Below are 54,547 nucleotides of genomic sequence, written 5' to 3' on the forward strand. Positions count from 1 at the left end.
GCAAACCAGTCCAAGGGTCGAAATCAGCATCAGCGGCTTAAGTGTCATTGAATGAATTCCTCTCATCTTCAAGTGCTTTATCGCTGGACGGAAAATCCGTCTAATCGAGGCAAAGAGTGGCGGACTAGAGGCTCTTGTACAAATGAACACACATGAAGGGATTTTCAGTCCTTATCTAAAAGATCCTTCATGTTGGTGAAAGCTAAACGTTAAGTTCCAGACGCAAGACTGCCGGTGTTTGCAATTCCACTCCCCGGAGGTTCAGGCATGCTCGGGCTGGTAAAGACCGCACTGCTCAAGCCCTACACGTTTATCGTGTTGGCGATATTCATCTGCATCATCGGGCCGCTGGCGGCCATGCGTACCCCCACCGATGTGTTTCCCGATATCGGTATCCCGGTGGTCGCAGTGGTCTGGCAATACAACGGCCTGTCCCCCGAGGACATGGCCGGCCGGGTGATCTACACCTACGAACGCTCCTTGAGCTCCACGGTCAACGACATCGAACATATCGAGTCGCAATCGCTACCGGGCATGGGCATCGTCAAGATCTTCTTTCAACCGGGAGTGGACATCCGCACCGCCAACGCCCAGGTGACCGCGGTCTCGCAGACCGTGCTCAAGCAAATGCCGCCGGGGATCACCCCGCCACTGATCCTCAACTACAGCGCCTCGACGGTGCCGATCCTGCAGATGGCGTTTTCCAGTCCGACGCTGTCTGAAGCGAAGATTCGTGACCTGGTACAGAACAATATCCGCCTGCCACTGACCTCCGTTCCGGGCCTGGCAATTCCGACGCCGATGGGCGGCAAGCAACGCCAGATCACCCTCGACCTCGATCCCCAGGCGCTGGCCGCCAAGGGCCTCTCGGCGCAGGATGTGGGCAATGCCCTGGCCGCGCAGAACCAGATCATTCCGGTGGGTACCGCCAAACTCGGCCCCTACGAATACACCGTGCTGCTGAACAACAGCCCGAAAGTCATCGAAGAACTCAACGACCTGCCGATCAAAACCGTCGACGGCGCCCTGATCACCATCGGCCAGGTGGCCCACGTGCGTGACGGCTCACCGCCACAGACCAATATCGTGCGGGTCGATGGCCGCCGCGCGGTGCTGATGCCGGCGATGAAGAACGGCAATATTTCCACCCTGTCGATCGTCGACAACATCCGCAACATGCTGCCGCTGATCAATGAAACCCTGCCGCCGGAGCTCAAGACCTCGCTGCTGGGCGACGCTTCGGTGTTCGTCAAGCAGTCGGTGGGCAGCGTGGCCCGCGAAGGCATCATCGCCGCCCTGCTGACCAGTGCGATGATCCTGCTGTTCCTTGGCAGCTGGCGCTCGACCCTGATCATCACCGCCTCGATTCCATTGGCGGTGCTCTCGGCCATCGCCCTGCTGGCCGCCACCGGCCAGACCCTCAACGTCATGACCCTCGGTGGTCTGGCGCTGGCGGTGGGGATCCTAGTGGACGATGCGACGGTGACCATCGAGAACATCAACTGGCACCTGGAACAGGGCAAGGCGGTCAACGATGCGATCCTCGACGGCGCGAAACAGATCGTCGGCCCGGCCTTCGTTTCGCTGCTGTGTATCTGCATCGTGTTCGTACCGATGTTCATGCTGCAAGGCATCGCCGGCTTCCTGTTCCGGCCGATGGCCCTGGCGGTGATCTTCGCCATGGCCAGTTCCTTCATCCTCTCGCGGACCCTGGTGCCGACCCTGGCGATGTTCCTGCTCAAGCCCCATATGGTCGAGGGCGGCAGCGGTCATCATCCCGAAGATGAATTTATCAACCATCACGAAGGCGAACAGCACCGCAAGCCACGCAACCGCCTGCTGCAAGGCGCACTGAATTTCCAGCAGGGCTTCGAGCGCGGCTTCTCCACGGTACGTGACGTCTACCATGGCCTGCTGACCCTGGCGCTGGGTTGCCGCAAGCGCTTCCTGCTGGGTTTCCTCGCCTGTGTGCTGGCCTCCTTCAGCCTGCTGCCGAGCCTGGGCGAGGACTTCTTCCCAGCCACCGACGCCGGTGCCCTGGCCCTTCACGTACGCCTGCCGCTGGGTACGCGAATCGAAGAAAGCGCCGCGACCTTCGACCGTATCGAAGCACGGATCCGCGAGGTGATTCCCGCCGAGGAACTGGACAACATCGTCGACAACATCGGTATTCCGTTGAGCGGTATCGACATGGCCTATAGCAGCAGCGGCACCATCGGCCCGCAGGATGGCGATATCCAGGTCACCCTCAAGGCCGATCACCAGCCCACCGCCGACTACGTGAAAAAGCTGCGCACGGCTTTGCCGGAAAGCTTCCCCGGCAGCCAGTTCGCCTTCCTCCCGGCGGATATCAGCAGCCAGATCCTCAACTTCGGCGCACCGGCCCCGCTGGACGTGAAAATCTCCGGACGCAGTGCCGAGGAAAACCGCGTCTTCGCCCTCGAACTGCAACGACGCCTGCAACACGTACCGGGGATCGCCGACCTGCGGATCCAGCAATCGGTCGGCTACCCGTCGCTGGAAGTGAAGGTCGACCGCATGCGCGCCAAGGGCCTGGGCATTACCGAGCGTGACGTCACCAACAGCATGGTCGCCTCCCTGGCCGGCAGCTCCCAGGTGGCGCCGACCTTCTGGCTCAACCCGGCCAACGGTGTGTCCTATGGCGTGGTCGCGGCCACTCCGCAATACCGCCTGGACAGCCTGCCATCACTGGAAGCACTGCCGGTCACCGGTAGCAACGGCCAGTCGCAGATCCTCGGCGGCCTGGCAACCATCAATCGGGTGCAGAGCCCTGCGGTGGTGACCCACTACAACATCCAGCCGACCCTGGACATCTACGCCAGCGTGCAAGGCCGAGACCTTGGCGCGGTGGCCCATGACATCCAGAAGATCCTCGACGACGCCTCGTCCTTGCGGCCCAAGGGCGCGATTGTCAGCCTGCACGGACAGATCGATGCCCTCCATGAAGCCTTCGGTGGCCTGAGCTTCGGCCTGCTCGGCGCGGTGGTGCTGATCTACCTGCTGATCGTGGTCAACTTCCAGTCCTGGGTCGACCCGTTTGTGATCATCACCGCCCTGCCCGCGGCCCTCGCCGGGATTGTCTGGATGCTGTTCTTGAGCGGCACCTCGCTGTCGGTGCCGGCCCTGACCGGGGCCATCCTCTGCATGGGCGTGGCCACCGCCAACTCGATCCTGGTGGTGAGCTTCTGTCGCGAACGCCTGGCCGAACACGGCGATGCCCTCAAGGCCGCCCTGGAAGCCGGCTACACCCGTTTCCGTCCGGTTTGCATGACGGCCCTGGCGATGATCATCGGCATGTTGCCGCTGGCCCTTTCCGAAGAACAGAACGCCCCCCTCGGACGCGCCGTGATCGGCGGTCTGATCCTGGCGACCACTGCCACCCTGCTGTTCGTCCCCGTGGTGTTCAGCCTGGTGCATGGCCGCCGACCTATTCGCGCCGTAGCTGGAGAAAACACCCATGACTGATCGCAAACCTTCGGGCAAACGCCTGCTTTACATGGGCGTCGGCGGTCTGACCCTGGCCGCCTTGCTGGTCGCCAACGGGATTGCCGCGCGAACCCGCCACGAAAAATCCGTGACCGCCTGGACCGAAACCGCCGCCATCCCCATGGTCAGCGTCTTCAAGCCGGCGCAGAACGCCGCCGGCGACACCCTGCGCCTGCCGGCCCACCTCGAAGCCTGGAGCAAGGCGCCGATCCATGCACGGGTCAGCGGTTACCTGAAAGACTGGAAAACCGACATCGGCAGCCAGGTCAAGGCCGGCCAGATACTCGCCGAAATCGACAGCCCGGATCTCGACCAGCAGGTCGCCCAGGCCCATGCCCACCTGGTGCAGGAACAGGCCAATGCGCGCCTGGCCGAAACCACCGCCACCCGTTGGCAGAACCTGGTGGCGACCCATTCGGTATCACGCCAGGAGGCCGATGAAAAAAGCTCCAATGCCGCCGCGGCCAAGGCCAATGTCGAAGCCGCCGCCGCCGACTACGCGCGGCTGTCGGCACTGGAAGCGTACAAGACCATTCGCGCGCCCTTCGCCGGCACCATCACCGCCCGCAACACCGATATCGGCCAGTTGATCAAGGCCGACAACGACAGCGATCCGGAACTGTTCGATATCGCCGACACCCATCAACTGCGGCTCTACGTACCGATTCCGCAGAACTACGCCAGCGTGATCCGTCCCGGTCTCGAGGTGAAGCTGACGGTGCCGGAACATCCGGGCCAGCAGTTCAACGCAAAATTGCTGGGCAACTCCACCGCGATCGACTCGCGCTCCGGCACCCTGCTGGCACAGTTCGTCGCCGAGAACCCGGACAACGTCCTGCTGCCCGGCGACTATGCCGAGGCGACCCTGCCGATCCCGGCGGACACCAACGGCGTCAGCATTCCGGCCAGCGCCTTGATCTTCCGTGCCCAGGGCACCCAGGTGGCGGTGCTGGACGCCCAGTCCCATGTGCACCTGCGTGACATCCACATCGGCCTGGACCTGGGCGAGCGCCTGGTCATCGACCAGGGCCTGAAACCCGCCGACACCGTGATCGACAACCCGCCGGACGCCCTGCGCGAAGGCGACCCGGTAAAACTCGCCGACGCCGGAGGCCAACATGTCCCCAAGGCTTAAGCTCAGCGCCTGGCTCTTGATGATCGCGGCCTTGCAGGGCTGTTCCCTGGCACCGACCTACAAGCCGCCGCAACTCGACTTGCCGGAGCACTATCGCGAACAGACCAGCGACGGCCCATGGCATCTGGCACAACCGGGCGACAAGCTGTCGGAACAATGGTGGTCGCTGTTCCAGGACTCACGCCTCAACGACCTGCAGCAGCGCCTGCTCAAGGCCAACCCTGACCTGGCCGCCGCCCTGGCGCACTACGACGGCGCCCAGGCCTACGCGAGCCAGTTGCATGCCAGGTTGTTCCCGCAGATCACCGCCAGCGCGCAGCCCCTGCGCCAGCGCCAATCGGACAATCGCCCGTTGCGCGGCAGCACCCAGCCGGCGGTATACAACAGCAACACCGCAGGCTTTGCGCTGAACTTCGACCTCGACCTGTGGGGACGGATTCGCAACCAGGTGGCCGCCGGCGATGCCCAGGCCCAGGCCTTCGGCGACGACCTGGCGGTGGCGCGCCTGAGCCTGCAACAGCAATTGGCGACCTTGTATATCCAGCTCAATGGACTGGACGCCCAGAGTCGGATTCTCAGCAGTTCCCTGGATGACTACACCCAGGCGCTGCAACTGACCCGTGACCGCTACCAGGGCCAGATCGCTTCGGAACTCGACCTGACCCGTGCCCAGAGCCAACTGGCCGAGGCCCAGGCACAACTGGACGACGTACGCGGCCAACGCAACCTGGCCGAACATGCGATTGCCGAACTGGTGGGTGAACCGGCCAGTGACTTCCAGTTGCCGCCGACCCAGGCGATCCTGACCATTCCCAAGGTACCCGGCGCCCTGCCCAGCGGCTTGCTGCAACGCCGTCCGGATATCGCCGCGGCGGAACGCCGGGTGTTTGCCGCCAATGCCGGGATCGGCGTGGCCAAGGCCGCCTGGTACCCGGACTTCAGCCTGACCGGCCTGCTCGGCGGCCAGACCCAGGGCAGCGGCAGCCTGCTGTCGACGGGTAATCGCTACTGGGCGTTGGGGCCGCTGGTCAACCTGCCGATCTTCGACGGCGGTCGTCTCAGTGCCCAGGAGCATCAGGCCAAGGCCGAATTCGACGAGGCTTCGGCCCATTACCGCAGCCAGGTCCTGCGCGCGGTGCGCGAAGTCGAGGACAACCTGGCGCAACTGCGCGACTTGCAGCGCGAGGCCCTGGATGAGCAAGCGGCGGTCAATGCCGCGCAGAACACCCAGACCCTGGCGATGAACAGCTACCAGGCCGGGGCCGTGAACTACCTGGATGTGGTGACGGCGCAGACGGCGGCATTGCAGACCCAGCGACAGTTGCAGGCGTTGCAGACCCGACAGCTGCAGGCCAGCATCGGCCTGATGACCGCGTTGGGTGGCGGTTGGAGTGCCCAAGGCTGAGAGCGATATAATCCTGTGGGAGTATTGTGGCTGCCCCTCCGTTTCACGGGCACGCTTTGTTCCCGCAGGGTTCAAACGCCTTTCGCCGACTGACAAGTTTTCGCCCCCTTCATCAGGGGGTCACACATCAAGTACCAACCGAAATCTCAACACGCACAAGCACCCCCCCCTTCCCGTTGCTGCGCCTGCTCACCCGCCAGGCTGAAGCCTTCATCCAGCCATCCCATCACCCCACCCATCATCTCCTTCACCGGATACTCGAGCGCAGCCAGTTTCACCGCCGCACGGTGGGCGCCGTTGCAATGCGGGCCCGCGCAATAGACCACAAACAACGTGTCTCGCGGGTATTGCGCCAGGTACTCGGCGGTCATCAACCGATGGGGCATATTGATCGCCCCGGGCACATGCCCCTGTGCAAAGGCCGACTCACCTCGCACATCAACCAGCACGAAATCCAGCTCGCCACTCTGCTGGCTGGCATGCACGTCGGAACAATCAGTTTCCAAGGTCAGGCGGTGACTGAAATGCCTCAAGGCAATCGCCGAAGGGGCGGCAGGGATACTACGAACCAGGCTTGTCATGGTGTGGATGCTCCAATCAGTGGGTGTGAGAACACTTTATCCAGCTCGCCGTTATCGCTACAGTGGCGAACAAGACACTGACTGGTAAGTTTCCGCCATATGACTTCCTTTCCCGGCCTGGTCGCGATCCTGGCATACGATGGCCTCTGCACTTTCGAATTCGGCATAGCCGTGGAGATCTTCGGTTTGCCGCGCCCTGAGTTCGACTTTCCCTGGTATGAGCACCGTATCGTCGGCGTCGATCCCGGACCGATGCGGGCCATGGGTGGTATCCAGGTGCTGGCCGACGGAGGGCTGGAACAACTTGAAGACGCACGAACCCTGATCGTTCCCGGCTGGCGCAGCCGTATCGAGCCACCTCCTGCACGACTTATCGAGGCCTTGCAACAGGCTCACGCCCGAGGTACGCGGATCGTTTCCATTTGTTCGGGGGTGTTCGTACTGGCTGCAGCTGGCCTGTTGAATGGTCGACAGGCGACCACCCATTGGCGTTACACAGAAGAACTCGCCTCGCGGTTTCCTGCCATCGAGGTGAATCCCGATGTGTTGTACGTCGACGCCGGGCAGATCATCACCTCGGCTGGCAGCGCGGCCGGTATCGATGCCTGCCTGCATCTGGTCGCTCGTGACTTCGGCACCCAGGTGGCCAATACCGTGGCCCGGCGACTGGTGATGTCGCCTCAACGCACAGGTGGCCAGGCGCAATTTATTCCGGCACCGGTCGGTCGTACGCCACGCAATGATCTGTCACGGGTCATGCAATGGGCCCGGGAACGCCTGCATGAACCGCTGGAAGTCCGCCAGCTCGCCAGCCAGGCCGCGATGAGCGAGCGTACCTTCCTGCGACGCTTCAGCGAGGCAACCGGCATCACTCCCAAAGCCTGGCTGCAGCACGAACGACTGGCCAGAGCCCGAGAATTACTGGAAAGTGGCAATGAAAGCAGCGACCGTATCGCCGAACAATGCGGCTATCGCTCCGTCGAAAGTTTCCGGGTTGCGTTTCGCAGCCTGGTCGGTTTGCCACCTTCGGTTTATCGCGAGCGCTTCGGGCAGGCACAACGAGATTGAACAACATTGAGGCACGTACCGTATGGATACCCAGAACCTGATGTATGCCGGCCCCCTGATCTCCCTCGCCCTGCTCTGGGCCGTTGCCGTGGTCACGCCAGGGCCGAATTTCTTCACCACCGCCCAACTCGCCGCCGGTAACTCGCGCAAGCATGGCGTGGTCTGCGCGCTGGGTGTCGCCACGGGTACCATCCTCTGGGGCCTGGCCGGTGGGCTGGGGGTCAAGTCGCTGTTCACCGCCGCACCATCGCTGTACCTGGTACTGAAGATCGCCGGTGGCGCCTACCTGATCTACCTCGGTGTAAAGCTGTTCCTGCGCAAACACCCCGCCAGCGCCGGCCGGCAACCCACACTCCACGAACCCAAACGCAGCCTGCTCTCGGCCTATAGCCGGGGCCTGCTGGGCAATATGACCAATCCCAAGTCGGCGCTGTTCGTCGCGACCATCTTCGCCACCACCATGCCCAGCTCCCCGTCCGCGCCGCTGCTGGCCACGGCCGTCGCGATCATGAGCAGCCTGTCCTTCTGCTGGTACTCCAGCGTGGCCCTGGTGTTTGCCAGTACGCGGATGTCAGCCTTCTACAGCCGCTGCCGCAAAGGCCTGGATCGTTTCGCCGGGACTTGCTACCTGCTGTTCGGCGCCCATCTGATGGCCAGCCGCTGAGTCAGGGCCGCAGAATCTCACCATCCACCGCGTCGCCGATTTTCAGGAAATGCCCGCCGGCGACGTGGTGCAAGGTACGCAACGCGTCATGCCCCTCAAAATGCCAGCGCCCCTCGCTGAACACCCGCGAATCAGCCTGGGCTGAAATCACTTCGGCCAGGAACAGGTCGTACTGTTCGTGGTTGCGCGGCTCCGGCAGCAAGCGGCACTCCAGCCAGGCAACACAGCCCTCCAGCATCGGCGCATCGATCTTCTCAGCCTTGAAGGTTTCCAGGCCGTAGGCATCGAACTTGTCGCGGCTATGACTCTGGGTCAACTCCAGGCCGGAAGTCGTACCGACGGTTTGCACGACATCGGCTTGGGCAACGCAGGGCACGTTGATCACAAAAGTCCCCGAGGCCTCCAGCAGACGCCGCGTCCAGGTGGACTTGTCGATCACCACCGCGACCTTCGGTGGCTCGAAGTCCAACGGCATGGCCCAGGCGGCCGCCATGATATTGCGCTGGCCATCGTGGGCAGCGCTGACCAGCACCGTAGGACCGTGATTGAGCAGGCGATAGGCTTTGGACAAAGGCACGGCGAGACGATGATGGGCGGACATGAGCAATGTTTCCTGGCAAAAATACAGAGTGGACATCCTAGGGGAGCACGCCAGGGAAACACAGCCCCTCTCGGGCAAAGAAACTGCATCGTTCCATGTCTGCCGCTACCCGGAAAATTCAACCGCAAGAGTCGGAGTGTTTGGCCCCAGCGGCCTTTCTAGACTGCAAGCCTCACCGGATATGCCCCGAGGCAAGCTCATGCACACCCGAATACAATCACTGGATTGGCCGGCGATCCGCCGCGACCTGGACCAGCAAGGCAACGCCCTGTTGCCCAACCTCCTCAGCCCCGAAGAATGCCTGGAACTGGCCGCCCTGTACCCGCACAAAGCGTCTTTTCGCTCCCGGGTCGTCATGGCCCGCCACGGTTTTGGCCAGGGCGAATACCAATACTTCACCTACCCGCTTCCGCCACTGGTCCAGCAGCTTCGCACCACGCTCTACCCGCCTCTGGCAACGATTGCCAATGACTGGAACGAACGCATGCAAATAGCCGGATCGTTTCCCGAAACACACCAGGCCCTGCTCCAACGTTGTCATGACGCCGGCCAGCAACGCCCCACCCCGTTGCTACTGCAATATACAGCCGGTGACTACAACTGCCTGCACCAGGACCTCTACGGCGAACAGGTGTTTCCGCTGCAAGTCGCCATCCTGCTGTCCCGACCAGAAGAAGACTTCAGCGGCGGCGAGTTCGTCCTCACCGAGCAACGCCCGCGCATGCAGAGCCGTCCCCAGGTGGTCCCGCTGAAACAGGGCGACGCGGTGATCTTTGCCGTGTCCCAGCGCCCGGTTCACGGCACGCGGGGGTTCTATCGCGTGAATATGCGCCATGGCGTCAGCCGCGTGAATGCAGGCCAGCGGCATACCCTGGGCATCATCTTTCACGACGCAACCTGACATCCCGCTCGCAGTCGGTAGAATTCAACCGCAAGACTCGGAGTTTTCCTGTCTCGCAGCGCCCCTAAGCTGAGCGAGAACTGAATCTTCCGACAGGAGAACACCATGAATACCTCGACCCAAGGAAACTCCATGGAACAGGATCCGCGCTGGCAAGCGGTACTGACACGGGACGCCAGCGCCGACGGCAGCTTCGTCTACGGCGTCAGAACCACGGGCGTGTATTGCCGCCCGAGCAGTGGCGCGCGTCGGCCCAATCCGGAAAATGTCGAGTTCTTCGATACCCCCGAGCAGGCCGAAGCTGCCGGCTACCGGCCAAGCCGGCGTGCCGCCGCCGACCAGACGTCGATCAACGAGCAACACGTGGCCCTGGTGACCCGGGCCTGCCAACTCATTGAAACGTCCGACACCCCACCCTCACTCAATCCCCTGGCCGAACAGCTGGGCCTGAGCCCTTTTCACTTCCATCGGGTCTTCAAGTCGGTCACCGGCCTGACACCCAAGGCCTACGCCACCGCTCATCGCGCCGGCAAACTACGGGCACAGTTGGCCCGGGGCGGCTCGGTCACCGAGGCCTTGTACGAAGCCGGCTTCAACGCCAGCAGCCGGTTCTACGAATCGTCCAATGGCGTGCTGGGCATGAAACCCAGCGACTATCGCGCCGGCGGTACCAACACCGATATTCGCTTTGCCATCGGCGAGTGCTCGTTGGGGGCAATCCTGGTGGCCCAGAGTGATCGCGGTGTCTGCGCGATCCTGCTCGGTGATGATCCGGATGCCCTGGCCAAGGACTTGCAGGACAAGTTCCCGCAGGCGCATTTCATTGGCGGCGACGCCGCCTTCGAGCAACTGATCGCCAAGGTGGTGGGTTTTATCGAGGCCCCGGCCATTGGCCTGGATCTGCCGCTGGACCTGCGCGGTACAGCTTTTCAGGAACGGGTCTGGCAGGCACTGCGCAACATTCCAGTGGGCAGTACCGCAAGTTATGCCGAGATCGCACAGATGATCGGTGCGCCGAAATCCTTCCGCGCCGTGGCCCAGGCCTGTGGCGCCAACAGCCTGGCCGTGGCGATTCCCTGTCATCGGGTGGTGCGCAGCGACGGTAACCTGTCCGGTTATCGCTGGGGCGTGGAACGCAAACGGCAGTTGCTGGATCGGGAAGCGCAATAGGTGCCACAACACAGGGTGTGCGGCGCTCCAACGCCGCCTCACCCCAGGCAGCACCCAGGCTCGAATCCCTCGCCCCGAGAATAAAGATTGCAGGCTAACGATCTCCGCCTTTACCCTTCCCCACCCGCCTACCACCAAGGCTTCAGCTTCAATAATGTCCTCCGTACTAAGCGTCCTGCTGCCCATCTTTGCCCTGATCCTGGTCGGCTTCATCTGCCGTCGAACCAATCGACTGGGCCCCAACGCGGCTTCCGAGATCAACCGCATGGTGGTCTGGCTGTGCCTGCCGGCGCTGCTGTTCAAGGCCACGGCGACCGCGACCTGGGAACAGATCTGGCACCCGGGATTTGTCCTGGCGTTTACCCTCAGTACCTTGGCGATGTTTGTCCTGACCTTGTTGCTACGCTGGCGCAAGTCCGGGCATTTTGCCGACGCGAGCATCGATGCCCTCAGCGCGTCCTACGCCAATACCGGGTATATCGGGATTCCACTGTGCGTGATGGTGCTCGGCCAGAACGGCCTGGAGCCGGCGTTGATCGCCTCTTTGCTGGTGGTCTGCGTGCTCTTCGGACTGGCCCTGGTGTGTATCGAGATAGGTTTGCAGACCGAACGCCAGGTGCACCGGATCGTCTTCAAGGTGCTGCTGGCCCTGGCGAAAAATCCGCTGGTGGTTTCACCCTTGCTCGGCGCGCTCTGGGCCTGGGGTGGAGCACCGTTGCCGGCGCCTTTCGAGAAGTTTCTCAGCCTGCTAGGCGCCGCCACCATTCCTTGCGCGCTGATCTCCCTGGGGCTGTTCCTCGCCCACAAGCAACAAGGCCCACGCCAGGGCGCGACAATGCTGGTGCTGATCAAGCTGATCGCCCACCCGCTGCTGACCTGGTTCCTCGCCTTCAAGGTGTTTCATCTGCCGCCGCTTTGGGCCAATTCGGCGCTGCTCTTGAGCGCGCTGCCCACCGGCACCGGGCCCTTTATGCTGGCGGAGTACTACAAGCGCGAAGCCTCGGTGGTGTCGAGCACCATCCTGATTTCCACCCTGGGATCACTGGTGACACTGTCGATCTGTCTGTATGTGATCGGCAACTGAGGTCCTAAGCCTCAGACGCCAGTAACCACTCCCGCGTGTCGCTGAGCACCTGATCGGCCAACTGCGGGTCATCACAGACCCGCGCCAACACCATGGCGCCGACCATCGCGGCCCAGCTTCCAGTAGCGGCACGGCGTTTTTCCTCGACCGTGGCACCCGCCATGGCCTGGCTCAAACTCTCGATCTGACGGCGAATACTCCCGGTCATCTGCGCCCGCGCCTCGGGGGCCTGACGGCTGGTCTCCGATGCCAGCCCGGCCATCGGACAGCCACCGGCACAGTCCTTCAAATGTGCGGAACTCAAATACTGCGTGACATAACCCGCCACGTTGGCGCCCGCCGGCACCGCCGTCGAAAACACATGGGCCAGGGACTGGGCCACCAGATCGTCCTTCGAGGCGAAATACCCGTAGAAGCCGCCATGGGTCAGCCCCGCCGCCTTCATCACCTCCGACACGGTGACCGCCTCATATCCCTTGGCGCGAAACAGCCGACTGGCGGCTTCGAGGATATTGCGCCGGTTCTCTGCCACCTGCTCGCGACTGACCTTCATTGGAAACCTCCGGTAATAGGCTTGACAGTATACATGACAGCCATCATATTTACTAAACATGACAATGGTCATGAATAAATCAACCCGCTGAGGATTACCGTCATGACAGTCAAACCCGCCGTTCTGATCACCGGCGCTTCCACCGGTATCGGTGCCGTGTATGCCGACCGCTTTGCCAAGCGCGGCCACGACCTGGTGCTGGTGGCTCGGGACAAGGCCCGCATGGACAGCCTGGCCGAGCGGCTGCGGCAGGAAACCGGAGTTTCGGTGGATGTGGTCCAGGCTGACCTGACCGATGCCGGCGATCTGGCCCGTATCGAAGCTCGGGTTCGCGACGACGACAAGATAGGCATTCTGATCAATAACGCCGGGATGGCCGGAGCCGGGACTTTCCTGGAGCAGGCGCCTGATGCGGTGAGCCAGGTCATCAACCTCAACATCACCGCCCTGGCCCGCCTGACCAGTGCAATCACCCCGCGCCTGGTCCAGGCCGGCACGGGGTCGATCATCAACGTCGCGTCGGTGGTGGGCCTGGCGCCGGAACTGCAGATGACGGTCTATGGGGCGACCAAGGCCTTTGTACTGTTCTTCAGCCAGGGGCTGAATATCGAACTCGGTGGCAAGGGCTTGTATGTGCAGGCCGTCCTGCCGGCCGCCACCCGCACCGAAATCTGGGAACGCTCGGGCAAGCGGATCGAGGACCTGTCGGCGGTCATGGAAGTCGATGATCTGGTGGATGCGGCGCTGGTGGGCTTTGATCGCCGTGAAACCGTAACCATTCCACCGCTGCCCGATGAAGGCCAGTGGCAAGCCCTGGAAGCCGCTCGCCTGGCGATGCTGCCGAACTACATGCAGGTCCTGCCGGCGGCGCGTTATCGCAATGGTGCCTGAGGTCAGCGTCGCGCCACGATAGCCCGTCGTACTCTAGAGCCGGATCTTCTGATCCGGCTGCTCCAAACCCTCAGCGCACAAGCACCCGCTTGAAGCCCAGCGTCCAGCCTTGTTGCATCCCTGCCGCCGCCAGCAGAATGGCAATCACCCCGACCCACTGCACCAGCACCAACTGGTGACCGAAGGCGAACCAGTCGACGAAGATCGCCGCAATCGGGTAGATAAAGGACAGCGCCCCGGTCATGGCCGTCGGCAATTTCTGGATCGCGCCATACAGCAGCACATACATCACCCCCGTGTGCACCACCCCCAGGGTCAGCAAGCTCCCCCAGGCACTCGCCTGCTGCGGGAACGCCGAAATATGCGCCCAGGGCGCCAGCAACAGTACCCCGGTGCAGACCTGGACCAGGGCGATCAGGTGCGGCGGCGTCCCCTTCAAACGCTTGATGATCAACGCCGCGATGGCATACAACAGCGCCGCCGCCAACGCCAGGCCGATACCCAGCAGATACTCGCCGCCGCTCTCTCCCGGCTGCCCGTGGGCACTGACAATCGCCAGCATCCCGACAAAAGCCAAACCCAGCCAGAACAACTTCTGTGCGGTGATCTTCTCACCGAGAAACAACGCCGCCAGGCCCACCAGCATAAACGGCTGGACGTTGTAGACCGCCGTGCCGATGGCAATCGAGGCCCGGGAATAGGAGGCGAACAGCAGCACCCAGTTACCGACGATCGCCACGCCGCTGAGCACCGCCAGCAGGAAGGTGGTGCGGGTCAGGATGCCCGGGCGCAGAAAGCCCATGACGGCGCAGATCACCAGCAAGGTCAACGCACCGAACAGGCAGCGCCAGAACACCACGTCCAGCACCGGCTGGCCGGACACCAGCACGAACCAGCCGATGGTCCCCGAGATCAACATGGCCGCGACCATTTCCAGCGAGCCACGATGCAGTGATGTGTTCATGAATGAGTTCCTCTGAGTCAGCCTTGGACAGATGGCAAAAGTATGCCCATTCCTCCAGCCGCTTCTCCAGCGCCAGAAATAGGCTAGACTTTGCTTCTGCCTTTCTTATCAAGGCAATTTTAGCGATTGACCTAACGAGGCCGCCATGACTGACGAAATCGACCACTTATTGATCAGCGCCCTGATGAGCGACTCACGGCGTTCGCTCAAGGCTCTTGCGCAGGTCAGCGGGCTGTCCTCGCCCAGCGTCGCGGAACGCTTGCGCCGGTTGGAAGAACGCGGCGTGATCAAGGGCTACACCGTCGATGTGGAACCCAAATCCTTCGGCTACCTGTTGCAGGCCATCGTGCGTATTCGCCCCCTGCCCGGCCAGTTGCAGGAAGTGGAACGACAGATCCAGGCGATTCCCCAGTTCACCGAATGCGACAAGGTCACCGGCGACGATTGTTTTATCGCCCGTTTACATGTCCGCGATATGGAACAGCTCGATACGCTGCTGGACCGACTCAACCATCACGCCGAAACCAACACCGCCATCGTCAAGAAGACACCGATCAAGCGCCGCTTGCCGCCGATGACCTGAGATAATCCGTTCAACCCCGCGCCTCTGCGCAAAAACACAACGCGTCGTCGGGAAATACGCCATCAAACAGGTCGCCATACGGACTTGAAATGGCGGAGGTACACACTCGGCACGCTATAAGAAATCGCCCACGCCCCGATAGGCCGAAACCTTCAACACACGTGGGGGCCCAACGGCTGGCGAAGGCCCACCGCTGGGTTATCATTCACCCATCACCCCTTATCCATCGGATACCCTCCCATGCCCACTCTTACCCAAGCCGCCCCCGCCCGAGGCTGGTCGCTCTGGTGGAAACCATTGCTGTTTCTCGCCGTCGCCGCCATCGGCCTGTACTACGTCAAATGGTCGCCCTACTACGCCAAGGCCTTCGTCGCCGCCGACAGCCACAGCATCGGCGCCTCGATCATCAACGACAACCCGGCCTCGCCGGTCGCCGCCGCGCTGGCCTACGCCCAGGTGTACTTCCTGGCGATCTGGAAAGCCGCGGTACTGGCAGTGATCCTCGGCTCGCTGCTGCAAGTGCTGATTCCCCGCGACTGGCTGTTGCGCCTGTTCGGGCGCGCCGGTTTCGCTTCGACCCTGCGCGGCGGGCTGTTCGCCCTGCCCGGCATGATGTGTTCGTGCTGCGCGGCACCGGTAGCGGCCGGGATGCGTCGACAGAACGTCTCGGTGGGCGCGGCGCTGGCGTTCTGGATCGCCAACCCGGTGCTCAACCCGGCGACCCTGGTGTTCATGGGCTTCGTGCTGGGCTGGGGCTTTACCGCGATTCGCCTGGTGGCGGGCCTGGTGCTGGTACTGGGGGTTTCGCTGGTGGCACAACGGGTCGCCCGTCCGGAAACCTTGCCGGAAGCGGCGGTGGAAGCCGTGGTCGATGCCAGCAGCCCGGACCAGAGCAGCTTTATGGCACGCTGGGGCAAGACCCTGTGGCAACTGTTCTGGACCACCATCCCGATCTATATCCTGGCGGTGCTGTTGCTCGGTGCGGCGCGGGTCTGGCTGTTTCCCCATGTGGATGGCGCCATGGGCAACAGCCTGCTGTGGCTGGTACCGCTGGCGATTATCGGAACCTTGTTCGTGATCCCGACGGCGGCCGAGATTCCCATCGTGCAGACCATGATGACCCTGGGCCTGGGCACCGCGCCGGCAGTGGCACTGCTGCTGACCTTGCCGAGCATCAGCCTGCCGTCGCTGCTGATGCTGCGCAAGGAGTTCGACGCCAAGGTGCTGGTGACCGTGGCGGTGCTGACGATGCTGGTGGGTGTGGTCAGCGGGCTGGTGGCCATGCTGGTCTTGTAAGACGCACTACCCACTCAACGCCTTTGGCGGCGGCTCCTGAGATACTCCAGCACCGCCGCCTGCTCCCCGGCAAACTCGATCCGCTCGCCTTTGCTTTCACGCTGGAAGGCGTACATCGGGTCGTAATATTCGTTCAGCAAACCTTCGATCCAGCCCCGGTGCAGCTCCACCGCACCGCTGCGTTCCTGCTCCTCCAGAGCAGCCTGCATCAAGGCCTTCATCCGCTGGTGTCGCTCGCCACCAAGACGCTTGTGGATGTTGTCCAGACTGCCCAGCAGTCGCTCGGCAAACAACCGGAATCCCTGATCGGCATACACCGCGACGAATTCCGCGCAGAGATCAACCACATAGTCCCGCAGGATGCGCTCGACCCGACTCTCCAGGTTGTCTTCAAGCCAGACCATGGGAAACCGTTGCATCCCCTGGAACAGCGTCAGTGGCAAGGCACAACGCCCGACCATGCGGCTCTCATCCTCCAGCACGAAGGATTCGATGCCCCGGTCCTGCTTCTTCAGCAGGTCCACGGCCAGACGGTTTTCAAAGTCGATATTCGACGGCTGGCCGGTAGCGCGCTTGCCGAAGCTGGAACCGCGATGGTTGGCGTGCCCCTCCAGGTCCAGGCTGTTTTCCAGTTGAACGATCACATCGGTCTTGCCGGTGCCCGTCATGCCCCCCAGCAAGACGAAGTCCGCCTGGGCCACGGCCAGCTCAACGGTCTGCATCAGAAAGCTGCGCATCGCCTTGTAGCCACCAGCGACGCGCGGAAAGTCGATCCCCGCGTCGCGAAGCCACTGCTGGACAATCTGCGAACGCAGCCCGCCACGAAAGCAATACAGCACGCCGTCGGGATGGGCGCGGGTGAAATCGGCCCAGGCCTGGAGCCGGGCCGCCTTGACCTCGCCGCCCACCAGTTGGTGACCGAGGACAATCGCGGCCTGCTGCCCGTGCTGCTTGTAACAGGTGCCCACTCGTTGCCGCTCGAGGTCGGTCATCAGCGGCAGGTTGACCACCCCGGGAAAGGCGCCCTTGTTGAATTCGACAGGCGCCCGGGTATCCATCATCGGTGTGTCATTGAGAAACAAACTGCGGTAGTCGGTGATATCACGGGACATCAATACACCTCTACCGCGTGGCTCTGTCGCTCTACCAGTTGGCCGATGGGCTCAAGCTCCAGGCCCAGTTCGGCAGCCACGGCGAGGAACTCGGCCTCGCCTTCGGCGCTGACCGCCACCAGCAGCCCACCGCTGGTCTGCGGGTCGCAGAGCACGCGCTTGTGCAATTCGCGCAGAGGCCCGACTTTGCTGGCGTAGCTGTCGTAATTGCGCAGGGTACCGCCGGGCACGCAGCCCTGATCCAGGTAATACTCGACGGCCGGCAGGCGCGGCACCTGCTCATACACGATACGCGCGGTCAGGCCGCTGCCATCGGCCATTTCCACCAGGTGACCCAGCAGGCCGAAGCCGGTGACGTCGGTCATCGCGGTAACCCCCGCCAGCTTGCCGAAGCGACTGCCGGGTTTGTTCAGGGTGCACATCCAGTCACGGGCCACACCGACATCTTCGCTGCGCAACTTGCCTTTCTTTTCCGCGGTGGTCAGCACGCCGATCCCCAGGGGTTTGGTCAGGTACAGTTTGCAGTCGGCCGTCGCGGTGTCGTTGCGCTTCATATGGCGCTTTTCCAGCAGACCGGTCACCGCCAGGCCGAAAATCGGCTCGGGGGCATCGATCGAGTGGCCGCCGGCCAACGGGATACCCGCCGCGTCGCACACCGCGCGCCCTCCACGAATCACTTCACGGGCGATTTCCGGGGCCAGCAGGTTCACCGGCCAGCCAAGAATGGCGATGGCCATGATCGGATCGCCACCCATGGCGTAGATGTCGCTGATGGCGTTGGTGGCGGCAATCCGACCGAAATCGAAGGGATCGTCGACGATCGGCATGAAAAAGTCGGTGGTGGAGACCACGCCACGCTCTTCATCGATGGCATACACCGCGGCATCGTCACGCGAGGCATTGCCGACCCAGAGTTTCGGGTCGAGGTTCTGCGCGCCACTGCCGGCCAGGATCACTTCCAGCACCTGGGGCGAGATCTTGCAGCCACAGCCGGCGCCGTGGCTGTACTGGGTCAGACGAATCGCTTCGCTCATCGGTACACCTCAATCCGTTTCAAATTCCACCGAGTTTAACAGAGCCATCGACACCGGGCCCGGATCAGACATGGCCCAATCGTGAGCTTGCCCGGCCCGATTGGCGCTCATGCCCGGGGATTTGCGGCTCAACATCGAGCTGCCCCACCGGCGAGCCATTGCCCGCCTCCCCGGCCCCTGTATCGACCTCCAACAAAAACGGGAACCCTCCTACCATGAACAAGGCAAAACTGAGCCTCGCCTGGCAGATCGTCATCGGTCTGCTGCTGGGCATCGCCGTCGGCGCGCTCCTCAACCACTCCAGCGCGGACAAGGCCTGGTGGATCGGCACAGTCCTGCAACCGGCGGGCGACCTGTTTATCCGCCTGATCAAGATGATCGTCATCCCGATCGTGATTTCCTCGTTGATCGTCGGTATCGCCGGGGTCGGCGACGGCAAGAAACTCGGACGCATCGGTTTCAAGACCTTGCTGTACTTCGAGATCATCACCACCGTGGCAATTATTGTCGGTCTGGTCCTGGCGAACCTGTTCCAGCCCGGCCATGGCATCGACATGAGCTTGCTGGGCACCACGGACATCTCCCAGTACGAGAAAACCACCAACGAGGTGCAGGCCAACCACGCCTTTATCACCACCCTGCTGAACCTGGTGCCGTCGAATATCTTCGCCGCCCTCGTACGCGGCGACATGCTGCCGATCATCTTCTTCTCGGTGATATTCGGCCTCGGCCTGTCGAGCCTCAAGGACGAACTGCGCCTGCCCCTGGTCGGGGTGCTGGAGGGCGTCTCGCAAAGCATGTTCAAGGTCACCCATATGATCATGCGCTACGCCCCGCTCGGGGTTTTCGCCCTGATTTCGGTGACTGTGGCCAACTTCGGCTTCGCCTCGCTATGGCCGCTGGCGCGCCTGGTGACCCTGGTGTACGCCGCCATCGTGTTTTTCGGCGTGGTGGTGTTCGGGCTGGTGGCGCGGATCTGCGGCTTCTCGGTGTTCCGACTGATCCGTATCCTCAAGGCCGAACTGATCCTCGGTTTCTCCACCGCCAGTTCGGAAACCGTACTGCCACGGATCATCGAAAAGATGGAGGCCTTCGGCGCGCCACGGGCCATCAGCCGTTTTGTGGTGCCCACCGGCTATTCCTTCAACCTCGACGGCTCGACCCTGTACCAGAGCATTGCGGCAGTGTTCATTGCCCAGTTGTACGGGATCGACCTGTCCCTCGGTCAGCAGATCACCCTGGTGCTGACCCTGATGGTGACGTCCAAGGGCATCGCCGGGGTGCCGGGAGTGTCATTCGTGGTGCTGCTGGCCACCTTGGGCAGCGTCGGCATTCCCCTCGAAGGCCTGGCGTTCATTGCCGGCGTGGACCGCATCATGGACATGGCCCGCACCGCGCTGAATATCGTCGGCAATGCCCTGGCGGTGGTGGTCGTGGCGCGCTGGGAAGGCCTGTACGATGACGCGGCGGGCGAGCGTTACTGGCAATCGCTGTCGCGGCCGCAAGCGGACGACGAGCAGGCGTTTGTCCCGGCGCGTTAACGGATAGACTGACGCGAGACACCTGAATGACCACCCTGGAGGTCGATCCCATGGCGCATTTATCGCCCAAGCTCAGCAGCATGTCCCCCGACGTGTTCCGCTTCGAGATCAGCGAAAGCACAGGTTATGCCCAGGACTGGCACGCCCACGACTGTCATATGCTGCTGTTGCCACGCCAGGGCGGGTTGTTCCTGTCGACCGAAAGCAACAGCAATGCGCTCCACGTCTCGCGCCAGGCGTTTTCCCTGGTGCCAGCGGATTTCGCCCACTCGACCCAGGCCGCCCCGGGTCGGGAGAAACACGTGGCGCTCTACGTCGACTCGCACTACATCAATCACCAGGGTCGGCTCGACGGCTACCAGGCCTTTGCCGAACAGGCTGATCGTTCGGGGATCTGGCAAGGCAGCGAGACCCTCGACAGCATCCTGCGCCTGCACGACCAGCTGGCGTCGGGATGCTCGGCCGAAGCCTTCCAACGCCAGGTCCCGCACCTCAACCACCTGCTGTTCGAAGAGTGCGCCCGACTGATTGCCCGCCAGCAACCGCCGACGCAGCACAGCGATAGTCAGCGCAATGCCCTGCTGGTCCGCGATATCCAGCGCTATGTGCGCGAACACCTGCAGGACGAGCTGAATGTCGACCTTATCGGCTATCAGTTCCACCTGTCGCGGCGCCACCTCACCCGCCTGTTCAAGGCCTGCACCGATGAAACCCTGGTGGATTTTACCAATCGCACCCGGGTCGAAACCGCCGCCCAACTGATCTCCAGCAGTTCCCTGTCGATCCTCGAGGTCAGCCTGGCCGTGGGCATCGATTCGCCTTCCTACCTGGCGCGCCTGTTCAAGCGCTACCTGGGCCTGGTGCCCAGCGACCTGCGCAAGCCACATTGAGGTCATGGCCCAAACGTTCGCTTGCAGGACCCGATCCACCTAGAACCTGTCGCTGTCCGTTGCCAGAATCGACCTTATCCACCGTGTCGTGAGGTCAGGTATGAGTGATGTACAGGTTGTAGAAGTCTTCAAATCGAAACAGGGCGGCGGCAACCCCGCCCCCATCGCCGTTGCGGCCGACGGCCTGAGCGCCGAGCAGATGACCGCTATCGCCCGCGCCTACGGCCATGAAAGCGGCTTTGCCTTCACCCCGCAGGATCAGGCCAGCCACGACTACCATTTCCGTTTCTTCGTCCCCCTGCATGAAATGAGCATGTGCGGCCACGCCACCATCGGCACCGTCTGGCTGCTGCAACAACTCGGCAAGCTCGACCGCCAGCAGCTGTCCATCCAGACCCAAAGTGGCACCGTGACCGCGCATATCCAGGGCAAGCCGGGTGATGACGCTTTTATCGAGATTTCCCAGCCGGCGGGCGTGGTGAGCAAGGTCGAGGATGCCGAGATACGGGCACGGATCATCGAGGCCATCGGCCTGCAAGCGGACGACATCCTCGACCTGCCGTTCCTGAACGCCGCCACCAGCCGCATCAAGACCCTGGTTCCGGTCAAGACCCCGGCCCTGCTGGATGCCGCGCGTCCCGACTCGCCGCGCATCAAGGACCTGTGCGAGCAGATCGACTCCACCGGGCTCTATCTGTTCTGCCCGCGCCCGGATATCGCCCGGCAGTTCGACAGCCGGCAATTCCCCAAGGCCTCTGGCTACCCCGAAGACGCCGCCACCGGCATCGCCGCCACGGCCCTGGCGTTCGGTTTACTGGAATACGGCATGATCGAGGCCGATGAACAACCGATCCTGGTGCATCAGGGCCGGGCCATGGGTCGGCCCTCCGATATCTACGTGCGCCTGGACCTGGACGCAGGCAGTGCGCAGCCGGTCGGTTGTTATGTCGGTGGCTACAGCGCCTTTGCCGCCGAGCAGCAACCGGCGGGAGAGCGGCATGAGCACTGAAAACCGCCAATGGCTGCCCTTCTCCGAGGTCCGACAACCGTTCCAGGCATTGCTCTGGGCGGTTTACCACGAGGCGCCGCACAGCTTCGTGGTCCCGACACACTTCAAATTGAGCGTGCGTGACGGCAACCTGCTGTGGGTATCGGGCCAGGTGCCGCGCTTCAACCATGAGATTCGCCACACCGGGATCGTCGGCCAGGATATTTCCCTGGAGCAGGCGCGGGAAGCGGCGCGGCTGTGCACGGCGAACTTCCTGTCGATTGTCGCCGCCGCCTGCGATGGCGACCTGGAACGTGTCGAGCAGATCGTTCGCATCACCGGTTATGTACGGGCCCCCTCGGATTTCGGTGCTCAATCCGAGGTGATCAACGCGGCCTCCGAAGTCCTGGTCCAAGTCTTCGGCGACCGTGGCCGACATGCGCGCTCGGCCATCGGCGTGCAGTCCCTGCCAGGTGGCGCGGCGGTGGAGATAGAAGGTGTGGTTCGATTGAAGGATTAAACGGCGTTTTCCTTTACCATTCGCTTACTTCGGACGGTAAAGGGAGCACCAGGCCACATGGATCAGCGCACAGCAATCACCGACTGGGTCCGGCGGGCGCCACAATCCAGCCCGCTGGAGCGTATTGAAGCATTCTTTTCCGGCCACGGCTTCGACCCTCATCGCCACGACACCTACGCCATCGGCTGCACCTTGTCCGGCGTGCAGAGTTTCAAATATCGCGGCAGCCAGCGCCATAGCCTGCCCGGCGGTACCTTGGTACTGCACCCGGACGAGGTGCACGACGGCGAGGCCGGGACGCGGGATGGCTTCAAGTACCGCATGGTCTACGTGCAACCCTCCTTGATCCAATCGGCACTGGGCGGGCAGCCCCTGCCCTTTGTTCCAGGCGGTATCAGTCACGATCCGCGCCTGCGCCGGGCCACCGAAGCCCTGCTGCGGGGCATGGACAACGTCCTTGATCCACTGGAGGAGGAAGACGCGCTGTTCGACCTGGCCCAGACCCTGAATGCGCTCTGTGGCGCACCACGCCAGCCGCGAAGCTTCGATTACCAGGCGGCGGAACGGGCTCGAGCGTACATTCACAGCGCCCTGGATCGCACGGTTACCCTAGATGAGCTGGCCGAACACAGCGGGCGTGATCGCTGGAATCTGTCACGGGACTTCCGAATGCTGTTCGGCACCAGCCCTTATCGCTACCTGAGCATGCGCCGCCTGGACCTCGTCCGGTCATTGCTGGTTCAGGGTCGATCACTGGCCGAGGCGGCGTTGATCGCCGGCTTTACCGACCAGAGTCATATGACCCGCCAGTTCGGCAAGACCTTCGGTCAGTCGCCGGGACGCTGGCTGAACATGCAGCGCCTGCACAATCGTACAAGCGGTCGACACTGAAATGCAGCTAGGCTGGGTCTTAGTCATCCGCTCAGAGGTCCAGCCCATGAATACCCCGCAAGCCCTTTCACCCATCAATTTCGCGCAGAAACTCGCCCTGTTCGATGACAAGTGGAAACCCCGGGTCATTGCCGAAATGAACGACTATCAGTTCAAGGTGGTGAAGATCGAAGGCGATTTCGTCTGGCACTCCCATGCCGATACCGACGAGACATTTATCATCCTGGAAGGCGTGCTGCGCATCGACTTCCGTGACCGCCAGGTGCATCTGGCGGCCGGCGAAATGCTGGTGGTGCCCAAGGGTGTCGAGCACAAGCCGTTTGCCGAGAAGGAGGTCAGGATGCTGCTGATCGAACCACGGGGGGTGGTCAATACCGGAGACGAAGGCGGGGAAATGACAGCCAGTAACGACGTCTGGGTTTGAGGTGTCCTGTGGGAACTGGCTTGCCAGCTCCCACGGAAATCGCGTTTCAGGTCAGGCCGACAACGAATAGATCAACGCCGAAATCGCCACCAAGCCCACCAGCGTGACGAATACGTTGGACATCTGCCCCGAATACTGACGCATCGCCGGCACCCGGCGGATCGCGTACATCGGCATCAGGAACAGCAGCGCCGCGATGATTGGCCCGCCGAGGGTCTCGATCATGCCGAGAATGCTCGGGTTCAAGGTCGCCACCAACCAGCACACCACCAGCATGAACGCCGCCGTCATCCGGTCCAGGGCCTTGGCGCCGGGTTTGCGGCCACTCTTGGCGATCAGGCCCTTGAGGCCTTCGCTGGCCCCGATGTAGTGCCCCAGGAACGACTTGGAAATCGCCACGAAGGCAATCAGCGGCGCCGCGAAGGCAATGGTCGGGTTGCTGAAGTGGTTGGCCAGGTACGACAGGATCGACAGATTCTGCGCCTTGGCTTCGGCCAGCTGCGCTGGCGACAGGGTCAGCACGCAACTGAAGACGAAGAACAGCACCATCACCACCATCAGCAGGTGCGCCCGCGACAGGATCTGCGAGCTGCGCTCTTCGGCATGGGTGCCATAACGACGCTTCTGGTCAACCGCAAAGGCCGAGATGATCGGCGAATGGTTGAAGGAGAACACCATCACCGGAATCGCCAGCCACAAGGTGTGCAGCAAGGCCGACGGTTCGGGCGGGCTGCCGGCCGTGGCGAGGATGCCGCCGTTCCAGTGCGGCACCAGGTACACCGCCAGGAACAGCAAGGCGACGATAAACGGATAGACCATCAGGCTCATGGCCTTGACGATCACCTGCTCGCCACACCGCACCACCACCAGCAGGCCGAGGATCAGCATCAGCGACAACAGCGCCCGCGGCGGCGGCACCAGGTGCAGTTGATGTTCGAGGAAACTGCCGACGGTATTGGTCAAAGCCACGCTGTAGATCAGCAGGATCGGGAAGATCGCGAAGAAATACAGCAAGGTGATCAGCGCCCCGGCCTTGATGCCGAAATGCTCTTCCACCACTTCGGTGATGTCCGCGCCATCGCGCCCGGAGAGCACGAAACGGGTCAGGCCACGGTGGGCGTAGAAGGTCATGGGGAACGCCAGCACCGCCAGGACCAGCAACGGCCAGAAGCCGCCCAGCCCCGCGTTGATCGGCAGGAACAAGGTGCCCGCGCCGATGGCCGTGCCGAACAGGCCCAGCATCCAGGTGGTGTCTTGGCGGCTCCAACTGCTCAGTACAGCGGGTGCCGATTCATAGCGTTCGTCGACGCTGTTGGCCTGGTCATTCATCCGGTCGAATCTCCGTTAGCCGGTCATTACCACGCGACCGGGGCGGATAAAAAGCATGTCACTGGCAGCGCCCCGGCCATAAGAGGGGCGCGATTGTCCGGGATTAAGCTTGAGAAGCAAAGGGTTAGCTGAGTAACGGTCTATTGCTGGGGCAGTTTTATCAGCCATGACACGTGGAGTATTGATACACTGTAACAATCAACTTCAGCCTCTCGATCAGTGCCCTCCCATGACCCCCGTGCAATGTCGTGCCTGTTTTACCGCCCTTGTCCTGTTGCTGGGCTGCTCCTCGGCCCTGGCTGACGACCTGATCATCACCTGGCCCGGCGACTGGGAAGTACAGACCCTGCCTCCGGCCCAGAACGCCGCGGGCGAAGCGATCAGTGGCCTGCGCCAGCGCGCGGTGAAGAATGATGCCAACGGCGACCCGCTGATGGTCATGGAGTTGACCGAGTCGGGACTCAACCCCGACCACGCAGTCAACCTCCCCGGGGTGTTGCTGGAGATGCGCAAGGCGGTGCAGAAGAACTTCGTCGAGCGCGGTTTCATGAGTGTCTGCAACCGGATTCACGACAGCACCCTGGGCGGCATGGCGGCGGTAGAGACTACCTGCACCATCACCCAGAACGGCGGGCACGTGATGACCCAGACCCTGGTGGCCGCAGCCCGCGACGGCAAGGCGTATTCCTTGCTTTATGCCGGGTCGGCGGACGGTTACAAGAGTGTGGAGCCAGTGGTCAATGGAATCCGCGCAAGTCTGCACCTGCAGCCCTGATTCCCCAGCTACCCGGCCAGGAATCCCCGGGCCATGCCGCTGGCGGCAATCACCATCAGCATGATCAACAAGGCTTCGATATGGCTGATCCGCGCGAATAGCCGGGCACGGCCGATATCGATGACCGAGCCCTTCTTCCGGGCGATACGCCATTTGATCAAGGTGATCATCGGCGCCAGTTCCAGCAGCAGGATAATCACGAACAAGGTCAACTTAAGGTGGAACAGCGGCTGGTGCAGGTAGTAATCCGTGCCCTTCTCGAAACCGCCGAAAGCACGCAGAGCGCCGGTGATCAACAGGACACCGGCGCTGATGCCCCAGAGATTGTCCCAGACAAACACCTGCCGCAGCTCGGCCGGACGGGTGCCGGTGAGACGACGCAAGGCCCCGCCGCGTGCGAGGACCGCCGCCAGGGCGATACCGAACGCCAGAAGGTGAAGCGCTGCCAGGGACCAGTGAGCAAACATTGAGTCGTCTCCTTGAATGAGCAAGACAGTTGTAGCTCAAGCCGCCGATATTTGCGCAGGTCCCCGGCTCGACTCAGGGTCTCAAGGCAACAGGATCACCTTGTCACTACCGCCCTGATTGACCTCGGCATAACGCGCCAGGCCCTCGGACAGCGGCGACTCCAGCAACCCCGTCGGCAGCTCCAGCAAGCCCTCGTCAAAGAAGCGCCCGAACTGATCGAGCATTCGCGCACAGGCCTCGGTGCCATAGAGCAACGAGTTGATCCCGACCACCGAACCGCCCTTGCGGTACAACGCCAGTGCCGGCAATTGCACATGGCCGTCCACCGGCGCGGCGATGATCGCGATCCGACCGAAAGGCGCCAGGGCCGTCACGGCCGGCGGTAGCCAGAAGCCGGTGGTGTCGAAGATCACATCGGCGCCACCGGGGAATACACCATTGACCGACGCCGCGAGGTCTTCCGGCTTGTCCAGTTGAATGGCATCAAAGCCCTTGTCCTGAAGCGCCTTGACCTGCTCCGCACGGCGCACCGCGCCCAGCACCCGGGCCCCGCGAATCTTCGCCAGGGCCAGCGCGGCGCTGCCGACGGCGCCATTGGCACCGATCACCAGCAAACGCGTGTCGGCCTTCACCAGGCTGCGTTCCAGGGCATCCCAGGCGGTGGTGAACGGCACGCCGAGGCTGGCGGCCTGGGCAAAGCTCAGGTGCGTCGGCTTGATCGCCACACCGCTGGCGGGCAGGGTCAGGTATTGGGCATGGGAACCGTCTCCGGTAAAGCCCAGTTCCTTGCCGGTGCCCCAGACTTCCTGGCCCAGCAGCGATTGCGGCCCTTCGATCACCACCCCGGCGAAGTCCCGGCCGGGAATCCGTGGCAGCGTGGTGTAGGAGAAACGCCCCAGCACGTTTTTCACATCGCTGGGGTTCAGGCCGGCCGCCTTGATCTGCACCAGGACTTCTCCGGCAGCAGGCACAGGGGTGGGCACGTCGACCAGTTGCAGGGCCGAGAGATCGCCGGTTTTCGCAAATTGCAGGGCTTTCATAAAGTACGTATCCAGTCAGAGAAAAACGCGGGATTCAGGACAGCCAGCCGGCGACCAATTGCTTGCCCAGGGGCCAGGCCTTTTCACCCAGTTGCATGCCCAAAAGGCCAACCAGGGCCACGGCGGGCGGTGCCGGGGAACGGAAGTCGAGCCCGCCGTAAAGCAGGCCGACAGCTATGCCGATGACGAGAGAAACAAGGTAGCTCATGACGAACTCCAGGCTCGGTGAGGGAATGCCCAGAGTCTATGACCGGCAAAGCGGGGGCGTCGGTCAAAGGCTTCTGTCTTTCGGCCAAAGCACCCTCCTCCGCAGGAACAGTGCTCGTCAGCCCGCCGGATAGTGGGACGGGGCAACGCCCAGGGCACGCCGGAACATATCGCTGAAGCTGCTGGGCGAATAACCCAGCTCCCGGGCGATACGACTGACCGGCACGCCCTGGATCAACTCCGCCACGGCCGTCGCCAATTGCACCTGGCGCCGCCATTCGGCGAAGCCCATGCCCAGCTCGCCCTGGAACAAACGCGCCAGGGTTCGCACGCTGGCCCCGGCCGATTGGGCGTGCTGTTCGAAAGAGATGTCCAGCGACGGCGCGCTCATGACCGCCTGACACAGGTTCATCAGGCGGCGATCACTGTCCGAGGGCATGGGAATCTTCAGAAATGCGCGGCGTGCCCGCTTGAGTTCCAGCAGCGCCAGGTTGACCAACGCTTCGTAATAGTCGCCCCGGGGATCCTCGGCCTGCTCCACCAGATGCACGATCAGCTCGCGCAGCAAGCCGCCGACCTCGATCACCTGGACCGTGTCTTCAAGGGTTTCGGCCAACGCCGGGCGCAGGTAGATATTGCGCATCTGCAGGTCCGATACCACCCGGATCCCGTGGGGAACACCGGGCGGCAGCCAAACCGCGCGCTGCGGCGGGACCGCCAGGGCTTCGTGGGGCGTCTCGACCCACATCACCCCCGACATCGCATAGAGCAACTGGCCCCAGGCATGGGCATGGGGCTCGATAAACAAGCCCCGCGGGTAAGTCCGGGCCAGAGGTTGTACCGGCCTGTCGGTGTCGCTCAGGTCCGGCGGTGCGGCCAGGGCCATGGTTCAGCCGGCAACCGGCGTGCGCATGGTGACGAACTCTTCGGCCGCCGTCGGGTGCACGCCGATGGTTTCGTCGAAATGCTGCTTGGTGGCGCCGGCTTTCAAGGCAATGGCCAGCCCCTGGACGATTTCCCCGGCATCCGGCCCAACCATGTGACAACCCAGCACCTTATCGGTCTTGGCATCCACCACCAGCTTCATCAGGGTCCGTTCCTGGCACTCGGTCAGGGTCAGCTTCATCGGCCGGAAGCGGCTTTCGAAGATCTGCACTTCATGGCCCTGCTCCCGCGCCTGCTCTTCGCTCAGGCCGACGGTGCCGATATTCGGCAGGCTGAATACCGCCGTCGGAATCATCGCGTAGTCCACCGGACGATACTGCTCAGGCTTGAACAGACGACGGGCCACCGCCATGCCTTCGGCCAGGGCCACCGGGGTCAGCTGCACACGACCGATGACATCACCCAGGGCGAGGATCGACGGTTCGTCGGTCTGGTATTGCTCGTCGACCTGGATAAAGCCGTTCTTGTCCAGCTTCACCCCGGTGTTTTCCAGGCCCAGATTGTCCAGCATCGGCCGCCGGCCGGTGGCGTAGAAGATGCAGTCCGCTTCCAGCTCGCGACCGTCCTTGAGGGTAGCCTTGAGGCTACCGTCGGCCTGCTTGTCGATCCGCTCGATATCGGCGTTGAAGTTCAGGCCCAGCCCGCGCTTGGTCAACTCTTCCTTCAGATGACGGCGCACCGAACCGTCAAAACCGCGCAGGAACAGGTCACCGCGATACAGCAACTGGGTATCGGCGCCCAGGCCGTGGAAGATCCCGGCGAATTCAACGGCAATGTAGCCGCCGCCGACCACCAGGATGCGCTTGGGCAGTTCCTTGAGGAAAAACGCTTCATTGGAACTGATGGCGTGCTCGCTGCCAGGGATATCGGGAATCTGCGGCCAGCCGCCGGTGGCGATCAGGATGTGTTTGGCACTGTAGCGTTGGCTGTTGACTTCGACCTGATGCGGGTCCACCAGCTTGCCGTGGCCTTCGAGCAGCGTCACGCCGCTGTTGACCAGCAAGCTGCGGTAGATGTCATTGAGGCGGTGAATTTCCTTGTCCTTGTTGGCGATCAGGGTCGCCCAGTCGAAGTCCGCCTCGCCCAGCGACCAGCCAAAACCCTGGGCCTGTTCGAAGTCCTCGGCGAAATGCGCGCCATACACCAGCAGCTTTTTCGGCACACAGCCGACGTTGACGCAGGTCCCGCCCAGGTAGCGGCTTTCGACCACCGCCACCTTGGCACCAAACCCCGCGGCAAACCGCGCCGCCCGTACACCGCCGGAACCGGCGCCAATCACAAACAGGTCAAAATCGTAGGCCATTTCAATCTCCTCGGCAGGCGCACAGCATACCCGCTGTAGCCTTCTGGGTCAGCGTCAGGCCTACATGAGGGCGCACTAACGAAAAAGCCACCCGGGTGGGTGGCTTTCTTTCTACGTGGTACTGTCTACAACAGCAGGCTCGATCAGTAAGCCTTGCCGGTCTTGTAGAAGTGCTCAAAGCAGAAGTTGGTCGCTTCGATGTAGCCTTCGGCGCCGCCGCAGTCGAAACGTTTGCCTTTGAACTTATAGGCAATCACGCAGCCGTCCTGGGCCTGTTTCATCAGGGCGTCGGTGATCTGGATCTCCCCACCCTTGCCTGGCTCGGTCTGCTCGATCAGGGCGAAGATGTCCGGGGTCAGGATGTAACGACCGATGATCGCCAGGTTCGACGGCGCATCTTCCGGCTTCGGCTTCTCGACCATGTTGCGTACGCGGTACAGGTCGTCACCGATCAGGTCGCCGGCAATCACGCCGTACTTGTTGGTTTCCTGCGGATCGACTTCCTGGATCGCGACGATGGTGCAGCGATACTGCTTGTACAGCTTGACCATCTGGGTCAGGACGCCGTCGCCTTCGAGGTTGACGCACAGGTCGTCCGCCAGTACCACGGCGAAGGGTTCGTCACCGATCAATGGACGGCCGGTCAGGATCGCGTGACCCAGGCCTTTCATTTCGGTCTGACGGGTGTAGGAGAACGAGCACTCGTCCAGCAGTTTGCGGATACCGACCAGGTACTTTTCCTTGTCGGTGCCCTTGATCTGGTTTTCCAGCTCGTAGCTGATGTCGAAGTGGTCTTCCAGCGCGCGCTTGCCGCGGCCGGTGACGATCGAGATCTCGGTCAAGCCGGCATCCAGCGCTTCCTCGACGCCGTACTGGATCAGTGGCTTGTTCACCACCGGCAGCATTTCCTTGGGCATGGCTTTAGTCGCTGGGAGGAAGCGAGTACCGTAACCGGCTGCTGGGAACAAGCATTTCTTGATCATATAAGTCCTTGAAAGGGCGGTGTGTACAAGTTTCGGCGCAGTCTAATCAGGCAGCGGCCACCTTACAATGCCCTGCTGATAGCAGACTGACGTCAATCTAGAGAAACCTGGCGGCAGATAGTTCCGGGATTGTGTCAAATTTTGCTACATCCGGCGCTCACAGGCCCGGTCAAGCCTCGACCTTTACGCTTCGGCCAGCAACTCTAGCCGCTATTGACGGTTTATGCCTTGATCTGAGCTATCATCAGCACCTTTCATCAGCCCATGAGACAGATCGATGTCGGCAGCAAAGAACGTGAACGGTTACCTGATCAATCAAGCAAAAGATGGCCAATGGTGGCTGACCGGTGTCGATGGCGAACCTGTTGCCGGTCCGTTCCCGAGCGAAGCCCTGGCCATTGAAGTGGCCTCGGTGTTCGAAGATACACCCGCCCCCGCCGCCCGGCGTCGTGGCAACAAGGACTGAAGCCGGCATGAACAAATTTCTGGCATTGATCGCTCTACTGGCCCTTGGCGGCTGCGCCACGGCGTCCAAAACCTACCTGAACAACGGCCAGCAGGGCCTGGCTATCGACTGTTCGGGCGAGGCGATGTCCTGGGCCAAGTGCTACGAGAAAGCCGATGCCTCCTGTGCCGGTACCGGCTACACCATCGTCGGCACCGACGGCACCCCGTCGCCCAAGGAAAGCGACAAGACCCTGGGCGTCGACGTGGGCAACTTCAAAAGCCGTACGGTGATCGTCAAGTGCAAATAGCCGCAGGCCCCGTCGGGGCATGCGCGCTGGCCGGTTCAGCCTGAAATGCAATGTTCCGCGGCATTGAGTACAGCCTTGGAGCGCAAGGGGAAATTCGACATGCTCTCGAAGACCTTGATGCTGCTGCCGCTGGAACGCTCTTCAATAATCAGCACCGCCGACGGATGGGTGGAGAATTGGTCACGCACGACCACCTTGACACCATCCTTGTGATAAGGCTCGATCAACGAAGGCCCCCGATCCTTGGTCAACCGCGTATCGAAGCACTGGGCATAAACCATGGGCTTCTTGCCGGAAATCACGGCCATCGTCGGCGGTGACTGCTCGATGTCCGATACGCTCGCACACCCACTCATGACCAGAGCAACCAACGCCCACACACCCCACTTCATAAGCAAATCTCCGATAAAGACGGTAGGACAGCGCTCAAGGGATTTTTCTCCCGAGCTCAAGGATTTAATCCAACTTTTATGGCGACAAGCCTACACAATCCGTCAAACTGGCGCCTGTGCCGGTCGAATAAATCCGCCAGCGCGCTAAAAACGCCCTGCGCCACATGCTATCTTTTTGATTTTGTAGAAAAAGCCTTCTGGAGACGCCCTTGAAATTCATCCACCAGCGCGAGCACCTCAACGAAGACGACATCGTCGTGATCGAATGCTCCCAGACGTGCAACATCCGCCTGATGAACGACGCCAACTTTCGCAGTTTCAAGAATGGCGGCCGACACACCTACCACGGCGGCGCCTTTGATACCTTTCCGGCGAAGATCACCATCCCGAGCACCGGTTTCTGGAACATCACCATTGATACCGTGGTGACCAAGCGCGCCATCAGCGTTACCCGCAAGCCGAACCTGACACACTCGATTCGCATCATCCGACGCTCCAGCTCGAAATTGCGCTGAATCGCCACCGCTGTCCATCTTCTCGTTACTGGAATCGCCGTGAACACCACACCCACCACCAAGTACGTCATCAAATACAAGCTCAACGGTGAGCGTCGCTTCGAATTCGCCCAACTGGAAAACGGCAGCGACGAGCAAGCCCTGGCCGCGCTGAAAGCCATTCATGGTGAAAGTGACGATGTCATCAGCGATGTGAAAGCGAGCAAGGCCCTGTAAGACCTCGCTACCCGCCGACTGCCATGACTCTCGACCTATTTGCCGACGCCGATCTGCAGCAACCCGAACGCTTCGAAGCCATCGGCGCACAATCCTGCGTGCTGCGCGGCTTCGCCCTGCCCTGGGTCGAGCGCCTGTTGCCGGCCCTGGCCGAAGTGCTGGTAGAGGCGCCGTTTCGGCAGATGGTCACCCCGGGTGGGTTCACCATGTCCGCCAGCCTGAGCAGTTGCGGCGAACTGGGCTGGACCACCGATCGCAACGGCTACCGCTATACCCGCGTAGACCCGCAAAGCGGTCGGCCCTGGCCGGAAATGCCCGAGGTGTTCCGGCAACTGGCGGTGGAGGCGGCCGAGGCGGCGGGGTTTACCCACTTCAGTCCCGATGCCTGCCTGATCAATCGCTACCTGCCAGGGGCGAAGATGTCCCTGCACCAGGACCGCAACGAACGCGATTTCAGCGCGCCCGTGGTCTCGGTCTCCCTCGGCCTGCCGGCGATCTTCCTGTTCGGCGGCCACGAACGCAGCGACAAGACCCGGCGCATCCCGTTGTTTCACGGCGATATCGTGGTGTGGGGCGGCGTCGACCGGCTGCGTTTCCATGGTGTCCTGCCGATCAAGGAAGGCCATCACCCGCAGTTGGGGGCCGAGCGCCTCAACTTCACCTTGCGCAGCGCCGGTTAGCCGCCTGTGGCTTAGCGGTTGACGTCCACCACCACCCGACCGCGCACCTGCCCGGCGAGCAATCGCGGTGCTAGTTCAAGCGCCTCGCTCAGACTGATTTCCTGGCTGATCAGCGCCAGCAGCCCACGGTCGAGATCTTTTGCCAGGCGCTCCCAGGCGAGGATTCGTTGCACCTTGGGTTGCGTCACGCTGTTGATCCCGGCCAGGGTCACGCCGCGCAGAATGAAGGGGGCCACCGAGGCCGGAAAGTCCATGCCCTGGGCCAGGCCGCAAGCGGCCACCGTGCCGTTGGCGCGGATACCGGCGCAGACGTTGGCCAGGGTGTGGCTGCCCACCGAATCGATGGCGGCCGCCCAGCGCTCTTTCGCCAGTGGTTTGCCCGGCTGCGACAGGGTCTCGCGATCGATGATCTCGGCCGCGCCCAGTTGTTGCAGGTAGGCATGCTCGGCGGTACGTCCGGTCGAGGCCACCACCCGATAGCCCAGCCGCGCGAGCAAGGCCACGGCAAAACTGCCGACGCCGCCGTTGGCCCCGGTCACCAGCACATCGCCCTGATCCGGCGTCAGGCCATTGCGCTCCAGGGCCAGGATGCTGAGCATGGCGGTGAAACCCGCGGTGCCGATGGCCATGGTCTGCGCCGGGGTGAAGCCCGCTGGCATCGGGATCAACCAGTCACCGTTGAGCCGGGCTTTCTGCGCCAGGCCACCCCAATGCCCTTCGCCGACACCCCAGCCATTAAGCAGCACCCCATCGCCGACCCGATAATCGGCATGGCTGCTCTGCTCCACCGTTCCCACCAGATCGATGCCCGGCACCATCGGAAACTGTCGCACCACCGGGCTTGCGCCGGTGATCGCCAAGGCATCCTTGAAATTCAGGGTGCTGTAGGCCACCCGCACCGTCACATCGCCTTCCGGCAACTGCGCCTCGCTGATGGACGCCAGGTTGGCCCGATAACCGCCCGCGTCCTTTTCGATCAAGATGCCACTGAACATGCTTGCCTCCAATTTAGACCGATCGCCTAGAAATAAACCCAAAAAAATCAACCTGCCAGACTGCGTACAAATCCCTGCATGAAAATTTCCAACGGTGCATCGCTACGCACCAGCCGGGCGCGCAATACCGCACCTTCCCAGCCGATCCAGAAAAAACTCGCCAAGGCCTCGCAATCCGCATCCGCCGCCAACTCGCCCGCGGCTTGCGCCGCTTGCAGACAGCGTGACAGACGCAACTCCCAACTGCGAAACACCGCCTCCAGCTGCTCGCGGTAACTGTCCGGCAACAGCGTCACTTCCTGCCCGAGATTGCCCACCAGGCAACCGCGTCGAAATTCATGCCGGGCCATGCCGGCCTTGGCCTCGTCGACAAAACCGCGCAGGCGCTGCAACGGCGCCAGGGACGCGTCCAGCAGCCAGCGGTCGAGCTTGCGGGCAAAATACCCGGCGTAACTCTCAAGCACTGTCTGGCCAAACGCTTCCTTGCTGTCGAAGTAATGGTAGAAGGAGCCCTTGGGCACCCCCACCCGCTTGAGCACGGTATCGATCCCCGTGGCCATGAAACCTTGCTCGGTGAGGATCTCGGTGCCGCAACGAATCAGCATCTCGCGGGTTTGCAGGTTCTCCCGGGGGATCTTCGGCGGACGGCCAGGCTTGCGCGGTGCGGGGGTTATCGAGGTCATGGGCACAATATAGACCGATCGGCTACGAAATACATACGACCAAAGATGTAGTCCCGGCTCAACCGACGACGCCGATATACACCGACACACTGTCAGGCCCGGTATAGGCTTCGAAATCCGTGGCAAAACGACGCTGCCCGGGATGCTGTTCGAAGTAGGACCAGATCCGCCCCCAGGTGTCGATCACGGTTTGCGGCATGGCGCCACGGCCCTCGAAGACCAGGTAGGGACCCGCCTGTACCTGCAGCGTCTCATAGCCTGGCGCGGGCGCGCTGACCGCCACCGCAGCCGTCACATCGAAATAGCCGCTGGCATCGGACTCGTAACCGGAATAGACGCCATACACCAGCGAGTCGGGCTGCCGGGTACTGATGCGCTCGGCCAATCCCTCGGCGAAAAAGCTGCCCCACAGCCCGCCGATCCTTGCCGTCCGAGGTTGCTGTTCATCCTGATTGCGGGTGCGGACCTGCGGGCCGCAGACCTGGAAAGCGGCCACTTCCACGCGTTTCACGTCCATCTGATTTGTGCTCCTGAGCGGGTGTTTTGAAGTACGAAAACTTTAGGTGGATTTTCCGAGGCCGTCACCGGGGAGCACTTTTTTTGCGTGTGCAAATAAGACAGCGACTGGCCTTACGGTCCTCATTCCTGATACAAACCAGCCCTGTTCTCGTCGTTATCCTTTTATCTTCCCCGGAGAAAAGTCGTCATGAGCACCTGGCCCGACAACCGCATTCTTGACCTGTTCGGCATCGAACTCCCGATCATCCAGGGGCCACTGGCCGGGGCAACCACGTCCGCCATGATGATCGGCGTTGCCCGGGCCGGCGGCCTTGCGTCCCTGCCCTGCGCGATGCTGACCCCGGAGCAGATTCGTCAGGAGGTGCAGCTCTTTCGCAGCGCGACCCAGGCGCCATTGAACATCAACTTCTTCTGCCACCAACCGCCGGCCGCGGACCCGGATAGGGAAAAACGCTGGAAAGAACGCCTGGCCCCCTACTACCGTGAACTGGGCGTGGATTTCAATGCACCAACGCCGGTGTCCAGCCGTGCCCCCTTCGATGAAACCAGTTGCCAACTGGTGGAAGAGCTGCGCCCGGAGATCGTCAGTTTCCACTTCGGCCTGCCGCCCGAAGCCCTGCTCAACCGGGTGAAAGCCACCGGCGCGACCATCGTCGGTTGCGCCACCACTGTGGATGAGGCGCGCTGGCTGGAAGAGCGCGGCTGCCACGCGATCATCGCCATGGGCAACGAAGCCGGCGGCCATCGCGGTATCTTCCTGAGCAGCGACCTCAACACCCAGGTCGGCACCATCGCCCTGGTGCCACAGATCGCCGATGCGGTGGATGTGCCGGTGATTGCCGCCGGCGGTATCGGCGACGGCCGTGGCATCGCGGCGGCCTTTATGCTCGGGGCCTCGGCGGTACAGTTGGGGACCGCTTACCTGTTCACTCCAGAGGCCAAGGTCTCGGCGTCCCATCACCAGGCACTGCGCACGGCGAAGGAAAGCGAGACGGCGCTGACCAATCTGTTCACCGGCCGGCCGGCACGGGGCATCATGAACCGGGTGATGCGCGAGCTGGGGCCGATCAGCGACATGGCCCCGGCGTTTCCCCTGGCCGGCGGTGCGCTGCTGCCGCTGCGGGCCAAGGGCGAGGCGGACTTCAGCAATCTCTGGTCGGGCCAGGCATTGCGGCTGAGCGTGGAGCTGCCGGCCGAGGCGTTGACCCGGCAGCTGGCGGAACAGGCCCAGGCGATATTGACCAGACGCTGAGCAGGAGCCGGGCCCCTCGCCAGGGCCATCAAATCGCTATATATTTATTTATATAGCGATTTACCCTCTCAGCGCCGCACACTTCCTATAACAAGCGGCGCATTTGCCTGTCCCTTTCCTTTGAACGGAGCCGCTTCATGACCATTCGTGCCTCACGCTTTGCCCCGACTTGCCTGGCCGCCCTCCTCGGCGTGCTCGCTTTCAGCTCGGCCCAGGCCGCTGAAGTCCAGGTCGCCGTCGCGGCCAACTTCACCGCGCCGATCCAGGCCATCGCCGCCGACTTCGAAAAAGACACCGGCCACAAGCTGGTCGCGGCCTATGGGGCCACCGGCCAGTTCTACACCCAGATCAAGAACGGTGCACCGTTCGAAGTCTTCCTCGCCGCCGACGACAGCACCCCCGCCAAGCTGGAAAAAGAAGGCGATATCGTTGCCGGCTCGCGCTTCACCTATGCCACCGGCACCTTGGCCCTGTGGTCGGCCAAGGACGGTTATGTCGATGCCAAGGGCCAGGTGCTCAAGGACAACCAGTACCAGCACCTGTCCATCGCCGACCCGAAAGCCGCGCCTTACGGCCTGGCCGCCACCCAGGTCCTGGCCAGGCTCGGCCTGACCGACAAGGTCAAGGACAAGCTGGTCACCGGCCAGAACATCACCCAGGCCTACCAGTTCGTCTCCACCGGCAATGCCGAGTTGGGTTTTGTCGCCCTGTCGCAGATCTACAAGGACGGCAAGGTCACCAGCGGTTCGGCGTGGATCGTTCCGGCCGACATGCATGAGGCGATCAAGCAGGACGCGGTGATCCTGACCAAGGGCAAGGACAACGCCGCCGCCAAGGCCCTGGTCGAATACCTGAAGGGCCCGAAAGCCGCCGCCATTATCAAGTCCTACGGTTACCAGCTCTAAATGCCGCTCACGAGTGCTGACTTCGCCGCGATCTGGCTGACCCTGAAACTGGCGTCCCTGGTCACGCTTATCCTGTTGCTGATCGGCACTCCGATTGCGCTCTGGCTGGCCCGCACCCGCTCCTGGCTGCGCGGACCGGTCGGCGCGGTGGTGGCGCTGCCGCTGGTGCTGCCGCCGACGGTGATCGGCTTCTACTTGCTGATCGCCTTCGGCCCCCACGGCTATATCGGCCAGTTCACCCAGTCCATCGGGCTGGGCACCCTCACCTTCAGCTTCACCGGGTTGGTGATCGGCTCGGTGATCTACTCGATGCCCTTTGTGGTGCAACCGCTGCAGAACGCGTTCAGTGCCATCGGCACACGCCCGCTGGAGGTGGCGGCGACCTTGCGCGCCAACCCCTGGGACACTTTTTTCAGCGTGGTCCTGCCCCTGGCACGACCCGGTTTTATCACCGCCGCGATCCTCGGCTTTGCCCATACCGTCGGCGAGTTCGGCGTGGTGTTGATGATCGGCGGCAATATCCCGGAAAAGACCCGGGTGGTCTCGGTGCAGATCTACGACCATGTCGAGGCCATGGAATATCTCCAGGCCCACTGGCTGGCCGGCGCCATGCTGGTGTTTTCCTTTATCGTGTTGCTGGCGCTTTACTCGAGCCGCAAGACCAAAATGGGCTGGAGTTGAGCCATGGCTTCTTCGATACAGGTTCGTCTGCACCTGGATTATCCGGACTTTGCCCTGGACCTCGACCTGCAACTGCCCGGCCGTGGCGTCACCGCCCTGTACGGGCACTCGGGCTCGGGCAAGACCACCTGCCTGCGCTGCATCGCCGGCCTGGAAAAAGCCCCCGAGGCCTTTATCCGGATCAACGACCAGGTCTGGCAGGACAGCGCCCGTAAACTCTTCGTCCCGCCCCACAAGCGCGCCCTGGGCTATGTGTTCCAGGAGGCCAGCCTGTTTGCGCACCTGTCGGTGCGGGCCAACCTGGAGTTCGGCCTGCGCCGCATTCCCCGCGCACAACGCCGGGTCGACATGGCCCACGCCACCCACTTGCTGGGCATCGGGCATCTACTCGACCGCCACCCACAGCACCTGTCCGGCGGCGAGCGCCAGCGCATCGGCATCGCCCGGGCACTGCTCACCAGCCCGCAACTGCTGCTGATGGACGAACCGCTGGCGGCGCTCGACAGCCAGCGCAAGAACGAGATCCTGCCATACCTCGAACGTCTGCATGACGAACTGGATATCCCGGTGCTCTACGTCAGTCACTCCCAGGACGAAGTGGCGCGCCTGGCCGACCATATCGTCCTGCTCAGCGCGGGCAAGGCTCTGGCCAGCGGTCCCATCGGTGAAACCCTGGCCCGGCTCGACCTGCCCATGGCCCTGGGCGATGACGCCGGGGTGGTGATCGAGGGCACGGTCAGCGCCTATGACGACCAGTATCAACTGCTGACCCTGCAATTGCCCGGCAGCCTGCTGAACGTGCGAGTGGCCCACGCACCGCTGGCCACGGGCAAGCGCCTGCGCGTCAAGATCCAGGCCCGGGACGTCAGCCTCAGCCGGCAACCGGGCGAACACAGCAGCATTCTCAATCTGTTGCCGGTGACCCTCATCGGGGAAATCCCCGCCGACAACAACGCCCATGTGCTGATCCGCCTGGAGGCCGCGGGTACCCCGTTGCTGGCGCGGATCACCCGTTACTCCCGTGACCAGCTCAAGCTGGCTCCGGGACAGACCCTCTGGGCACAGATCAAGTCGGTGGCGGTGCTCGCCTGACGGCACTCGATTCCCGCAAGACCGTCGCCGCGTTCTACACTGCTGCTCACTCCCCGAGCGACGGAAGACCCGATGACGGCCAAACCAACAGCGACGCTTCTCGACACCCTTGAAGGCCAGCGCCTGGCCGGTGAGGATGCCACCCGCTGGCGCGAATGGGGGCCGTACCTGAGTGAACGGCAATGGGGCACGGTACGCGAGGACTACAGCACTGACGGCGATGCCTGGGCCTATTTTCCCCACGAGCACGCCCGTAGTCGGGCCTATCGCTGGGGCGAGGAAGGTCTTGCGGGGTTTTCCGACAAGTCCCAGCACTGGTGCCTCGGACTGGCCCTCTGGAACGAGCGCGACCCGATTCTCAAGGAGCGCCTGTTCGGCCTGAACAATGCCGAAGGCAACCACGGCGAAGACGTCAAGGAGCTGTACTTCTACCTCGACGGCGTGCCCAGCCATGCCTATATGCGCATGCTCTACAAATACCCGCAGGCGGCCTTCCCCTACAACGACCTGATCACCGAAAACGCCCGGCGCGGCCTGGCCGATGCCGAGTACGAGATCCTCGATACCGGGGTGTTCGAGGACAACCGCTATTTCGATATCACGGTCGAGTACGCCAAGCAGGGCCCGAACGATATCGTCATGCGGGTCAGTGTGCATAACCGCTTTCACCAACCCGCCAGCCTGCGCGTGCTGCCCCATCTCTGGGCGCGCAATGACTGGAGCTGGAGCGACCACGCCCGACGGCCGAGCCTGGTCCTGGAAGGTGACAAGATCAGCGCCCAGCACGCCGGCTGCGACCCCATGCAAGCCAGCGCCTGGGGCGATGACGGCTTTGAGTGGCTGTTCTGCGAAAACGAAACCAACACTCGGCGACTGTATGGCTCGCAAGACCGCGGACCGTTCAAGGATGGTATCAACGACCATGTGGTGAACGGTGCCGATAGCATTCGCCGGGATACAGGGACACGGGTGGCAGCGCACTTTTCCCTGGCGCTGCAAGGGGATGAAACCCGCACGGTCTACCTGCGTTTCGCGCCGCCCGATGCCGAAAAAATCAATGCCCGCCACCTGTTCGAAAAGCGCCGCCAGGAAGCCGATGACTTCTATGCCGCCCTGCAGGACGGTCTCGAAGACGCCGACGCGCGCAATGTCCAGCGCCAGGCCCTGGCCGGCCTGCTGTGGTCCAAGCAGCTCTATTACTTCGATGTGAACCAGTGGCTCGACGGCGACCCGACCCAACCGCAACCACCGGCCGAACGCCTGCACATCCGCAACACCCACTGGCGGCACCTGTCGAACTTCGACATCGTCTCCATGCCGGACAAATGGGAATACCCCTGGTACGCCTCCTGGGACCTGGGTTTCCAGGCGGTGGCCTTCGCCCTGATCGATCCGGGCTTCGCCAAGCACCAGTTGCTGCTTCTGGTCAAAGACCGCTTCATGCACCCCAACGGCCAATTGCCCGCCTACGAGTGGCGTTTCGACGACGCCAACCCACCGGTGCATGCCTGGGCGTCATGGCGGGTCTACCAACGGGAAAAACAGCTGACCGGCAGCGGTGACCTGGATTTCCTCGAGCGGATCTTCCACAAACTGCTGCTGAACTTCTCCTGGTGGGTCAACCGCAAGGATGCCGAAGGCCGCAACCTGTTCCAGGGCGGCTTCCTGGGCCTGGACAATATCGCCCTGTTCAACCGCTCCGACGACATCCCGCCCGGCTACACCCTCGACCAGGCCGACGGCACCGCCTGGGTCGCCGCCTATGCCCTGGACATGATGCGCATCGCCCTGGAACTGGCCAAGCGCAACCCGGTGTATGTCGATATCGCGGTGAAATTCTTCGAGCACTTCCTCTATATCGCCGGGGCGATCAATCGGGTCGACGACAGCGCCGAAGGCCTCTGGGACAACCAGGACGAATTTTTCTACGACGTGCTGCAACACCCGGACGGCCAAAGCGAACCGGTGCGCCTGCGCTCCATCGTCGGCTTGATGCCGCTGTTCGCCGTGCTGGTGCTGGAGCAGCGCGAACACGAAGGCCTGCCCGGCCTGCGCGAGCGGTTGCTGGGGTTCATGCACCATCGGCCCGACCTCGCGGCACTGGTCTCGCGCTGGAACGAACCTGGCGACGGCAATCGCCTGCTGCTGGCCCTGCTGCGTGGCGAACGCACCAAGAACCTGCTCAAGCGCATGCTCGATGAAGCCGAGTTCCTCTCCGACTTCGGCATCCGCTCACTGTCCAAGGTGTTTGCCGAACAGCCACTGGCGATGCAACTCGACGGCAAGACCCTGAGCGCCCGCTACCAACCGGCGGAGTCCGACTCGCGCCTGTACGGCGGCAACTCCAACTGGCGCGGGCCGTTGTGGATGCCGGTCAACTACCTGCTGATCGAATCGCTGCGCGAATTCCACCGCTACTACGACGATCACTTTTCCGTGGAATACCCCAGCGGCTCGGGCTATCTGTCGTCCCTGGACGAAGTCGCCGACAGCCTGGGCCAACGCCTGACCTCACTGTTCCTGCTCGACGAGAACGGATGTCGCCCAGCCATGGCGGCCTACACGCAATTGCAGGCCGATCCGGCGAGTCGCGACCTGGTGCTGTTTCATGAATATTTCCATGGCGACAGCGGACGCGGCCTGGGGGCCTCCCATCAGACCGGCTGGAGCGCGTTGGTGGCCTTGCTGCTGCAACCGAGGCGCTGATCCGCGATAAAAAAGTCCGGTCATAAAATTAAGTGGATATGTACTCGAGCGCCACGGCGATACATATTCACCTCATTGAAACAAACAACTTCAGAACTCAATACCCGAAGACTATCTCCTTCACTTCAGCTTATATTCAGGTTACTCCAGCAAAACGCTGCATTTGATATTGACTTCAAGCACCCCGTTGAGTAAATTCCCCCTGCCTGCTGCTCAGGCCTTTTTTCAACTCACAAAAGAACCCAATGGACACAGTATCTAGACGCTGTCCGGTTCCCGCGAATGCGGCTCACCGGGCGCTTAACCCAGAAAATGACGGGACTCGACGTACAGGTCGGGTGAGCTGCGCCAGGGCTTGATGCTCTTTCCGTAACTCGCCTCTGCCGGCGCCAGTCCGGTCGCGAGGTGTGTTATGACTTTCAAAACCTACGTAATGCCAGGCGTTCGCGCCTTTGCTTCGAACATGCGCGTCAAATTGTCCCGTGAGCCGGTGAAGTCGGCCCGCGGCAACGCCCTGTTCGCCGCCCCCTCCTCCAAGGCTTCGGCACGCGCTTGCGTCTGCTGGCGTATCTGCCCGGCCACCGGCCAGCTGCAACAACGCTGGAATTTCGATGACAGCCAGGACCCGCAGAGTCCCGGGCTTGCGCAGCTGTTCCAGCGCGCCGGCCTGACCCTGAACCTGTATGTCGAGGCCCGCGCCGCTTAATTATCCGGCACTGACACTGACAACTACCGCCCCTGCACTTTCCACTTGGAAGTGCACGGCATAGTTATGCCTTTAATTATTAAAACTTGAGTATTTCATTATGGACGAAGCCAGTAGACGGTTCGCTGTTCGTCATTATTTGGTGAACGGGCAGCGAACGTTAAAACCTTATACACCCTCTTACTCGAATCACTCGCATCCGCGTGACTCGGCCTGTATTCGTTCGCCTGTTGAATAGGTGAGTCGTCTATATGCCCGGTCACGAAGACGTGACAGAGGCATCGCTATGAACGCAGTCAAAGACCCTATCCGGCCCACCGGAAACCGTGCGACGCAAGACACCAAACTGTCGATGCGCGCCGCTCGCGAATCGCAACACACCCTGGCCACCACCCTGAGCAACGTCAACGCCAGCCGTGACGGCCTGACCGAACTGGACGCCGCCGGCCGCCTGCAACGCGAAGGCTTCAACGAAGTCGCCCACGACAAGCCGCCACACGTCCTGATCCAGTTCCTCCAGGCGCTGAACAACCCCTTCATCTACGTGCTGCTGATCCTGGCCGGCATCAGCTTCTTCACCGACTTCTGGCTGGCCGAGCGCGCCGGTGAAGAAGGTGACCTGACCAAGGTCATCATCATCATGACCATGGTGACCCTGAGCAGCACCCTGCGCTTCTGGCAGGAACACCGCTCGGGCAAGTCCGCCGAAGCCCTCAAGGCCATGGTCCGGACCACCGCCACGGTGCTGCGCCGCGAGCAACTGGGCAACAAGCCAGTACTGCGCGAAGTGCCGATGCGCGAACTGGTGGCCGGCGATATCGTGCAGTTGTCGGCCGGCGACATGATTCCGGCGGATATCCGCCTGATCGAATCCCGCGACCTGTTTATCAGCCAGGCGGTGCTCACCGGTGAAGCCTTGCCGGTGGAGAAGTACGACACCCTCGGCGATGTCGCGGCCAAATCCGCCTCCACCGGCACCGACCAGAGCAATCTGCTGGACCTGCAGAACATCTGCTTCATGGGCACCAACGTGGTCAGCGGCACCGCCAAGGCCGTGGTGGTCGCCACCGGTGCGCGTACCTACTTCGGCTCGCTGGCCAAGGCGATTGTCGGCTCGCGGGTGCAGACCGCCTTCGATCGCGGGGTGAACAGTGTCAGCTGGCTGCTGATCCGCTTCATGCTGGTGATGGTGCCGATCGTGTTCCTGCTCAACGGTTTCTCCAAAGGCGACTGGAGCGATGCCCTGCTCTTCGCCCTGGCGGTCGCCGTCGGCCTGACCCCGGAAATGCTGCCGATGATCGTCAGCGCCAACCTCGCCAAGGGTGCCATGGCCATGGCCCGGCGCAAGGTGGTGGTCAAGCGCCTGAATGCCATCCAGAACTTCGGCTCCATGGACGTACTGTGCACCGACAAGACCGGCACCCTGACCCAGGACAAGATCATCCTCGAGCACCACGTCGACGCCGCCGGCCAGCGCGATGACGCGGTGCTGGGCCTGGCCTGGCTCAACAGCTACCACCAGAGCGGCATGAAGAACCTGATGGACCAGGCGGTGCTGCAGTTCTCCCGGGAGAACCCCAACTTCCAGGAGCCGTTCGCCTACAGCAAGGTCGATGAACTGCCCTTCGACTTCGTCCGTCGGCGCCTGTCGATCATCGTCCAGGACAGCCGTGCCGATCACCTGCTGGTGTGCAAGGGCGCGGTCGAGGAAATGCTCGCCATCTCCAGCCACGTCATGGAAGGCAACGAGGTCGTGGCCCTGGACGAGCAGCGTCGCAAGGCCCTGCTGGCCCTGGCCAACGATTACAACAAGGACGGCTTCCGCGTCCTGCTGCTGGCCACCCGCGATATTCCCAAACCGCAGACCAAGGGGCAATACAAGACCGCCGACGAGCGTGACCTGGTCATCCGCGGCTTCCTGACTTTCCTCGATCCGCCGAAGGAAACCGCCGGGCCGGCGATTGCCGCCCTGCGTGAGATCGGCGTTACGGTCAAGGTGCTGACTGGCGACAACGCCGTGGTCACCTGCAAGATCTGCCGTGAAGTCGGCCTGGAGCCAGGCCTGCCGCTGCTGGGCCAGGACATCGAGCATATGGACGACGCGACCCTCAAGCTGCGGGTCGAGGAGCGCACGGTCTTTGCCAAGCTGACCCCGTTGCAGAAATCCCGGGTGCTCAAGGCCCTGCAATCCAACGGCCATACCGTCGGTTTCCTCGGCGACGGCATCAACGACGCCCCGGCCCTGCGGGATGCCGACGTCGGGATCTCGGTGGACAGCGGCACGGACATCGCCAAGGAATCGGCCGACATCATCCTGCTGGAAAAGAGCCTGATGGTGCTGGAAGAAGGCGTGCTCAAGGGCCGCGAAACCTTCGGCAATATCATGAAGTACCTGAACATGACCGCCAGCTCCAACTTCGGCAACGTGTTCTCGGTGCTGGTGGCCAGTGCGTTCATCCCGTTCCTGCCGATGCTGTCGATCCACCTGCTGCTGCAGAACCTGATCTACGACATCTCCCAGCTGGCCCTGCCGTGGGACAAGATGGACAAGGAATACCTGCGCAAGCCACGCAAGTGGGACGCGAAGAACATCGGGCGTTTCATGCTGTGGATCGGGCCGACCTCGTCGATCTTCGACATGACCACCTTTGCCCTGATGTGGTACGTGTTCGCCGCCAACAGCGTGGAAGCCCAGGCATTGTTCCAGTCCGGCTGGTTTATCGAAGGCCTGCTGTCGCAGACCTTGGTGGTGCACATGCTGCGGACCCAGAAGATCCCGTTCTTCCAGAGCACTGCGTCACTGCCGATCATCGTCATGACCTGTCTGGCGGTGTCCATCGGCATCTACCTGCCGTTCTCGCAACTGGGCACGCTGGTGGGCCTGGTGCCGTTGCCGACGGCGTACTTCCCATGGCTGGTGGGTACCCTGCTGGCCTACTGCGTGGTGGCCCAGAGCATGAAGATGTTCTATATCCGCCGCTTCAAGCAGTGGTTCTGATGCGGTTCGTCAGATAACACCGAACCTTATAGGAGCAGGGCTTGTCCGCGAAGGGGACCTCGATACTGCTAAAAGCTTCGCGGGCAAGCCCTGCTCCTACAGGTGCGTGGTGCTCATACGATTGTATTCGCGCATTGGCACCTATAACCCGGCCATCCCCCGGAGCCCACCATGGAACCACTCAGCCAGTTCCTCGCCGTTCTCGACTACAGCTATCGGGCGCTGTCGGTCCTGTTCCTGACCAAAGCGGCAAAAGTGGTCAGGCGGGTCACCGTGAAGCTCTATGTTCGCGGGACGCTGACCGCTATCGAAATGCGCTACCTGCTGGCGTTCTCCAGCACCATCAGTCGTGTCTCGGTGAGGTTGCTGCGCCCACCCAGAAAGTAAAAAACCAGTACGTGGAGAATCCTCATGTCTGGAACCGCTCTGTTGATCCACCTCGCCGGCGCCATCGCCTTGTTGCTCTGGGGCACCCATATGATTTCAACCGCCCTGCTGCGCGGCTTCGGCACCCATCTGCGCAATGGCCTGGGCCGCAATCTCGATAAACGCTGGAAGGCCCTGCTCTGTGGCATCGGCATCACCACCGTGCTGCAAAGCAGTACCGCGGTAAGCCTGATGGCCAGCTCTTTCACCGCCGCCGGCACCCTCAGTCTCGCTCCGGCGCTGGCGGTGATGTTGGGGGCCAATATCGGCTCGACCCTGGTTGTGCAACTCCTCAGCTTCGACACCTCGATCGCCATCCCCCTGGTACTGCTGGCGGGCTTCGTGGTGTTCCGCCTGCGCGACGACTCGCGTTATGAAAGCGTCGGCTGCGCCCTGATCGGCCTCGGCCTGATGCTGCTGGCGCTGAGCCTGCTGGGTGCCGCCCTCGGGCAGATGGAAAGCACGCCGTTGTTCCATGTGGTCATGCAAGGCCTTGACGGCGACCTGTTGATCGCCTTGCTGGTGGCGCTGCTGCTGACCTGGATGTGCCATTCCAGTGTCGCGGTGATCCTGTTGATCGCCTCCCTGGCCAGCACCGGGCTGATGTCGCCGGTGACCACTCTGGCCCTGGTGCTCGGGGTTAATATCGGCGGCGCCTTGCCGTCGGTGATGAACGCTGGCACTCCGGTCGCTCGACGCCTGCCCCTGGGCAATCTGCTGGTAAGGCTGTTCGGCGCACTGTTGGTGCTGCCGTTCGCCTCGCTGCTGGGCAAGAGCCTGGCCGCTACCGCCATCGCCCCCGCGCACTTGGTGGTCTACCTGCATATCGCCTTCAACCTGCTTCTGGGCCTGGGCTTTATCGGTTTGGTGGATTGGCTTGCCAAGGGCCTGACCCGACTGCTGCCGACACCGGAGCAGGCCGCCGACCCGGGCATGCCGCAGTACCTCGACGAAGCCGGCCTGGAAGTGGCCAATATCGGTCTCTCGAACGCCGTGCGCGAAGCCCTGCGCATCGCCGACATGCTCTCGGTGATGCTCGATCGGGTACTGCAACTGTTCCAGAAACCCGGCGAGGTGTCGGCCGAGGCTATCCGCCAGCTCGACCAGTCCCTGGACCTGCTCAGCGCGGCGATCCGCGCCTACCTCGCGGATATCGGCCAGGACGGCCTGAGCGACGAGGATGCCGACCGCGCCCAGGAAATCCTGATGTTCGTGATCAACCTGGAGCATGCCGGCGACATTCTCTCGACCAACCTCGCCCAATTGGCGGCGCGCCGTCGGCGCCGTGGCGAACGCTTCTCGGAGTTCGAACTGGGGCACATCTATCCGTTGCACGAAGAGCTGCGCGAAAGCCTGAGCCTGGCGGTCACCGTGTTCCTGCGCGAAGACACCGTCACGGCCCATCGACTGGTGGAGCGCAAGGAGGTGATTCGCCGCCTGGAAGCCGGCGCCAGCCGCGAACACTTTCGTAAACTCAGTGCCGACAAGAGCACCTGGGCCGAGTCGGGGGATATTTTCCAGCGGGTGCTGCGCGATTACCGCCGCGTGCACCACCACATCGCGGCACTCGCCTATCCAGTGCTCGAACGCTCGGGAGAACGCGTCCTGGAAACTCAGTCCCCGGGCGCGAACGAGCCAGCACCCGGGCCTGTACACGCCCTTGAACTCAACGACGAGCCCCGGCTCGACAAGGATAACTACCCATGCGCGTCCTGATCTGCGCCGGGCGCTATTACCTGAACGCGGCGATGTGCCGCAAGGTGCTGGAGGCTTATCACCAGACCCACAGGATCAGTGTCCTGATTCATGGCGGCAACCAGTTCCTGGGCAGTGAGATCGAGGATTGGGCCCGGGAAAACGGTACGCACCTGGTGCGCTATCCGTCCAATTGGCAGCTCTATGGCAAGCAGGCCGAACGCCGGCGCAACCAGTTCATGCTGATGGACAGCGAACCGCAGTTGGTGATTGCCTTTCCCGGCGGCCACGACACTGAAGAGCTGGTGGCCCAGGCCAGGGCCATGGAGATCGATGTTCTGTCCCTGGAGGACTGAGCGTCTGTTCACCCCTTATCAAGCAACACCCTGCCCGGCCTTTTACCTAGGTAGAGGTCAGGCCATTGCCTGCACGCGGTCACTGACCGCCCACCCCGAAGGAGCATCAAGCATGAATGAAGAACCCGGTTGTAACGCGTACCACCACGACCTCCATACCCCTTTGCCCGTTTCACGACGACGCGCATCCGACGCGCGCGCCCGTGAGCACCTGATCACCGAGGCCTGCCATGAAAAAATCCACTTCCCGCCACACCAAGCGAACGACCACCGCCCGGCCGACGCCGACGGTTTCCAGCTCACTGCTTAAACACCTGCCCCCGGCCCAGCGCCGCGCCCTGCAACGCACGGTGGTGCTTGTCGGTGCCACCTTCGGCACCTTCCTGCTGCTTTCGCTCTACTCCAAGGCCCACGCGGCCGGCGGCTCGTACGTCGTCGATGATGGCGGGATCAACGACCCCGGCCAATGCAATATCGACACCTGGTACAAGAGCGGCCGGCACAAGGCCGCCAGCGGCGAAACCGTGCTTTCGGCGGACTGCACACCGACCAGTCTGCCCGCCGTGCAACTGGGTGCCGACATCAACCGCAGTCGTGACGACGGCGAGCACACCACGATGCTGAGTCCGCACCTGAAGGCCTCGATTTTCACCCGGGAAGAGCTGGGACTCGAAGCCGCGGTAGTGGCCCAGGCCCACGTTGCCACGGATCGCCGGCATGCCTTCGACGGCGCCGACCTCGCAGTGCCGCTGACCTACACGCCTTTCACCCCCTTGCGCCTGACCGTCAGTGCCGGCTGGTACCACGCCCATAACGACGGCGCGCCCAGCGAGGGCCGGACCTGGGGCGGTGGTGTGGAATACGATGTGCTGAAGTCGCTGACCCTGGTGGCCGAACGTTTCGGCCAACAAAATGGCGACCAGGGCTGGCAGGCCGGACCGCGCCTGCATATTGGCAAAAATCTCGACATCGACCTGGTGGCCGGTCAGCACCTGTCGGGCGATCGCGATCGTTGGTTCACCACCGGCGCGACGGTGCGCTTCTAAGCCACCGGCAACGAACCTGGCGCTTGCACGCCAGGTTCATCAGTCTTACTGCCCAGGCACCTCATCCAGCAGCAGGACCTGGCGCTCACTCAACAAATCGCCGATCGCCGCGCCCATGATCCGGTAGTGCTCGGTCTTGCGGTGGTGCTCGATGGCGGCCTGGTCAATCCAGCGCTCGACGAAGACAAAACGCTCGGGGTCGGCCTGGTCGACATGCAGGACATATTCGCGGCAGCCCGGTTCAGCGCGGGACGGCACGACACAGGCCTTCAGATGGGGCTCCAGTTCCGCTGCCCTGCCCGGCTTGGCACGAAGAATGGCAACGACACGAATTTCATGGTTCATGGGATTTCCTGGAAAAGGGAGATGAAGTCGTCAGCGATCATGAGCCCTTGCTCCGACGCCTTCAAGTCAAAGGAGTGCATTCGCCACAGGCGCGATATTGATTGGGACCGGGTTTTCAACGGCAGACGAACAACACAGCCCGGCTTTGCACCGGGCTGTGTGTCTCAAGGTTTGAGCGGCAGTTCTTCATCAAGCTCAGAAAGGCTTTTGCCATCGTCGGGGTGTTTCCAGGTTTGCGGCACCTGGTGATCGTCTTCGTTGCCGGGGGTCTCACTGAGCGGTTCTTGATCCTCATCCGGGATCGGCACCTTGCGCCAGGGCATGGCCTGGACACCCGGGTACGCAAACGCCGTGAACGGGGAAGCAGGTTGAGTATCCATACGCACCTCGCATCAGCAGCCCGGACCATCCGGGCTGTCAGTTTCAGTGTAGGCCTAGCCTGCCGCCCCCTCCACCTTGTGGCCGTCGACTGCAACTATTTGGCATCCAGCGCGTGTTTCGCCGCCTGCTCGATCAGCGCCGCCACTTCCTTGGGGTGGGACTCGTAGACCGCATGGCTGGCGCCGGCGATTTCAATGGTGTGGCTGTTGGCGCGCTTGGCGTACATGCGCTCCAGGTCCGGGTTGATGATGCGGTCGGACTTCGCCACGGCGTACCAACTCGGCTTGGTTTTCCAGGCGGCCGAGGTGGCGGCGGTGGTAAACACCGAGGCGGAAGTCAGGGACTGGGCATTGGCTTCGAATTCAGCCTGGGCCTTGGGCAGGTCGCCAGCGAAATCAGCAGGATAGAACGCCGGATCCAGGTAGAGGAACCCATCCGGGGTTTTCTTCACGGCCTTGGTCGCGTTCGGATAAAGCTTGCCGTTGGCGGCTTCGGTTTCACCGATATCCAGGGCATGGGCGGCGATATAGACCAGCCCCACCACATGGTCATCGGTACCGGCATCGGAAATCACCGCGCCGCCGTAGCTGTGGCCGACGAGAATGGTCGGGCCGTCCTGCATCGCCAGGATCCGCTTGACCGCCGTCACGTCATCGCTGAAAGCGGTCAGCGGATGCTGCGCCACCGAGACGTGGTAACCGTCCTTGACCAGGATGTCGTAGACCGGCTTCCAGCCCGCGCCATTCACAAAGGCGCCGTGGACCAGAACGATATTGTGCACGGGGGCCGCTGCCGGAGCCGGGGCCGCCGTTGCGCTGCCGGCCATCGCCAGGGTCATGCAGGCCAGGGAAACGGCCGCCAACAGGGAAGGTACTTTCGCAAATTTCATGGGAATTCGTCTCGCTCGGGATTCGGGTGATCGCCCGGCCTTGTCGGCCATTGCGCCAGTACAAAGTGGCTTGCCCTAGTCCGACGCGCACCACGTCGAGTTATTCCACGACCCGCTGAAAAATATTCGAAAAGCCCGTACCGGCATGCTGCTTACACGCCGTCGGACAGCGGCCGTCACCAGGGTGAGGTCAGAGAAAATGGCAGGCGCAGGGGCTCGATGGGACCGTCACGCATACCGCACATCTCGTCGTGGACGACGTGTTGCACCAGCACACAGGGTAGCGACGGCAACTCGCGCAACAACTCACGCACATGACTCGTGGAACGCAGCCGCAGCACTTCACCGCGCGCGTCCAGCAAGGTACGCATGCCCTGCTCCAGTCGAGCTCGCAGCAGGTAGAAGCCGCCCTCCAGCGATAGCAGCTCCAGTTCCTGGACACGCCCTTCGGCGGCCCATTCGCTCAAAGTCTGAAGGTTCATTGCGACACCACCGGCTGCCGGCGGAAAAACAGGGTCACCTGACCCAGTTCGACGCCGAGCTTGCTCATGCTCGAACGATTGATCAAGGTGTCCTCATCCATCAGGTACATCCAGTCGTCGAGGCTCACCTCCCAGGTCGAACCGTCCACCGGCAGGTTCATCTGATAGCGCCAGCGCAGGGCATTGCCCGCTACTTCACCGCGCGCCTCGCCGACCACATCGGCGGCACGGCCGGTCCAGTGCCCGGTGGCCCCTGGGGTCAGGGTCCAGATCCGCTGCTGGCGGCTGCCGTCGCTATAGAGGAAATGTTCGTCGAGAATCAGCTGCTCACCTTCGCGACGACTGGCGATCTGCACATGGAATCTCTTGACCACCTCCCCCGAACGTTTCTGGAAGATCCCCCAGGCCTCCACCGGTTGCGAAAAGAAGCGCACCAGATCGAGCGAGGGACGTTCGGCGGCGTAGTGATCGACTTCGACGTTGCCGCAACTGCCCAGCAAGAAGCAACAAAGCGCCATCAGCAGGATTCGCATGCTCCAACACCTCGTAGACTCCGAAAAACTTCAGGAGAACACTCGAAATACTATACAGAAAATAATATTTGTAAAGGTTTTGCCCGGCCTGTATCAATTCGGCTCCTGTCGAGATATTTGCGAGTCAGAGTGGTAGGCAGAGCGACAGAAAAATCTTGCATCACAGCCGGAAACAACCTGTAGAGCTTGATTTTTCGGGCAGGACGACTCAAATGCAACACTGTGCATCGGCTCGATGCCGAGCCCAAGAGAACAGCGCTTACCTCCCCGGCATAAGCGATCAAAAAACGATAACCGCCAAAAACCGACACAAAATGAACAACTTATTCAATAAATTCCTATACAAAAACTCACAGCCGTACAGATACGTCCACCCACACCGAGATGAAATCAAAGCGCCATCATCCGCTCGCCTTGAACAGGACGGAAAAGGACTATGCTCTGGGAACCCTAAAATATTTCAGGCATTAGCACGAGTGAATCGCTATGAACACGACCCATGGTTCATCCGCAAGCTGTCTTGCTTGTAAAGAGGGCACCGCTCTCGAGTTCGATTTCAGCATGGCATTCCAGCCAATCGTGGACGTCCGCACACACCAGGTATTTGCCTACGAAGCCTTGGTCCGCGGACTTGATGGAAGTGGCGCCCAAAGTATTTTGAGCCAGGTTTCTGAAAGCAATCGTTATGCATTCGACCAGGCCTGTCGGGTAAAAGCAGTCGAATTGGCCGCTCGACTCGTAATACCTTGCTATCTCAGTATCAACTTCCTACCCAATGCGGTGTACCAGCCGGCGGCCTGCATCCGTGCCACGCTGGAAGCGGCAAGGCGCTTCAACTTCCCGACGAGTCGAATTATCTTCGAAGTCACCGAAAACGAGTACCTGGTTGATAAGCAGCATATCAAGCAAATTATGCTGGAATATAGAAAACAAGGCTTCAAGACCGCCATCGATGACTTTGGTGCAGGTTATTCCGGGCTCTGTTTTCTCGCCGAGTTTCAACCCGACATCATCAAGCTCGACATGGAGCTCATCCGAAATATCCATGATGACCGAGTCAGGCTGATCATCGTCGAAAGCGTGCTGAGCATGTGTCGATCTCTCGACATGCAGGTGATTGCCGAGGGCGTCGAAAGCAAAGAAGAATATCTCCAGCTCCGCCGCCTTGGCGTCGAACTCTTCCAGGGCTACCTGTTCGCCCGCCCCCAGTTCGAGGCACTGCCTGGCATCACATGGCCAACCGAACCTGCAGGCAACGGCCAGGACGCTTGAACAAGCCGTCGACCCGCTCCGCGCACCGGTAAAAACAAAAGAAAAGCCCGTGCTAGCATGCTGCCTTTGCCCTGCGACAAGGGCTGACAGTGGAGAACGGAGATGGTTGAAGGTCAGCGATTCGCGGCGTTTCTATTCGATATGGACGGAACCCTGCTCAATTCCATCGCCAGCGCCGAGCGCGTCTGGGCCCAATGGGCAGTGCGCCACGGCCTTGATGTAGAAGCCTTTCTGCAGACCATTCACGGTGTGCGCAGTATCGAGACCGTACGCCGCCAGAACCTCCCGGGCATCGATCCCGAGCGTGAAGCTGCAGTAATCACACAGGCCGAAATCGACGACGTCGAAGGCGTGATCGCCATCGAGGGCGCAAAAGCCTTTCTCGCCAGCCTGCCACCGGAGCGCTGGGCCATTGTCACTTCGGCACCGCGCGCCCTGGCCGAACGCCGGATGGCCGCTGCCGGCCTGGACTTTCCACCCCTGGTGATCACTGCCGAAGATATCGCCCACGGCAAGCCTGCGCCCGACTGCTACCTGCTGGCAGCACAGCGCCTGGGCGTTCGCCCACAAGATTGCCTGGTCTTTGAAGATGCCCCGGCGGGTATTACCGCTGGAGAAGCGGCTGAGGCGCGGGTGGTGGTGATCAGTGCCACCCACGCCCACCCGATGGAAACCCCGCACCGGGTGCTGGCCGATTACCAGCAGGTCGCCGTCGATATCAACGATCTGGGCCTGGCGCTGGTCCAGGCCTGATCGAATCGGTCAGGCGTACTGTACGCCCAGCGATGCCAGGGCCTTCCAGTAATCCGGGTAGGTCTTGGCCACGCAATCGGGATCCTGGATACGGATACCGGCGACTTTCAGGCCGGCCAGGGCGAAGCACATGGCGATGCGATGGTCGGAGTGGGTGTCGATCAGGGCATCGCAGGTGGTGCCGGCCAGGGCCGGATCGGCGGCGACCAGCAGGTCGTCACCTTCCACGCTCGCCAGGCCCGGGCGAATGCCGTTGAGGCCATCGAACAGCGCCTGGACCCGGTCGCATTCCTTGACCCGCAGGTTCGCCAGCTCGACGAAACGCACCGGGGTTTTATTGAACGCCGCCAGTACCGCCAGGGTCGGAATCGCGTCCTGCATCTGGGAACCGTTGATCACGGCAGGCATGTGCGGGAACTGC

60 protein-coding genes (2 of these 60 only partly in view) are annotated in these 54,547 nt (G+C 62.3%); 36 read left to right on the forward strand and 24 right to left on the reverse strand.

What is annotated here, in order from left to right:
- Positions 1–48, reverse strand: partial view of a hypothetical protein gene (locus tag M5C71_RS04490; protein WP_248767326.1) — the 5' end (the start) only. It extends 357 nt beyond the left edge of the window; 48 of the gene's 405 nt are visible here — the first part of the coding sequence; the start codon lies at positions 46–48; the stop codon falls past the left edge of the window.
- A gap of 219 nt (positions 49–267) precedes the next feature.
- Here M5C71_RS04490 and M5C71_RS04495 point away from each other — a divergent pair, with 219 nt between their 5' ends.
- The 3 genes from M5C71_RS04495 to M5C71_RS04505 are packed head-to-tail and all read left to right on the forward strand — an operon-like array spanning position 268 to position 6,047.
- Entirely contained in the window at positions 268–3,486 is a 3,219-nt protein-coding gene (locus tag M5C71_RS04495) for an efflux RND transporter permease subunit (protein WP_152741900.1), read from the forward strand.
- Complete coding sequence (locus M5C71_RS04500; protein ID WP_103494685.1) at positions 3,479–4,642, forward strand: efflux RND transporter periplasmic adaptor subunit; 1,164 nt, start codon at positions 3,479–3,481, stop codon at positions 4,640–4,642. The genes M5C71_RS04495 and M5C71_RS04500 overlap by 8 nt, the downstream gene beginning before the upstream one ends.
- The gene (locus M5C71_RS04505; protein ID WP_248767327.1) at positions 4,626–6,047 is read left to right on the forward strand and encodes an efflux transporter outer membrane subunit; all 1,422 of its coding nucleotides are present in this window, start codon (positions 4,626–4,628) and stop codon (positions 6,045–6,047) included. Before M5C71_RS04500 ends, M5C71_RS04505 begins: the two co-directional genes overlap by 17 nt.
- 146 nt (positions 6,048–6,193) lie before the next feature.
- On the opposite strand, the gene M5C71_RS04510 is transcribed toward M5C71_RS04505, so the two are convergent.
- Complete coding sequence (locus M5C71_RS04510) at positions 6,194–6,628, reverse strand: rhodanese-like domain-containing protein (protein WP_103494683.1); 435 nt, start codon at positions 6,626–6,628, stop codon at positions 6,194–6,196.
- A 99-nt stretch (positions 6,629–6,727) separates the two neighbouring features.
- Between M5C71_RS04510 and ftrA the strand changes: the two genes are divergently transcribed.
- Together ftrA and M5C71_RS04520 are read left to right on the forward strand one after the other, a co-directional pair.
- Entirely contained in the window at positions 6,728–7,696 is a 969-nt protein-coding gene (gene ftrA / locus M5C71_RS04515) for a transcriptional regulator FtrA (protein ID WP_103494682.1), read from the forward strand.
- A 22-nt stretch (positions 7,697–7,718) separates the two neighbouring features.
- On the forward strand, positions 7,719–8,360 hold the full coding sequence (locus M5C71_RS04520; RefSeq protein ID WP_248767328.1) for a LysE family transporter: 642 nt from the start codon (positions 7,719–7,721) through the stop codon (positions 8,358–8,360).
- A 1-nt stretch (position 8,361) separates the two neighbouring features.
- Here the strand turns inward: M5C71_RS04520 and M5C71_RS04525 are convergent, their stop codons facing one another.
- Entirely contained in the window at positions 8,362–8,961 is a 600-nt protein-coding gene (locus M5C71_RS04525; protein ID WP_103494680.1) for a flavin reductase family protein, read from the reverse strand.
- Positions 8,962–9,160: 199 nt separating this feature from the next.
- Between M5C71_RS04525 and M5C71_RS04530 the strand changes: the two genes are divergently transcribed.
- From M5C71_RS04530 to M5C71_RS04540, 3 genes are all read left to right on the forward strand, one after another.
- Positions 9,161–9,862 (forward strand): 2OG-Fe(II) oxygenase, encoded by a 702-nt coding sequence (locus tag M5C71_RS04530; protein WP_248767329.1) that lies wholly within the window; start codon positions 9,161–9,163, stop codon positions 9,860–9,862.
- 105 nt (positions 9,863–9,967) lie between these two features.
- Positions 9,968–11,032, forward strand: coding sequence for a bifunctional DNA-binding transcriptional regulator/O6-methylguanine-DNA methyltransferase Ada (gene ada / locus M5C71_RS04535; protein WP_103494678.1), 1,065 nt, complete (start codon positions 9,968–9,970; stop codon positions 11,030–11,032).
- Positions 11,033–11,186: 154 nt separating this feature from the next.
- Complete coding sequence (locus tag M5C71_RS04540; protein ID WP_248746088.1) at positions 11,187–12,116, forward strand: AEC family transporter; 930 nt, start codon at positions 11,187–11,189, stop codon at positions 12,114–12,116.
- A 4-nt stretch (positions 12,117–12,120) separates the two neighbouring features.
- Here the strand turns inward: M5C71_RS04540 and M5C71_RS04545 are convergent, their stop codons facing one another.
- Positions 12,121–12,669, reverse strand: coding sequence for a TetR/AcrR family transcriptional regulator (locus M5C71_RS04545; protein ID WP_248767330.1), 549 nt, complete (start codon positions 12,667–12,669; stop codon positions 12,121–12,123).
- Between the two features lie 102 nt (positions 12,670–12,771).
- On the opposite strand from M5C71_RS04545, the gene M5C71_RS04550 reads away from it, so the two are divergent.
- A complete protein-coding gene (locus M5C71_RS04550; RefSeq protein WP_103494675.1) occupies positions 12,772–13,560 on the forward strand; it encodes an SDR family oxidoreductase in 789 nt (262 codons plus the stop codon).
- A 70-nt stretch (positions 13,561–13,630) separates the two neighbouring features.
- On the opposite strand, the gene M5C71_RS04555 is transcribed toward M5C71_RS04550, so the two are convergent.
- Entirely contained in the window at positions 13,631–14,524 is an 894-nt protein-coding gene (locus M5C71_RS04555; RefSeq protein ID WP_103494674.1) for a DMT family transporter, read from the reverse strand.
- Between the two features lie 145 nt (positions 14,525–14,669).
- On the opposite strand from M5C71_RS04555, the gene M5C71_RS04560 reads away from it, so the two are divergent.
- Together M5C71_RS04560 and M5C71_RS04565 are read left to right on the forward strand one after the other, a co-directional pair.
- Positions 14,670–15,107: an Lrp/AsnC family transcriptional regulator gene (locus tag M5C71_RS04560; protein ID WP_100943811.1), complete on the forward strand. Its 438-nt coding sequence runs from the start codon at positions 14,670–14,672 to the stop codon at positions 15,105–15,107.
- A gap of 240 nt (positions 15,108–15,347) precedes the next feature.
- Entirely contained in the window at positions 15,348–16,403 is a 1,056-nt protein-coding gene (locus M5C71_RS04565; protein ID WP_103494673.1) for a permease, read from the forward strand.
- A 14-nt stretch (positions 16,404–16,417) separates the two neighbouring features.
- Here M5C71_RS04565 and mnmH read toward each other — a convergent pair whose 3' ends face one another.
- Together mnmH and selD are read right to left on the reverse strand one after the other, a co-directional pair.
- Positions 16,418–17,515, reverse strand: a complete 1,098-nt coding sequence (gene mnmH / locus M5C71_RS04570) for a tRNA 2-selenouridine(34) synthase MnmH (protein WP_248767331.1) — start codon at positions 17,513–17,515, stop codon at positions 16,418–16,420.
- Positions 17,515–18,549 (reverse strand): selenide, water dikinase SelD, encoded by a 1,035-nt coding sequence (gene selD / locus M5C71_RS04575; protein WP_248767332.1) that lies wholly within the window; start codon positions 18,547–18,549, stop codon positions 17,515–17,517. Before selD ends, mnmH begins: the two co-directional genes overlap by 1 nt.
- A gap of 215 nt (positions 18,550–18,764) precedes the next feature.
- On the opposite strand from selD, the gene gltP reads away from it, so the two are divergent.
- The 6 genes from gltP to M5C71_RS04605 all read left to right on the forward strand — a co-directional run bounded on the left by gltP (position 18,765) and on the right by M5C71_RS04605 (position 23,803).
- A complete protein-coding gene (gene gltP, locus M5C71_RS04580) occupies positions 18,765–20,090 on the forward strand; it encodes a glutamate/aspartate:proton symporter GltP (protein WP_248767333.1) in 1,326 nt (441 codons plus the stop codon).
- A gap of 26 nt (positions 20,091–20,116) precedes the next feature.
- Positions 20,117–20,980: an AraC family transcriptional regulator gene (locus M5C71_RS04585; RefSeq protein WP_177098701.1), complete on the forward strand. Its 864-nt coding sequence runs from the start codon at positions 20,117–20,119 to the stop codon at positions 20,978–20,980.
- A gap of 100 nt (positions 20,981–21,080) precedes the next feature.
- Positions 21,081–21,989 carry a PhzF family phenazine biosynthesis protein gene (locus M5C71_RS04590; protein WP_103494668.1) on the forward strand — a complete coding sequence of 303 codons (909 nt, stop codon included), beginning with the start codon at positions 21,081–21,083 and terminating at the stop codon, positions 21,987–21,989.
- Complete coding sequence (locus tag M5C71_RS04595) at positions 21,979–22,488, forward strand: RidA family protein (protein ID WP_177143788.1); 510 nt, start codon at positions 21,979–21,981, stop codon at positions 22,486–22,488. The genes M5C71_RS04590 and M5C71_RS04595 overlap by 11 nt, the downstream gene beginning before the upstream one ends.
- Positions 22,489–22,545: 57 nt before the next feature.
- The gene (locus M5C71_RS04600; protein WP_103494666.1) at positions 22,546–23,379 is read left to right on the forward strand and encodes an AraC family transcriptional regulator; all 834 of its coding nucleotides are present in this window, start codon (positions 22,546–22,548) and stop codon (positions 23,377–23,379) included.
- A gap of 46 nt (positions 23,380–23,425) precedes the next feature.
- Positions 23,426–23,803 (forward strand): cupin domain-containing protein, encoded by a 378-nt coding sequence (locus tag M5C71_RS04605; RefSeq protein ID WP_177098704.1) that lies wholly within the window; start codon positions 23,426–23,428, stop codon positions 23,801–23,803.
- Between the two features lie 51 nt (positions 23,804–23,854).
- On the opposite strand, the gene M5C71_RS04610 is transcribed toward M5C71_RS04605, so the two are convergent.
- A complete protein-coding gene (locus tag M5C71_RS04610; protein WP_152739369.1) occupies positions 23,855–25,132 on the reverse strand; it encodes a serine/threonine transporter in 1,278 nt (425 codons plus the stop codon).
- A 229-nt stretch (positions 25,133–25,361) separates the two neighbouring features.
- Here M5C71_RS04610 and M5C71_RS04615 point away from each other — a divergent pair, with 229 nt between their 5' ends.
- Positions 25,362–25,907: a DUF4946 domain-containing protein gene (locus M5C71_RS04615; protein WP_152739372.1), complete on the forward strand. Its 546-nt coding sequence runs from the start codon at positions 25,362–25,364 to the stop codon at positions 25,905–25,907.
- 8 nt (positions 25,908–25,915) lie between these two features.
- Here the strand turns inward: M5C71_RS04615 and M5C71_RS04620 are convergent, their stop codons facing one another.
- The 6 genes from M5C71_RS04620 to galU form a co-directional block, all read right to left on the reverse strand.
- Entirely contained in the window at positions 25,916–26,374 is a 459-nt protein-coding gene (locus tag M5C71_RS04620) for a DUF2214 family protein (protein WP_248767334.1), read from the reverse strand.
- A gap of 81 nt (positions 26,375–26,455) precedes the next feature.
- Complete coding sequence (locus M5C71_RS04625; RefSeq protein WP_103494661.1) at positions 26,456–27,415, reverse strand: zinc-binding alcohol dehydrogenase family protein; 960 nt, start codon at positions 27,413–27,415, stop codon at positions 26,456–26,458.
- Positions 27,416–27,449: 34 nt separating this feature from the next.
- The gene (locus M5C71_RS04630; RefSeq protein ID WP_103494660.1) at positions 27,450–27,623 is read right to left on the reverse strand and encodes a DUF1427 family protein; all 174 of its coding nucleotides are present in this window, start codon (positions 27,621–27,623) and stop codon (positions 27,450–27,452) included.
- Between the two features lie 117 nt (positions 27,624–27,740).
- The gene (locus M5C71_RS04635) at positions 27,741–28,508 is read right to left on the reverse strand and encodes a helix-turn-helix transcriptional regulator (RefSeq protein WP_103494659.1); all 768 of its coding nucleotides are present in this window, start codon (positions 28,506–28,508) and stop codon (positions 27,741–27,743) included.
- Between the two features lie 3 nt (positions 28,509–28,511).
- The gene (gene gorA / locus M5C71_RS04640) at positions 28,512–29,870 is read right to left on the reverse strand and encodes a glutathione-disulfide reductase (protein WP_103494658.1); all 1,359 of its coding nucleotides are present in this window, start codon (positions 29,868–29,870) and stop codon (positions 28,512–28,514) included.
- Between the two features lie 143 nt (positions 29,871–30,013).
- A complete protein-coding gene (gene galU / locus M5C71_RS04645; protein WP_100943795.1) occupies positions 30,014–30,853 on the reverse strand; it encodes a UTP--glucose-1-phosphate uridylyltransferase GalU in 840 nt (279 codons plus the stop codon).
- Positions 30,854–31,130: 277 nt separating this feature from the next.
- On the opposite strand from galU, the gene M5C71_RS04650 reads away from it, so the two are divergent.
- Both M5C71_RS04650 and M5C71_RS04655 read left to right on the forward strand, forming a co-directional pair.
- A complete protein-coding gene (locus M5C71_RS04650) occupies positions 31,131–31,319 on the forward strand; it encodes a hypothetical protein (RefSeq protein WP_103494657.1) in 189 nt (62 codons plus the stop codon).
- A 7-nt stretch (positions 31,320–31,326) separates the two neighbouring features.
- Entirely contained in the window at positions 31,327–31,608 is a 282-nt protein-coding gene (locus tag M5C71_RS04655) for a hypothetical protein (protein WP_103494656.1), read from the forward strand.
- A gap of 35 nt (positions 31,609–31,643) precedes the next feature.
- Here M5C71_RS04655 and M5C71_RS04660 read toward each other — a convergent pair whose 3' ends face one another.
- Positions 31,644–32,000 carry a hypothetical protein gene (locus tag M5C71_RS04660; protein ID WP_103494655.1) on the reverse strand — a complete coding sequence of 119 codons (357 nt, stop codon included), beginning with the start codon at positions 31,998–32,000 and terminating at the stop codon, positions 31,644–31,646.
- Positions 32,001–32,209: 209 nt separating this feature from the next.
- Between M5C71_RS04660 and M5C71_RS04665 the strand changes: the two genes are divergently transcribed.
- The 3 genes from M5C71_RS04665 to alkB are packed head-to-tail and all read left to right on the forward strand — an operon-like array spanning position 32,210 to position 33,411.
- Positions 32,210–32,515, forward strand: a complete 306-nt coding sequence (locus M5C71_RS04665; RefSeq protein WP_100943791.1) for a DUF1883 domain-containing protein — start codon at positions 32,210–32,212, stop codon at positions 32,513–32,515.
- Between the two features lie 39 nt (positions 32,516–32,554).
- Positions 32,555–32,731, forward strand: coding sequence for a hypothetical protein (locus tag M5C71_RS04670; protein WP_177098710.1), 177 nt, complete (start codon positions 32,555–32,557; stop codon positions 32,729–32,731).
- A 23-nt stretch (positions 32,732–32,754) separates the two neighbouring features.
- Entirely contained in the window at positions 32,755–33,411 is a 657-nt protein-coding gene (gene alkB, locus M5C71_RS04675) for a DNA oxidative demethylase AlkB (protein WP_248767335.1), read from the forward strand.
- Positions 33,412–33,422: 11 nt separating this feature from the next.
- On the opposite strand, the gene M5C71_RS04680 is transcribed toward alkB, so the two are convergent.
- From M5C71_RS04680 to M5C71_RS04690, 3 genes are read right to left on the reverse strand one after another with little or no spacing between them, the layout of a single operon-like run.
- Positions 33,423–34,406, reverse strand: a complete 984-nt coding sequence (locus M5C71_RS04680) for an MDR family oxidoreductase (protein ID WP_248767336.1) — start codon at positions 34,404–34,406, stop codon at positions 33,423–33,425.
- Between the two features lie 47 nt (positions 34,407–34,453).
- Entirely contained in the window at positions 34,454–35,089 is a 636-nt protein-coding gene (locus tag M5C71_RS04685) for a TetR/AcrR family transcriptional regulator (RefSeq protein ID WP_248767337.1), read from the reverse strand.
- Positions 35,090–35,147: 58 nt separating this feature from the next.
- Positions 35,148–35,606 (reverse strand): GyrI-like domain-containing protein, encoded by a 459-nt coding sequence (locus M5C71_RS04690; protein ID WP_248767338.1) that lies wholly within the window; start codon positions 35,604–35,606, stop codon positions 35,148–35,150.
- A gap of 189 nt (positions 35,607–35,795) precedes the next feature.
- On the opposite strand from M5C71_RS04690, the gene M5C71_RS04695 reads away from it, so the two are divergent.
- From M5C71_RS04695 to M5C71_RS04745, 11 genes are all read left to right on the forward strand, one after another.
- Positions 35,796–36,860, forward strand: coding sequence for a nitronate monooxygenase family protein (locus M5C71_RS04695; RefSeq protein ID WP_248767339.1), 1,065 nt, complete (start codon positions 35,796–35,798; stop codon positions 36,858–36,860).
- A 137-nt stretch (positions 36,861–36,997) separates the two neighbouring features.
- Positions 36,998–37,765 carry a molybdate ABC transporter substrate-binding protein gene (gene modA, locus M5C71_RS04700; protein WP_248767340.1) on the forward strand — a complete coding sequence of 256 codons (768 nt, stop codon included), beginning with the start codon at positions 36,998–37,000 and terminating at the stop codon, positions 37,763–37,765.
- Complete coding sequence (gene modB / locus M5C71_RS04705; RefSeq protein ID WP_103494648.1) at positions 37,766–38,446, forward strand: molybdate ABC transporter permease subunit; 681 nt, start codon at positions 37,766–37,768, stop codon at positions 38,444–38,446.
- Between the two features lie 3 nt (positions 38,447–38,449).
- On the forward strand, positions 38,450–39,538 hold the full coding sequence (gene modC / locus M5C71_RS04710) for a molybdenum ABC transporter ATP-binding protein (protein WP_103494647.1): 1,089 nt from the start codon (positions 38,450–38,452) through the stop codon (positions 39,536–39,538).
- 72 nt (positions 39,539–39,610) lie between these two features.
- Positions 39,611–42,244 carry a glucosidase gene (locus tag M5C71_RS04715; protein WP_248767341.1) on the forward strand — a complete coding sequence of 878 codons (2,634 nt, stop codon included), beginning with the start codon at positions 39,611–39,613 and terminating at the stop codon, positions 42,242–42,244.
- Between the two features lie 412 nt (positions 42,245–42,656).
- Positions 42,657–42,950: a hypothetical protein gene (locus M5C71_RS04720; protein WP_103494645.1), complete on the forward strand. Its 294-nt coding sequence runs from the start codon at positions 42,657–42,659 to the stop codon at positions 42,948–42,950.
- Between the two features lie 286 nt (positions 42,951–43,236).
- On the forward strand, positions 43,237–45,948 hold the full coding sequence (mgtA, locus tag M5C71_RS04725; RefSeq protein WP_248767342.1) for a magnesium-translocating P-type ATPase: 2,712 nt from the start codon (positions 43,237–43,239) through the stop codon (positions 45,946–45,948).
- Between the two features lie 171 nt (positions 45,949–46,119).
- Complete coding sequence (locus M5C71_RS04730) at positions 46,120–46,335, forward strand: hypothetical protein (protein ID WP_100943779.1); 216 nt, start codon at positions 46,120–46,122, stop codon at positions 46,333–46,335.
- A 24-nt stretch (positions 46,336–46,359) separates the two neighbouring features.
- Positions 46,360–48,090 carry a Na/Pi cotransporter family protein gene (locus M5C71_RS04735; RefSeq protein WP_248767343.1) on the forward strand — a complete coding sequence of 577 codons (1,731 nt, stop codon included), beginning with the start codon at positions 46,360–46,362 and terminating at the stop codon, positions 48,088–48,090.
- Complete coding sequence (locus M5C71_RS04740) at positions 48,078–48,425, forward strand: DUF2493 domain-containing protein (RefSeq protein WP_103494642.1); 348 nt, start codon at positions 48,078–48,080, stop codon at positions 48,423–48,425. Before M5C71_RS04735 ends, M5C71_RS04740 begins: the two co-directional genes overlap by 13 nt.
- A 230-nt stretch (positions 48,426–48,655) precedes the next feature.
- Positions 48,656–49,471, forward strand: coding sequence for a hypothetical protein (locus M5C71_RS04745; RefSeq protein ID WP_248767344.1), 816 nt, complete (start codon positions 48,656–48,658; stop codon positions 49,469–49,471).
- Between the two features lie 45 nt (positions 49,472–49,516).
- Here the strand turns inward: M5C71_RS04745 and M5C71_RS04750 are convergent, their stop codons facing one another.
- The 5 genes from M5C71_RS04750 to M5C71_RS04770 form a co-directional block, all read right to left on the reverse strand.
- Positions 49,517–49,816, reverse strand: a complete 300-nt coding sequence (locus tag M5C71_RS04750; protein WP_248767345.1) for a putative quinol monooxygenase — start codon at positions 49,814–49,816, stop codon at positions 49,517–49,519.
- A gap of 164 nt (positions 49,817–49,980) precedes the next feature.
- A complete protein-coding gene (locus tag M5C71_RS04755) occupies positions 49,981–50,196 on the reverse strand; it encodes a hypothetical protein (protein ID WP_248746247.1) in 216 nt (71 codons plus the stop codon).
- 95 nt (positions 50,197–50,291) lie between these two features.
- Positions 50,292–51,086, reverse strand: coding sequence for an alpha/beta hydrolase (locus tag M5C71_RS04760; protein WP_103494639.1), 795 nt, complete (start codon positions 51,084–51,086; stop codon positions 50,292–50,294).
- Positions 51,087–51,262: 176 nt separating this feature from the next.
- On the reverse strand, positions 51,263–51,568 hold the full coding sequence (locus M5C71_RS04765) for a DUF6482 family protein (protein ID WP_152739424.1): 306 nt from the start codon (positions 51,566–51,568) through the stop codon (positions 51,263–51,265).
- Positions 51,565–52,101, reverse strand: a complete 537-nt coding sequence (locus M5C71_RS04770; RefSeq protein ID WP_152739426.1) for a DUF3833 domain-containing protein — start codon at positions 52,099–52,101, stop codon at positions 51,565–51,567. Before M5C71_RS04770 ends, M5C71_RS04765 begins: the two co-directional genes overlap by 4 nt.
- A gap of 486 nt (positions 52,102–52,587) precedes the next feature.
- Here M5C71_RS04770 and M5C71_RS04775 point away from each other — a divergent pair, with 486 nt between their 5' ends.
- Complete coding sequence (locus tag M5C71_RS04775; protein ID WP_248746112.1) at positions 52,588–53,373, forward strand: EAL domain-containing protein; 786 nt, start codon at positions 52,588–52,590, stop codon at positions 53,371–53,373.
- A gap of 102 nt (positions 53,374–53,475) precedes the next feature.
- Positions 53,476–54,126, forward strand: coding sequence for an HAD family hydrolase (locus tag M5C71_RS04780; protein ID WP_248746113.1), 651 nt, complete (start codon positions 53,476–53,478; stop codon positions 54,124–54,126).
- 9 nt (positions 54,127–54,135) lie between these two features.
- Here M5C71_RS04780 and M5C71_RS04785 read toward each other — a convergent pair whose 3' ends face one another.
- On the reverse strand, positions 54,136–54,547 hold the final stretch of the coding sequence (locus M5C71_RS04785; RefSeq protein ID WP_248746114.1) for a 3-phosphoshikimate 1-carboxyvinyltransferase. 842 nt of this gene lie beyond the right edge of the window; 412 of the gene's 1,254 nt are visible here — the last part of the coding sequence; the start codon falls outside the window, past its right edge; it ends in the stop codon at positions 54,136–54,138.

Origin of the sequence: Pseudomonas sp. MWU12-2345 (assembly GCF_023242385.1) — a bacterium.
Taxonomy (GTDB): domain Bacteria; phylum Pseudomonadota; class Gammaproteobacteria; order Pseudomonadales; family Pseudomonadaceae; genus Aquipseudomonas; species Aquipseudomonas gingeri_D.

Excerpts from the sequence above, each read along its gene's own strand:
- M5C71_RS04495 (WP_152741900.1), top strand. The coding sequence starts at position 268 with ATGCTCGGGCTGGTAAAGACCGCACTGCTCAAGCCCTACACGTTTATC.
- M5C71_RS04500 (WP_103494685.1), top strand. The coding sequence starts at position 3,479 with ATGACTGATCGCAAACCTTCGGGCAAACGCCTGCTTTACATGGGCGTC.
- M5C71_RS04505 (WP_248767327.1), top strand. The coding sequence starts at position 4,626 with ATGTCCCCAAGGCTTAAGCTCAGCGCCTGGCTCTTGATGATCGCGGCC.
- M5C71_RS04510 (WP_103494683.1), bottom strand. The coding sequence starts at position 6,628 with ATGACAAGCCTGGTTCGTAGTATCCCTGCCGCCCCTTCGGCGATTGCC.
- ftrA (WP_103494682.1), top strand. The coding sequence starts at position 6,728 with ATGACTTCCTTTCCCGGCCTGGTCGCGATCCTGGCATACGATGGCCTC.
- M5C71_RS04520 (WP_248767328.1), top strand. The coding sequence starts at position 7,719 with ATGGATACCCAGAACCTGATGTATGCCGGCCCCCTGATCTCCCTCGCC.
- M5C71_RS04525 (WP_103494680.1), bottom strand. The coding sequence starts at position 8,961 with ATGTCCGCCCATCATCGTCTCGCCGTGCCTTTGTCCAAAGCCTATCGC.
- M5C71_RS04530 (WP_248767329.1), top strand. The coding sequence starts at position 9,161 with ATGCACACCCGAATACAATCACTGGATTGGCCGGCGATCCGCCGCGAC.
- ada (WP_103494678.1), top strand. The coding sequence starts at position 9,968 with ATGAATACCTCGACCCAAGGAAACTCCATGGAACAGGATCCGCGCTGG.
- M5C71_RS04540 (WP_248746088.1), top strand. The coding sequence starts at position 11,187 with ATGTCCTCCGTACTAAGCGTCCTGCTGCCCATCTTTGCCCTGATCCTG.
- M5C71_RS04545 (WP_248767330.1), bottom strand. The coding sequence starts at position 12,669 with ATGAAGGTCAGTCGCGAGCAGGTGGCAGAGAACCGGCGCAATATCCTC.
- M5C71_RS04550 (WP_103494675.1), top strand. The coding sequence starts at position 12,772 with ATGACAGTCAAACCCGCCGTTCTGATCACCGGCGCTTCCACCGGTATC.
- M5C71_RS04555 (WP_103494674.1), bottom strand. The coding sequence starts at position 14,524 with ATGAACACATCACTGCATCGTGGCTCGCTGGAAATGGTCGCGGCCATG.
- M5C71_RS04560 (WP_100943811.1), top strand. The coding sequence starts at position 14,670 with ATGACTGACGAAATCGACCACTTATTGATCAGCGCCCTGATGAGCGAC.
- M5C71_RS04565 (WP_103494673.1), top strand. The coding sequence starts at position 15,348 with ATGCCCACTCTTACCCAAGCCGCCCCCGCCCGAGGCTGGTCGCTCTGG.
- mnmH (WP_248767331.1), bottom strand. The coding sequence starts at position 17,515 with ATGTCCCGTGATATCACCGACTACCGCAGTTTGTTTCTCAATGACACA.
- selD (WP_248767332.1), bottom strand. The coding sequence starts at position 18,549 with ATGAGCGAAGCGATTCGTCTGACCCAGTACAGCCACGGCGCCGGCTGT.
- gltP (WP_248767333.1), top strand. The coding sequence starts at position 18,765 with ATGAACAAGGCAAAACTGAGCCTCGCCTGGCAGATCGTCATCGGTCTG.
- M5C71_RS04585 (WP_177098701.1), top strand. The coding sequence starts at position 20,117 with ATGACCACCCTGGAGGTCGATCCCATGGCGCATTTATCGCCCAAGCTC.
- M5C71_RS04590 (WP_103494668.1), top strand. The coding sequence starts at position 21,081 with ATGAGTGATGTACAGGTTGTAGAAGTCTTCAAATCGAAACAGGGCGGC.
- M5C71_RS04595 (WP_177143788.1), top strand. The coding sequence starts at position 21,979 with ATGAGCACTGAAAACCGCCAATGGCTGCCCTTCTCCGAGGTCCGACAA.
- M5C71_RS04600 (WP_103494666.1), top strand. The coding sequence starts at position 22,546 with ATGGATCAGCGCACAGCAATCACCGACTGGGTCCGGCGGGCGCCACAA.
- M5C71_RS04605 (WP_177098704.1), top strand. The coding sequence starts at position 23,426 with ATGAATACCCCGCAAGCCCTTTCACCCATCAATTTCGCGCAGAAACTC.
- M5C71_RS04610 (WP_152739369.1), bottom strand. The coding sequence starts at position 25,132 with ATGAATGACCAGGCCAACAGCGTCGACGAACGCTATGAATCGGCACCC.
- M5C71_RS04615 (WP_152739372.1), top strand. The coding sequence starts at position 25,362 with ATGACCCCCGTGCAATGTCGTGCCTGTTTTACCGCCCTTGTCCTGTTG.
- M5C71_RS04620 (WP_248767334.1), bottom strand. The coding sequence starts at position 26,374 with ATGTTTGCTCACTGGTCCCTGGCAGCGCTTCACCTTCTGGCGTTCGGT.
- M5C71_RS04625 (WP_103494661.1), bottom strand. The coding sequence starts at position 27,415 with ATGAAAGCCCTGCAATTTGCGAAAACCGGCGATCTCTCGGCCCTGCAA.
- M5C71_RS04630 (WP_103494660.1), bottom strand. The coding sequence starts at position 27,623 with ATGAGCTACCTTGTTTCTCTCGTCATCGGCATAGCTGTCGGCCTGCTT.
- M5C71_RS04635 (WP_103494659.1), bottom strand. The coding sequence starts at position 28,508 with ATGGCCCTGGCCGCACCGCCGGACCTGAGCGACACCGACAGGCCGGTA.
- gorA (WP_103494658.1), bottom strand. The coding sequence starts at position 29,870 with ATGGCCTACGATTTTGACCTGTTTGTGATTGGCGCCGGTTCCGGCGGT.
- galU (WP_100943795.1), bottom strand. The coding sequence starts at position 30,853 with ATGATCAAGAAATGCTTGTTCCCAGCAGCCGGTTACGGTACTCGCTTC.
- M5C71_RS04650 (WP_103494657.1), top strand. The coding sequence starts at position 31,131 with ATGTCGGCAGCAAAGAACGTGAACGGTTACCTGATCAATCAAGCAAAA.
- M5C71_RS04655 (WP_103494656.1), top strand. The coding sequence starts at position 31,327 with ATGAACAAATTTCTGGCATTGATCGCTCTACTGGCCCTTGGCGGCTGC.
- M5C71_RS04660 (WP_103494655.1), bottom strand. The coding sequence starts at position 32,000 with ATGAAGTGGGGTGTGTGGGCGTTGGTTGCTCTGGTCATGAGTGGGTGT.
- alkB (WP_248767335.1), top strand. The coding sequence starts at position 32,755 with ATGACTCTCGACCTATTTGCCGACGCCGATCTGCAGCAACCCGAACGC.
- M5C71_RS04680 (WP_248767336.1), bottom strand. The coding sequence starts at position 34,406 with ATGTTCAGTGGCATCTTGATCGAAAAGGACGCGGGCGGTTATCGGGCC.
- M5C71_RS04685 (WP_248767337.1), bottom strand. The coding sequence starts at position 35,089 with ATGACCTCGATAACCCCCGCACCGCGCAAGCCTGGCCGTCCGCCGAAG.
- M5C71_RS04690 (WP_248767338.1), bottom strand. The coding sequence starts at position 35,606 with ATGGACGTGAAACGCGTGGAAGTGGCCGCTTTCCAGGTCTGCGGCCCG.
- M5C71_RS04695 (WP_248767339.1), top strand. The coding sequence starts at position 35,796 with ATGAGCACCTGGCCCGACAACCGCATTCTTGACCTGTTCGGCATCGAA.
- modA (WP_248767340.1), top strand. The coding sequence starts at position 36,998 with ATGACCATTCGTGCCTCACGCTTTGCCCCGACTTGCCTGGCCGCCCTC.
- modB (WP_103494648.1), top strand. The coding sequence starts at position 37,766 with ATGCCGCTCACGAGTGCTGACTTCGCCGCGATCTGGCTGACCCTGAAA.
- modC (WP_103494647.1), top strand. The coding sequence starts at position 38,450 with ATGGCTTCTTCGATACAGGTTCGTCTGCACCTGGATTATCCGGACTTT.
- M5C71_RS04715 (WP_248767341.1), top strand. The coding sequence starts at position 39,611 with ATGACGGCCAAACCAACAGCGACGCTTCTCGACACCCTTGAAGGCCAG.
- M5C71_RS04720 (WP_103494645.1), top strand. The coding sequence starts at position 42,657 with ATGACTTTCAAAACCTACGTAATGCCAGGCGTTCGCGCCTTTGCTTCG.
- mgtA (WP_248767342.1), top strand. The coding sequence starts at position 43,237 with ATGAACGCAGTCAAAGACCCTATCCGGCCCACCGGAAACCGTGCGACG.
- M5C71_RS04730 (WP_100943779.1), top strand. The coding sequence starts at position 46,120 with ATGGAACCACTCAGCCAGTTCCTCGCCGTTCTCGACTACAGCTATCGG.
- M5C71_RS04735 (WP_248767343.1), top strand. The coding sequence starts at position 46,360 with ATGTCTGGAACCGCTCTGTTGATCCACCTCGCCGGCGCCATCGCCTTG.
- M5C71_RS04740 (WP_103494642.1), top strand. The coding sequence starts at position 48,078 with ATGCGCGTCCTGATCTGCGCCGGGCGCTATTACCTGAACGCGGCGATG.
- M5C71_RS04745 (WP_248767344.1), top strand. The coding sequence starts at position 48,656 with ATGAAAAAATCCACTTCCCGCCACACCAAGCGAACGACCACCGCCCGG.
- M5C71_RS04750 (WP_248767345.1), bottom strand. The coding sequence starts at position 49,816 with ATGAACCATGAAATTCGTGTCGTTGCCATTCTTCGTGCCAAGCCGGGC.
- M5C71_RS04755 (WP_248746247.1), bottom strand. The coding sequence starts at position 50,196 with ATGGATACTCAACCTGCTTCCCCGTTCACGGCGTTTGCGTACCCGGGT.
- M5C71_RS04760 (WP_103494639.1), bottom strand. The coding sequence starts at position 51,086 with ATGAAATTTGCGAAAGTACCTTCCCTGTTGGCGGCCGTTTCCCTGGCC.
- M5C71_RS04765 (WP_152739424.1), bottom strand. The coding sequence starts at position 51,568 with ATGAACCTTCAGACTTTGAGCGAATGGGCCGCCGAAGGGCGTGTCCAG.
- M5C71_RS04770 (WP_152739426.1), bottom strand. The coding sequence starts at position 52,101 with ATGCGAATCCTGCTGATGGCGCTTTGTTGCTTCTTGCTGGGCAGTTGC.
- M5C71_RS04775 (WP_248746112.1), top strand. The coding sequence starts at position 52,588 with ATGAACACGACCCATGGTTCATCCGCAAGCTGTCTTGCTTGTAAAGAG.
- M5C71_RS04780 (WP_248746113.1), top strand. The coding sequence starts at position 53,476 with ATGGTTGAAGGTCAGCGATTCGCGGCGTTTCTATTCGATATGGACGGA.